The organism is Streptomyces sp. NPDC007896 (assembly GCF_042959425.1).
Taxonomy (GTDB): domain Bacteria; phylum Actinomycetota; class Actinomycetes; order Streptomycetales; family Streptomycetaceae; genus Streptomyces.
The window spans coordinates 56240-112515 of record NZ_JBIBKX010000026.1 but is presented as its reverse complement, the minus strand read 5'-3'; the positions used below and the strand labels follow the sequence as shown (position 1 = coordinate 112515).

General features: G+C 70.2%; 55 protein-coding genes (2 of these 55 running past the window's edge). 18 read left to right on the top strand and 37 right to left on the bottom strand.

The window, feature by feature from the left end; translation table 11 throughout:
* The 4 genes from ACFZDJ_RS49520 to ACFZDJ_RS49505 form a co-directional block, all read right to left on the bottom strand.
* Nucleotides 1–448, bottom strand: partial view of a BMP family protein gene (locus ACFZDJ_RS49520; protein ID WP_384909540.1) — the beginning only. Its footprint begins 602 nt before the window's first position; 448 of the gene's 1050 nt are visible here — the first part of the coding sequence; it begins with the start codon at nt 446–448; the stop codon falls past the left edge of the window.
* Nucleotides 449–872: 424 nt separating this feature from the next.
* The gene (locus ACFZDJ_RS49515) at nt 873–1940 is read right to left on the bottom strand and encodes a BMP family protein (protein ID WP_168510604.1); all 1068 of its coding nucleotides are present in this window, start codon (nt 1938–1940) and stop codon (nt 873–875) included.
* 404 nt (nt 1941–2344) lie between these two features.
* Nucleotides 2345–3643, bottom strand: a complete 1299-nt coding sequence (locus tag ACFZDJ_RS49510) for an amidohydrolase (RefSeq protein ID WP_168510602.1) — start codon at nt 3641–3643, stop codon at nt 2345–2347.
* 666 nt (nt 3644–4309) lie between these two features.
* Complete coding sequence (locus ACFZDJ_RS49505; RefSeq protein ID WP_391069457.1) at nt 4310–4750, bottom strand: ATP-binding protein; 441 nt, start codon at nt 4748–4750, stop codon at nt 4310–4312.
* 291 nt (nt 4751–5041) lie between these two features.
* On the opposite strand from ACFZDJ_RS49505, the gene ACFZDJ_RS49500 reads away from it, so the two are divergent.
* Nucleotides 5042–5866 (top strand): DUF5753 domain-containing protein, encoded by an 825-nt coding sequence (locus tag ACFZDJ_RS49500; protein WP_382120076.1) that lies wholly within the window; start codon nt 5042–5044, stop codon nt 5864–5866.
* A 3-nt stretch (nt 5867–5869) separates the two neighbouring features.
* Nucleotides 5870–6067, top strand: coding sequence for a DUF397 domain-containing protein (locus ACFZDJ_RS49495; RefSeq protein ID WP_382177363.1), 198 nt, complete (start codon nt 5870–5872; stop codon nt 6065–6067).
* Here the strand turns inward: ACFZDJ_RS49495 and ACFZDJ_RS49490 are convergent.
* The 19 genes from ACFZDJ_RS49490 to ACFZDJ_RS49400 form a co-directional block, all read right to left on the bottom strand.
* Nucleotides 6061–6747, bottom strand: coding sequence for a contact-dependent growth inhibition system immunity protein (locus ACFZDJ_RS49490; RefSeq protein WP_391069454.1), 687 nt, complete (start codon nt 6745–6747; stop codon nt 6061–6063). The genes ACFZDJ_RS49495 and ACFZDJ_RS49490 overlap by 7 nt on opposite strands.
* Before the next feature lie 32 nt (nt 6748–6779).
* Nucleotides 6780–7091: an RNase A-like domain-containing protein gene (locus tag ACFZDJ_RS49485; protein WP_391069452.1), complete on the bottom strand. Its 312-nt coding sequence runs from the start codon at nt 7089–7091 to the stop codon at nt 6780–6782.
* Nucleotides 7088–7762 carry a hypothetical protein gene (locus ACFZDJ_RS49480; RefSeq protein WP_391069450.1) on the bottom strand — a complete coding sequence of 225 codons (675 nt, stop codon included), beginning with the start codon at nt 7760–7762 and terminating at the stop codon, nt 7088–7090. Before ACFZDJ_RS49480 ends, ACFZDJ_RS49485 begins: the two co-directional genes overlap by 4 nt.
* A gap of 57 nt (nt 7763–7819) precedes the next feature.
* Nucleotides 7820–9400 (bottom strand): RNase A-like domain-containing protein, encoded by a 1581-nt coding sequence (locus tag ACFZDJ_RS49475; protein WP_391069448.1) that lies wholly within the window; start codon nt 9398–9400, stop codon nt 7820–7822.
* Between the two features lie 266 nt (nt 9401–9666).
* Nucleotides 9667–9981, bottom strand: a complete 315-nt coding sequence (locus tag ACFZDJ_RS49470) for a WXG100 family type VII secretion target (RefSeq protein ID WP_391069446.1) — start codon at nt 9979–9981, stop codon at nt 9667–9669.
* Nucleotides 9982–10049: 68 nt separating this feature from the next.
* Nucleotides 10050–10484 (bottom strand): WXG100 family type VII secretion target, encoded by a 435-nt coding sequence (locus ACFZDJ_RS49465; RefSeq protein WP_391069444.1) that lies wholly within the window; start codon nt 10482–10484, stop codon nt 10050–10052.
* A gap of 65 nt (nt 10485–10549) precedes the next feature.
* Nucleotides 10550–11149, bottom strand: a complete 600-nt coding sequence (locus tag ACFZDJ_RS49460; protein WP_391069442.1) for a hypothetical protein — start codon at nt 11147–11149, stop codon at nt 10550–10552.
* Between the two features lie 40 nt (nt 11150–11189).
* Nucleotides 11190–12017, bottom strand: coding sequence for a poly-gamma-glutamate hydrolase family protein (locus tag ACFZDJ_RS49455; RefSeq protein WP_391069440.1), 828 nt, complete (start codon nt 12015–12017; stop codon nt 11190–11192).
* Between the two features lie 17 nt (nt 12018–12034).
* Nucleotides 12035–12838, bottom strand: coding sequence for a phosphate ABC transporter ATP-binding protein PstB (gene pstB, locus ACFZDJ_RS49450; protein WP_390934810.1), 804 nt, complete (start codon nt 12836–12838; stop codon nt 12035–12037).
* Nucleotides 12839–12990: 152 nt separating this feature from the next.
* Nucleotides 12991–13899 carry a sortase gene (locus ACFZDJ_RS49445; RefSeq protein ID WP_391069439.1) on the bottom strand — a complete coding sequence of 303 codons (909 nt, stop codon included), beginning with the start codon at nt 13897–13899 and terminating at the stop codon, nt 12991–12993.
* A gap of 80 nt (nt 13900–13979) precedes the next feature.
* Nucleotides 13980–15977, bottom strand: a complete 1998-nt coding sequence (locus tag ACFZDJ_RS49440; RefSeq protein WP_391069437.1) for an Ig-like domain repeat protein — start codon at nt 15975–15977, stop codon at nt 13980–13982.
* 441 nt (nt 15978–16418) lie between these two features.
* Nucleotides 16419–19082, bottom strand: a complete 2664-nt coding sequence (locus ACFZDJ_RS49435) for a hypothetical protein (RefSeq protein WP_391069435.1) — start codon at nt 19080–19082, stop codon at nt 16419–16421.
* Nucleotides 19079–20875: a substrate-binding domain-containing protein gene (locus tag ACFZDJ_RS49430; protein ID WP_391069433.1), complete on the bottom strand. Its 1797-nt coding sequence runs from the start codon at nt 20873–20875 to the stop codon at nt 19079–19081. The genes ACFZDJ_RS49435 and ACFZDJ_RS49430 overlap by 4 nt, the downstream gene beginning before the upstream one ends.
* Nucleotides 20875–22152, bottom strand: coding sequence for a phosphate ABC transporter permease PstA (gene pstA / locus ACFZDJ_RS49425; RefSeq protein WP_391069432.1), 1278 nt, complete (start codon nt 22150–22152; stop codon nt 20875–20877). Before pstA ends, ACFZDJ_RS49430 begins: the two co-directional genes overlap by 1 nt.
* Nucleotide 22153: 1 nt before the next feature.
* Nucleotides 22154–23212, bottom strand: a complete 1059-nt coding sequence (gene pstC / locus ACFZDJ_RS49420) for a phosphate ABC transporter permease subunit PstC (RefSeq protein WP_391069430.1) — start codon at nt 23210–23212, stop codon at nt 22154–22156.
* A gap of 275 nt (nt 23213–23487) precedes the next feature.
* Nucleotides 23488–24567 (bottom strand): hypothetical protein, encoded by a 1080-nt coding sequence (locus tag ACFZDJ_RS49415; protein WP_385387631.1) that lies wholly within the window; start codon nt 24565–24567, stop codon nt 23488–23490.
* 80 nt (nt 24568–24647) lie between these two features.
* Nucleotides 24648–25586 carry an N-acetylneuraminate synthase family protein gene (locus ACFZDJ_RS49410; RefSeq protein WP_168510576.1) on the bottom strand — a complete coding sequence of 313 codons (939 nt, stop codon included), beginning with the start codon at nt 25584–25586 and terminating at the stop codon, nt 24648–24650.
* A 14-nt stretch (nt 25587–25600) separates the two neighbouring features.
* Nucleotides 25601–26833, bottom strand: a complete 1233-nt coding sequence (locus ACFZDJ_RS49405; protein ID WP_101400268.1) for an N-acylneuraminate cytidylyltransferase — start codon at nt 26831–26833, stop codon at nt 25601–25603.
* Between the two features lie 73 nt (nt 26834–26906).
* Complete coding sequence (locus ACFZDJ_RS49400) at nt 26907–28214, bottom strand: DUF6716 putative glycosyltransferase (RefSeq protein ID WP_391069427.1); 1308 nt, start codon at nt 28212–28214, stop codon at nt 26907–26909.
* Between the two features lie 198 nt (nt 28215–28412).
* Between ACFZDJ_RS49400 and ACFZDJ_RS49395 the strand changes: the two genes are divergently transcribed.
* The 3 genes from ACFZDJ_RS49395 to ACFZDJ_RS49385 all read left to right on the top strand — a co-directional run bounded on the left by ACFZDJ_RS49395 (nt 28413) and on the right by ACFZDJ_RS49385 (nt 32065).
* A complete protein-coding gene (locus tag ACFZDJ_RS49395) occupies nt 28413–29393 on the top strand; it encodes a glycosyltransferase family 2 protein (protein WP_168510572.1) in 981 nt (326 codons plus the stop codon).
* Nucleotides 29390–30724, top strand: coding sequence for a polysialyltransferase family glycosyltransferase (locus ACFZDJ_RS49390; RefSeq protein ID WP_391069425.1), 1335 nt, complete (start codon nt 29390–29392; stop codon nt 30722–30724). The genes ACFZDJ_RS49395 and ACFZDJ_RS49390 overlap by 4 nt, the downstream gene beginning before the upstream one ends.
* 141 nt (nt 30725–30865) lie before the next feature.
* Complete coding sequence (locus tag ACFZDJ_RS49385; protein ID WP_390934724.1) at nt 30866–32065, top strand: acyltransferase family protein; 1200 nt, start codon at nt 30866–30868, stop codon at nt 32063–32065.
* Here ACFZDJ_RS49385 and ACFZDJ_RS49380 read toward each other — a convergent pair.
* Nucleotides 32050–32700 carry a TetR/AcrR family transcriptional regulator C-terminal domain-containing protein gene (locus ACFZDJ_RS49380; RefSeq protein WP_391069423.1) on the bottom strand — a complete coding sequence of 217 codons (651 nt, stop codon included), beginning with the start codon at nt 32698–32700 and terminating at the stop codon, nt 32050–32052. The genes ACFZDJ_RS49385 and ACFZDJ_RS49380 overlap by 16 nt on opposite strands.
* 148 nt (nt 32701–32848) lie before the next feature.
* Here ACFZDJ_RS49380 and ACFZDJ_RS49375 point away from each other — a divergent pair, with 148 nt between their 5' ends.
* Complete coding sequence (locus ACFZDJ_RS49375) at nt 32849–34309, top strand: FAD-dependent monooxygenase (protein WP_391069490.1); 1461 nt, start codon at nt 32849–32851, stop codon at nt 34307–34309.
* Here the strand turns inward: ACFZDJ_RS49375 and leuE are convergent.
* From leuE to ACFZDJ_RS49360, 3 genes are all read right to left on the bottom strand, one after another.
* The gene (gene leuE / locus ACFZDJ_RS49370; protein WP_391069421.1) at nt 34306–34959 is read right to left on the bottom strand and encodes a leucine efflux protein LeuE; all 654 of its coding nucleotides are present in this window, start codon (nt 34957–34959) and stop codon (nt 34306–34308) included. The genes ACFZDJ_RS49375 and leuE overlap by 4 nt on opposite strands.
* 50 nt (nt 34960–35009) lie before the next feature.
* A complete protein-coding gene (locus tag ACFZDJ_RS49365) occupies nt 35010–35591 on the bottom strand; it encodes a Uma2 family endonuclease (protein WP_391069419.1) in 582 nt (193 codons plus the stop codon).
* Between the two features lie 90 nt (nt 35592–35681).
* On the bottom strand, nt 35682–37262 hold the full coding sequence (locus ACFZDJ_RS49360) for a methylmalonyl-CoA mutase family protein (protein WP_390934728.1): 1581 nt from the start codon (nt 37260–37262) through the stop codon (nt 35682–35684).
* A 228-nt stretch (nt 37263–37490) separates the two neighbouring features.
* On the opposite strand from ACFZDJ_RS49360, the gene ACFZDJ_RS49355 reads away from it, so the two are divergent.
* Entirely contained in the window at nt 37491–38336 is an 846-nt protein-coding gene (locus tag ACFZDJ_RS49355; protein WP_391069417.1) for a L,D-transpeptidase family protein, read from the top strand.
* A 365-nt stretch (nt 38337–38701) separates the two neighbouring features.
* Here the strand turns inward: ACFZDJ_RS49355 and ACFZDJ_RS49350 are convergent, their stop codons facing one another.
* The 9 genes from ACFZDJ_RS49350 to ACFZDJ_RS49310 form a co-directional block, all read right to left on the bottom strand.
* Complete coding sequence (locus tag ACFZDJ_RS49350) at nt 38702–39748, bottom strand: hypothetical protein (protein WP_391069416.1); 1047 nt, start codon at nt 39746–39748, stop codon at nt 38702–38704.
* Complete coding sequence (locus ACFZDJ_RS49345) at nt 39748–40422, bottom strand: sigma-70 family RNA polymerase sigma factor (RefSeq protein WP_391069414.1); 675 nt, start codon at nt 40420–40422, stop codon at nt 39748–39750. The genes ACFZDJ_RS49350 and ACFZDJ_RS49345 overlap by 1 nt, the downstream gene beginning before the upstream one ends.
* 514 nt (nt 40423–40936) lie before the next feature.
* Nucleotides 40937–41527, bottom strand: coding sequence for an RNA polymerase sigma factor (locus ACFZDJ_RS49340; protein ID WP_384909482.1), 591 nt, complete (start codon nt 41525–41527; stop codon nt 40937–40939).
* Nucleotides 41528–41677: 150 nt separating this feature from the next.
* Nucleotides 41678–43150: an MFS transporter gene (locus ACFZDJ_RS49335; RefSeq protein ID WP_384909480.1), complete on the bottom strand. Its 1473-nt coding sequence runs from the start codon at nt 43148–43150 to the stop codon at nt 41678–41680.
* Between the two features lie 71 nt (nt 43151–43221).
* Complete coding sequence (locus tag ACFZDJ_RS49330; protein WP_391069412.1) at nt 43222–43659, bottom strand: hypothetical protein; 438 nt, start codon at nt 43657–43659, stop codon at nt 43222–43224.
* Nucleotides 43660–43779: 120 nt separating this feature from the next.
* Complete coding sequence (locus ACFZDJ_RS49325) at nt 43780–44355, bottom strand: hypothetical protein (RefSeq protein WP_391069410.1); 576 nt, start codon at nt 44353–44355, stop codon at nt 43780–43782.
* 75 nt (nt 44356–44430) lie between these two features.
* Complete coding sequence (locus ACFZDJ_RS49320) at nt 44431–44934, bottom strand: hypothetical protein (protein ID WP_390934734.1); 504 nt, start codon at nt 44932–44934, stop codon at nt 44431–44433.
* Nucleotides 44935–45057: 123 nt separating this feature from the next.
* Entirely contained in the window at nt 45058–45783 is a 726-nt protein-coding gene (locus ACFZDJ_RS49315) for a DUF4328 domain-containing protein (RefSeq protein ID WP_390934735.1), read from the bottom strand.
* 122 nt (nt 45784–45905) lie between these two features.
* Nucleotides 45906–47555, bottom strand: a complete 1650-nt coding sequence (locus ACFZDJ_RS49310; protein ID WP_391069408.1) for a family 20 glycosylhydrolase — start codon at nt 47553–47555, stop codon at nt 45906–45908.
* A gap of 357 nt (nt 47556–47912) precedes the next feature.
* Between ACFZDJ_RS49310 and ACFZDJ_RS49305 the strand changes: the two genes are divergently transcribed.
* From ACFZDJ_RS49305 to ACFZDJ_RS49270, 8 genes are all read left to right on the top strand, one after another.
* On the top strand, nt 47913–48425 hold the full coding sequence (locus ACFZDJ_RS49305) for a 2-oxo-4-hydroxy-4-carboxy-5-ureidoimidazoline decarboxylase (protein WP_384909469.1): 513 nt from the start codon (nt 47913–47915) through the stop codon (nt 48423–48425).
* Between the two features lie 146 nt (nt 48426–48571).
* Nucleotides 48572–48952: a succinate dehydrogenase, cytochrome b556 subunit gene (gene sdhC, locus ACFZDJ_RS49300; protein WP_079064942.1), complete on the top strand. Its 381-nt coding sequence runs from the start codon at nt 48572–48574 to the stop codon at nt 48950–48952.
* Nucleotides 48953–48957: 5 nt separating this feature from the next.
* Nucleotides 48958–49449, top strand: a complete 492-nt coding sequence (locus ACFZDJ_RS49295; RefSeq protein WP_054233701.1) for a succinate dehydrogenase hydrophobic membrane anchor subunit — start codon at nt 48958–48960, stop codon at nt 49447–49449.
* 24 nt (nt 49450–49473) lie between these two features.
* Nucleotides 49474–51228: a succinate dehydrogenase flavoprotein subunit gene (gene sdhA, locus ACFZDJ_RS49290; RefSeq protein WP_099943003.1), complete on the top strand. Its 1755-nt coding sequence runs from the start codon at nt 49474–49476 to the stop codon at nt 51226–51228.
* Nucleotides 51228–52007 carry a succinate dehydrogenase iron-sulfur subunit gene (locus ACFZDJ_RS49285; RefSeq protein ID WP_075028383.1) on the top strand — a complete coding sequence of 260 codons (780 nt, stop codon included), beginning with the start codon at nt 51228–51230 and terminating at the stop codon, nt 52005–52007. Before sdhA ends, ACFZDJ_RS49285 begins: the two co-directional genes overlap by 1 nt.
* 147 nt (nt 52008–52154) lie before the next feature.
* A complete protein-coding gene (locus tag ACFZDJ_RS49280) occupies nt 52155–52775 on the top strand; it encodes a hypothetical protein (RefSeq protein WP_390934737.1) in 621 nt (206 codons plus the stop codon).
* Nucleotides 52772–53083: a hypothetical protein gene (locus tag ACFZDJ_RS49275; protein ID WP_385379869.1), complete on the top strand. Its 312-nt coding sequence runs from the start codon at nt 52772–52774 to the stop codon at nt 53081–53083. Before ACFZDJ_RS49280 ends, ACFZDJ_RS49275 begins: the two co-directional genes overlap by 4 nt.
* A gap of 80 nt (nt 53084–53163) precedes the next feature.
* On the top strand, nt 53164–53853 hold the full coding sequence (locus ACFZDJ_RS49270) for a hypothetical protein (protein WP_384909462.1): 690 nt from the start codon (nt 53164–53166) through the stop codon (nt 53851–53853).
* On the opposite strand, the gene ACFZDJ_RS49265 is transcribed toward ACFZDJ_RS49270, so the two are convergent.
* Nucleotides 53815–54717 (bottom strand): hypothetical protein, encoded by a 903-nt coding sequence (locus ACFZDJ_RS49265; protein WP_391069406.1) that lies wholly within the window; start codon nt 54715–54717, stop codon nt 53815–53817. The two genes, ACFZDJ_RS49270 and ACFZDJ_RS49265, sit on opposite strands and share 39 nt — an antisense overlap.
* Before the next feature lie 223 nt (nt 54718–54940).
* Here ACFZDJ_RS49265 and ACFZDJ_RS49260 point away from each other — a divergent pair, with 223 nt between their 5' ends.
* The 3 genes from ACFZDJ_RS49260 to ACFZDJ_RS49250 all read left to right on the top strand — a co-directional run.
* On the top strand, nt 54941–55354 hold the full coding sequence (locus tag ACFZDJ_RS49260) for a VOC family protein (protein WP_168510538.1): 414 nt from the start codon (nt 54941–54943) through the stop codon (nt 55352–55354).
* A 106-nt stretch (nt 55355–55460) separates the two neighbouring features.
* On the top strand, nt 55461–55871 hold the full coding sequence (locus ACFZDJ_RS49255; protein WP_385379856.1) for a hypothetical protein: 411 nt from the start codon (nt 55461–55463) through the stop codon (nt 55869–55871).
* 5 nt (nt 55872–55876) lie between these two features.
* A protein-coding gene (locus ACFZDJ_RS49250) for a DCC1-like thiol-disulfide oxidoreductase family protein (RefSeq protein ID WP_391069489.1) crosses the window boundary here: on the top strand, nt 55877–56276 show its 5' portion. It continues 107 nt past the right edge of the window; 400 of the gene's 507 nt are visible here — the first part of the coding sequence; its start codon is at nt 55877–55879; the stop codon falls past the right edge of the window.

Sequence of the window (56276 nt, the reverse complement as noted above, 5' to 3'; positions counted from 1 at the left end):
CCTGCTCCTCGTGGAAGACCATGTCGGCCACGTTCGCGGCCTTGTCCTGCTCGTCGTCGATGATGCCGAAGGTGGTCTTCGGGTACTTCGCCGCGACCTCCTTGACGGCCGGCGCGTACACGAAGCCGACGCCGATCACCGGGTTGTAGCCGGACTTGGCGAGCTGCTCCAGGCGCTGCACCTTGTCGGCGTCGGACTCGCCGTCCTGCGGCTCGATGTCCCGGCCGCCGATCTTGAGGTCTTTCTCGGCCTTCTGGAAACCGGCGAACGCGGCGTCGTTGAAGGACTGGTCACCCTTGCCGCCGATGTCGTACGCAAGGCCTATGCCCTTGGTCTTGGCCGAGCCGCCGCTCGAGGCTTCGGTGGACGAGCCGCCACAGGCGGAGAGGGCAACGGCGAGGGATGCGGTCGCAACGCCCGCAACCGCGATTCGGGACACCCGGCGCATGAACGTGACTCCTTTGTGCAGGCGCCCAAACCAGGCGCTGATTCCGCCGCAGCGTAACGCGCGTAGACATAGCAGAGAACCCACGTCGCCAGAGTGTTATCCGACCGTTTTGAACCCTCGGAGAACAAACTCCGAACACCAAGGGCGCACCTGGGGCTTCCACTCGGCAAAGCCACCCGGCCCCCGGGCCCGTCGTCGACGTATGCGATGCCATGCACCAGACCATGGTACTTTGCGGAATTCTGCCCAAGTTTGATCTTTTCGAGAGGTTCCCACCGGGTATCGGCAGTGCTCTGTCGGGCACCGCGGTCCGGCTTCGAGGCGTTCACCGACGACCCCGCATGACCGCATGCATGAGGGAGCCCCCGGCCCGTACAACGGGCCGGGGGCTCCCTCACCGGTGATCAGTCGCGGCAGGCACGACTCACTGGGTCGTCTTGACCGTGACCTTGCCGTCGATGATGTCCTGCTTGGCCTTGTCGACCGCAGCGGCGACGTCCTTCATGGCCTTGTACTTCGGGTTGGAGTCGGCGAAGCCGACGCCGCCCGACTTCAGGTCACCGCGCACGACACCGCTCAGCGGCTTGCCGTCGACGACGGACTTGGCCAGGTCGTACACCGCGCCGCCGACGTTCTTCAGGGCCGAGCCGAGGATCCAGTCCTTGTACTTGGCCAGGGAGCTCTGCGCGTACTGGTCGGAGTCGACGCCGATGGCCCACACCTTCTTGGAGGCGGCCTCGGAGATCACGCCCTGACCGGACAGGCCGGCCGCGTGGTACAGCACGTCGGCGCCCTTCTCGATCTGGCCGGCCGCCGCGTCCTTGCCCTTGTCGGGGCTGGCGAAGCCACCCTCCTGGGGCGTCTGCGTCAGGTACTGCGACTCGATCTTGATGCTCGGGTTGACCGACTTCGCGCCCTGGTCGAAGCCCGCCTCGAACTTGTGGATGAGCGGGATGTCCACGCCGCCGATGAAGCCGATGTGGTTCTTCTTGGTGGCCTTCGCCGCCGCGACACCCGCGAGGTAGGAGGACTGCTCCTCGTGGAAGACCAGGTCGGCTATGTTCGCCGCCTTGTCCTGCTCGTCGTCGATGATGCCGAAGGTCACCTTCGGGTACTTCGCCGCGACCTCCTTGACGGCCGGCGCGTACACGAAGCCCACGCCGATCACCGGGTTGTAGCCGGACTTGGCGAGCTGCTCCAGGCGCTGCACCTTGTCGGCGTCGGACTCGCCGTCCTGCGGCTCGATGTCCCGGCCGCCGATCTTGAACTCGGTCTCGGCCTTCTGGAAACCGGCGAACGCGGCGTCGTTGAAGGACTGGTCGCCCTTGCCGCCGATGTCGTACGCGAGACCGATGCCCTTCCCGGTGTAGCCCGACGAGCTCTTCTTGGAGTCGCTGCTCGTGTCGGTGCTCGACTTGCCACAACCGACCGCCGCGAGGGCGATGACCGAGACGGCCACCGCTGCTTGGGAGAACCTGGTCCTCCGAGACATCAGACGCACAGCAAGCACCCTTCATCCCCACGGCCGTCGCCGGTCCGCTTCCCCAACACGCCGCCGACGCAGCGATTTCGGCGCACAGTAACGCGCGTAGAAGGGGAGGGGAACGGTGTTTCTCCTGGCCGTTATCGAACCGTGCCGCCACCGGGTTACGTTTGCGCGCCACCCGTTACGACGGGGTGACGCAAGCGGGCAAAGGGGTGCCGATCGGGGCATCGGACGGACCGGCGGCCCGGGTACCCCGACGTCATTTGTGCGCCGTCTCCGAGTGAGCGTCTCGCGTTCGTGGGACCGCGTCCAGGGCCTGTCCGGCGGATCATGCCGGCCAGGCCCTACAGGATCTGGAGGACCCGGGGGGGGACCTGGAGGACCTACAGGACCTACAGGACCTGGAAGACCTAGCGGATCGCGTCCAGCAGGGCCGCCGCGGTGAAGAGCTCGACTCCGGCCGTGATGGCCGACTCGTCCACGTCGAAGTCGCCGCGGTGCAGGTCACGGGTGGTGCGCTCGCCCGGCGTACGGACGCCGAGGCGGGCCATGGCGCCAGGCACGTGCTCCAGGTACCAGGAGAAGTCCTCGCCGCCGAGGCTCTGCTCGGTGTCCTCGACGGAGTGCGGGCCGCGCCGCGAGGTCATGGCGTCGTGGAGGAGCTCCGTGACCGCCGGGTCGTTGACGACCGGCGGGACGCCCCGGATGTAGTTGATCTCGGACTTGGCCCGGTACAGGTTGGCGATCTCGTCGATGGCCGCGTGCAGCAGGTCGGGCGCCTGCCGCCAGGCTTCGAGGTCGAGGCAGCGTACGGTCCCGGAGAGCTCGGCGTGCTGCGGGATGACGTTGCAGGCGTGCCCGGACTCGATCCGTCCCCAGGTCACCGCGAGCCCGCTGCGGGCGTCCACGCGCCGGGCGACGAGGGACGGCACGTCGGTGACGACGCGCGCGGCGGCGGTGACGAGGTCGGTGGTGAGGTGGGGGCGCGCGGTGTGGCCTCCGGCGCCGTCGAGTGAGACTTCCAGCCGGTCGCAGGCGGAGGTGATGGGACCGTGGCGCAGTCCGATCCGCCCGGCGTCGACCTTCGGGTCGCAGTGCACTCCGATGATCCGCCCCACGCCGTCCAGCACTCCCGACTCGATGGCGTCGGGCGCGCCCCCGGGCAGGACCTCTTCGGCGGGCTGGAAGATCAGCCGTACGGGATGCGGCAGGAGCCCCTGGCGATGCAGCTCGGCGAGGACGAGCCCGGCGCCGAGGACGACGGTCGTGTGCACGTCGTGGCCGCAGGCGTGCGCGCGGTCGGGCACGGTCGAGCGGTACGCGCAGTCGCTCTTCGTGTCCGGGATGGGCAGCGCGTCGATGTCGGCACGCAGGGCGAGCATGCCGCGTCCGCCGTCGACCGCGCCGTCCCGTGCGCGGGCTCGTACGCGGGCTCGTTCCCCGTCCCCCGCACCCTCCCCTGCACCTTCATCGCCGTCGATCCCGATGTCACAGATGAGCCCGGTCCCGATGTCGAGCACGCGGGGCTTGAGGCCCGCCTGCTCCAGGCGTGCCTTGAGTGCCGCGGTGGTGCGGAACTCCTGGTTGCCGAGCTCAGGGTGCATGTGCATGTCGCGCCGGAACGCGATCAGCTCGGCACGCAGGGCGTCGGACAGGGCGCCGGGGAGCGCTGCTCCCCCGGGGACATCGGCCTCGTACTCTCGGGACATCAATTGGTTCACCCTTTGAAGGGTAGGGCGACGGGGTGGCCAACTGACCCACGATCAACAAAACTTCAGCCCGTCAGGGGAAGAAACTTGGCCACGTGCCGCATAGGTTTCAGGTGGGATGGGTATGCTCGCCTGTCTTTCCGGACGATGGGATCTTGAGCCAGACGGTATGCGCGCCCTGCCCGGGCCGCATCCCGGCCGAAGGCCGACTGCCGCGTCCGGGAGGATGACCGACTGCGGTGACGGTCCGTGACCACGGGGCGACGCGGGCCCTTGATGCGGGCCGCCGACCCTCTCTCGATCCAGTCCGCCGGGGCTGCCCGCGGACTCCCATAGGGGAACGCTCGGGGTGTCCGAGCCCATTCCCGTGCTCTACGGTCCCACAGACCTGACCAAGATCATGCGCACGGATGCCCGGACACCACTTCCTGTCGACCCGGGCGCGAGGGGCCGCCGGGGTCAGCGCCGGAGGGGCGTGGGGATGACCTGGGGCGCCTGATCGGTCGACGGCGTCAGACAGCCATGCTGCCGATCATGAGGATCTTGATCGCGACGGTATCTTCGCCGTTTCCTACCTGGCCCTGAGTGCGTGGCCTGTGTGCGTGTCCCTGTCGACGCCGTCACACAGCCGCCGCGGGGTGGTCTTGCCGACGACGGCTCAGCAGGTCAGACATCAAGATCCCCGCGCGTTTCCAGCTCCGCCCAGACGGTCTTGCCCACGGTGAGTTTCTCCACGGACCAGCGGTTCGCGAGCGTGCGGACGATGAGGAGGCCTCGGCCGGACTGGTCATCCGCGACGGGCGCGTGGTGATACGGAAGCCGCTCGCCCCTCGGGTCGGTCACGGCGACGCGCAGTGCGTTGCCGGTCAGCGACGTCTCGACGCGGAACAGGCGGTCCCGTAAGCACCCGTGGAGCAGGGCGTTCGTGCACAACTCGCTCGCCAGCAGCGCCGCGTCGCCGGCGACGTCGGGGTGACCCCAGTCGACGGCGAGTTGGGCGACGCGTCTGCGGGCGCGGGGGATGTTGCTCAGGTAGGGGGTGTAGTCCACGGAGTCGTAGCGGTCGTTGCCCTTGGGGAAGCGAGGGGGAGGGCAGGAGTTGGTCACGGGGTGCGTCTCCTTGCGCGAGGGCGGGCGCCAGGTGGGGTGGCCATGCCGCGCGGGCCGGCTTGGGCAGCACGGTGCACTTCCGCCAACTGATGCCTTTGGGTAGTCGTTTGAAAACTGACAGTAGTGGAGTGGCGACATAGCGGGCAAGGAGTCTCAGGGAAATATGTCCCCTAGCTTTGCGACCCTGCTCGGCGACCTGCACACTGGCCGCGACCCGGGAGGTAATCCGACGTGACCGCAGTCCCGTTCACGCGCGGCAACCGCGTATCCACCGTCCTCGCCCGCAAGTTGGGCGGTGAGCTGCTGACGCTGCGCGACACGGCCGGCCTGACGCAGCCACAAGCCGCGGAGGCGCTGTCGGCAACTGCGGCCAAGGTCGCCAAGATGGAGCGCGGCTGGGTACCCTTCCGCGATCCCGACATCCAGATCCTGTGCGACCTGTACGGCGTGACCGACCCGAAAGTCGTGGAACGGCTGCTGAACCTCGCCAAGACCGACCGGGGGCGCCGTAAGGCCAAGGGGTGGTGGAACCAGTACCCCGAGCTTCGCTCTCTGGTTGAGTACGTGGCCCTCGAGGACATCTCGACCGGAATCCGTACCTGGCAAGGAGCCTTCGTTCCCGGCCTCTTGCAGACTCCGGACTACGCCCGGGCTCTCGCGATCGGCAACGCCGACTGGGACGACCCCGACGACATCGAGCGTTTCGTCGAGGCGAAGATCGCGCGGCAGGCACGCTTGACGGACACGAACCCTCTCAGCCTGTGGGCTGTCGTGGGCGAGGGCGCACTGCGTCAACTTGTCGGCGGCCGCGAGGTCATGCGTGTACAACTGGCGCACCTGGCGGAAGCGTCCCGTCTGCCCAATGTCAGGCTTCAGGTGCTTCCCTTCCTCGCCGGTTCCCATCCCGGGATGACCAGCGCCTTCAGCATCGTCTCGTTCGCCGAACCCGGCGCGATGGACGTGGTCTACATGGACACCACCTCATCTACCCTGTGGCTGGAGAGCGAGGCCGACGCCGCGCGCCACAACGCCACATTCGAGCGGATCGCCCGGAGCGGACTCGCTCTTCGCGATTCCACCGCCCTGATCGAACGTATCCGCAAGGAGTTGTGAGCCGTGCCGCAGTTCGAGTTCGCCAAGTCCAGCCACAGCAGCGGCAACGGCGAGTGCGTCGAAGTCGCCCGCAACATACCCGGCACCGTCGCGGTCCGTGACTCAAAGGACGTGGACGGGTCCGTAGTCGTGGTCGCTTCGTCCACCTGGGCGGCGTTCGCGGTGTACGTGGGGCAGAGAACGGCCCGAGCACTTCACTGACCGGCGTCCGGCCCGTAGTCCGCGTGCGGCTGCTCAAGTCGTTGGGAGACGAGGGTGAGCCAGCCGCTGGGGCTGTAGGGAGCCGGCGGGTCGACCTCCATGCCCAGTTCGGCGACGGCCAGGGCGTAGTCGGGCTCGTCCAGGTCCAGGGCGAGGAGTTCGCGCAGTTCGCCGACCAGGCGGGCGACCAGCTGGGGGTGGGTGCCGGCCGCGTAGTCGTCGACGGCGGCGTCGTGGTCGTCCAACTCGTCCGGCATGTCCTGGGAGAACCAGCCGCCGAGGAGCTGGGCGAGTTCGGGGAAGCGGGCGTGCCATTCCCAGTGGGTGGTGGGGGTGGCCGGGGGCGGGGCCTCGCCGGTCTCGACGCTGTGCTTGATGTGGTCGGCGAGGCAGGACAGCCACTGTTGGATGTCCGCCTCGGGTAGCCCGACGTCCGGGATCGCGTAGAACTCGCCGAGGCGCAGGCGGAGTCGGCCGGGCGGGTTGCGGGCGTACTCCCGCAGCTGGGTCTCCGCCGTGGCCAGTGCCCAGGGACGGGTGTGCCAGGTGTGGCGGAGGTAGGCGGTCAGGGCCTGGCTGGGCTTGTCCGGGGTGTCGTCGGCGGGCTGCCCGGCGTAGGCGCGGATCACCTGGTCCAGTTCGCCGTAGCGGCGGTCGTGTTCGAGGGGGCTCAGGGGCACGGTGATCAGCCTCTACTGGTCTCTACGGGGCTCTACAGATAGACGGGGAAGGTGGCCTGGACTACGAAGCCATGGGGGCGGGTCGTGTCGCGCTTGAGCACCACGCGGGCCGCGCGTACGTCCACGGGCTCACGGCCCGCCAGCATCATCGCCTGGATCAGCACCCGGCCGACCGGCTCGCTGCGCGAGGGCCACGACGCCTCGATCGTCAGGCGGGGGCGGGTGGACTGAGCGAGCCAGCGGTGGATCAGCTGCTCATTGGCGGTGACGACCTGCTGGGTGGCCCATTGGGCGGTTTCCCGGTCGGGGTAGGTGGCGGCCCTGTTGGCGGTCGGCCTTGTCATCGTCCTGAGACTCCATGCAGCTCGGCGAGGTGTTCATTGCCCTTTCGGACGATCTCTCGCAGAACGTTGCGAGACACCCACGGCATACTCTGCGAAAGCGTCGAGCGCAGAACGTCCGGATCGGGAAAGAGGAGCAGGGCTTCTTGTGACTGCGCTATGAGAGCCGTTGCCCTGCTCGCACATTCTCCGGGATGCAGGCTGTCGAACCCGGCCCACAAACACTCGTCGAGTGTTTCGAACTCGTCCGTCTCCACCCAGTATTTGAAGTCGATCACTTCCGGAAACACGAGGCGGGCCTCCCACGGAGCCATGGAAAGCTCCCCGTAACCGGGGACAACCCCGCCGTCGAGTTTGCGGATGGCGGAGGCGGCGTCCGACAGATACTCCTCCGCCGGACGACCGCCGGCCGCGAGGCTCAGCTTCTCCTCGAAACCTGCCGGAATTCGGGTTCGCAAGGAGCTCGCCAACACCTCTGCGACAAGATCCACCGTGGCCGCGGCAGTGGCCAGCGGCAGCACCCAGGAAGCACCCCGCGCACGCTGCATGCTCCGGCAGAGGCGGGCAAGATCATGCTCGAAGTCTTCGTTCTCCGAGGTGTTCGCGCGAAGGGACAGGTCGAGCAACCGCGAAACAAATCCGTTGTTGAACACTGCCCCGATGTATGTGGTCAACGCTGGCGACACCTTCCTCGCTTCTTCTTGAACGCTCACGAAACCTGCAGTCTCGGCTCACGGCGTCGTGGGCATGGAGGTGAGGACTACGAACTTCGGCTCTACGGCTTGTTTGTAGCGCAGCACCACTTCGACGCTGTGCACGTCGGCGCCCTGAGCGCTCAGGCCCTTCTGATCGTACTCGCTCCGCAGGACCGTCCGGCCGGTCACATCACTGAAGGAAAGAGACAGGTTGAGCGTCGATCTTTCGTTCGGGTTATTTTCCAGTCTGTTCAACCAGTTCTCAATCTTCTGCGCATTCCCAACGTCGTCCATTGCTTCCTGGGTGAACCGCTGGGCAGAGGCCATATTCGTGAAGCTGGACGCGGCTACTGGCCTCACCGTCCCGTCACGCAGTATCTGCTGATCCCTGAGGCGTTGCGCAAGCTGCTCGTCCGTCTTACCAACGTGTTTGTCGATGACGTGGCTGTCGTGAATTCCCTCCTGGCTCGCCAAGTCCAAGGCGTAGAAGTGGTTCTGCTCGTCCCCGTCCCTGATGTATTTGTGCTCCGTCTTGAATTCGTTCAGCGATCGCGCACCGAATGCCTCAGCCCGCGCCTCCTCGGCGGCGTACGTGGGCACACTACGTTTTGCCTCTTCCAATGCGTCCTTGAGATTGATTAAGTCGTCCCCGTAGCGGTGTATCTCACTGTTGTAGGAGTCGACGGCATGGTTGAGGCGGCCCGTGTCGATGTTGGAGATGAACTCCGCTGCCAACTCGGGGAGTTCGCCGAGCTTTTCCAGGGCATCCATGACTCCTTTCACCGCGAAGGTCTTCGCCGCGGCATCCTTGTATACGTCAGTGATCGTGGACCTGATCTTCGTCACTTCGGCGCTGACTCCGTCGCACGCGATCGCGATGGCGCGTGCGGTGTCCTGGAGGACATTCAGCGCGGGCTGTTGACCGTCCTTGTGGGCCCACTTGTAGCCGTGGTGCTCCTTGCCCCAGTCCGACGTTCCCCAGATCGCCGAGCAGAACTGCTTCATCGCGCCCTGCCACTCGTCGTTCCCTGCAGCAGGATTGGTGATGTAGGCGATCGCGTCGTCGAAGGAGTCCGCGGAATTCTTGGTATCTGTACGGGCCTGGCGCCAGGCCTGCGCGATCTTCGGAAGTTCGACGTCGTCGCCGCCGGGCGTGATGTCGGCGACCTTCCCGTGCTGCAGCGCGTACTTGAGGACCGGGCGCAGGATGTGGTCTCCGACCCAGCTCACCGCGCCGGAGACATCGTCGATGATCGCGTTGCCCCAGCCGTCCTCGGCGGGAGCGTTGCCCCAGCCGAGTTCGGCGACGGGGCCGCCCGCGCCGGCCTTCTTGAGGACGGCCGGTGGGCTCTTCTTCACCACGGCCGGGGTCAGGACATTGGTGGCGTGTTCTGCCTCCGCGTAGTTGTTGGCTGTCACCGTGAGGCCCACGGAGGCGCCGCCGACGCCCTCCGTAGCCCTGTCCCACACATCGAGGAAGAGGGCGGCGGTCTCGGCGTACACCTTGGCGAAGGCCTCCGGGCCCGATCCGCAGCCCGCCGCGTGCGCGTACCCGTCCAGAGTGTCGACGAGACTCCTGGCCCGGTCCGCGAAGTCGTACTGGGCGTTGCGCAGCATGTACGACGCGTAGTACACGTGCTTCGGCTGGACGTCGAAGCCGACGGCGTTGCCTGGCGCGGCGGGCTTCATCGTCGCCAGTTCGTCGGAGCGTTGGCCCCGTGCCGAGCCTGTGTCCTGCTGCGAGATGTCCTTGCCCTGGGGGTTCTTGAGGGAACCGGGAGAAGGGGCGGGGGTCGCGCCCGAGCCGGACGACGGGGCGGGCAGCGAGCCGTTGCCCGTGGTGGCCGGGGGCGTGCTTGAGGACGAAGGTGAGGGCGTTGCCATCAGGCGCCTCCCCAGCCCCGCAGCACCGCCCGGTGCGCCGCCGCATAGTTGGCGTGGCCGGTGGTCACGTACTCGTGCAGCCACTTCTGGGCCGCCTGCAGGTCCTGCGCCGAGCGGTCCCACTCGTCGAGTTTGTCGACGAAGACCTCGCGGGCCTCGCCCTTCCATGACAGGACAACGGGTTCCGCGCGGTCGTAGAGGTCGTCGAGCTTGCCGTTGAGCTGCTTGAGGATGTCTTCCAGTTCTGCGGCGAGGTCGTGGAGCGTGGCGAAGGAGACGGCTATGTGGTCGTCGTCGGTGGCCCCGGTCGACATGATCCCCCTTGGTGTGGGCAACGGTGGGTGCGAAACGAGTACTTGGCGGTTCTCTCAGTACGCCGGATTCAGAAGGAGTCGAGACTGCTGCGCGCCGGTGAAGGCTCACCGTTCGCCTCGGCAGCCGGATTCGGCGTGGAGAGCCTGTCGACCTCGCTGTCGATGTCCACCTGGATCCGCCGCATCTGCTCGAGCACGTCCAGGTCGCGCCGGCTGAAACCGTCGCGGCTCAGCCGTACGGCCTGCTCCAGCAGCCTCATCACTTCGCGGATGCGTACGGCGTCCTCGGTTGCCGCCCGGTGGAACTCGCGGTACGCCGTCGCCGCCGGGCCCCGCCAGCCCGCCTCGACGCGGTCGACGATCGCGTCCATCCGCCTGACCTGCTTGTCGAGGTGATCCTGCATGTCGTCGAGGTCATCGGCGAGCTTGGTGAGGTCCTGCCCTGACACCCTCAGGTCGGGGCCACCGCCTCCGTGCCCCCCGCCTGCTCCGTGCACTCCCATGCCGTACCCCTGCCCCCGTCACATCGGCATCGCACGTCACGTACGCCCAAGAATCTTACGAGGTTTCAGGTGGCGTCGAAGGACCAGAAGAGGGCAAGTTCGGTCCCGGAGACCGCGATCAGGCCGAGGTCCCAGTCGTACTGGGAGAGAGGGGTGCAGCCGGTGGTCGCCTCGTAGAAGTCCGGGGCGTCGGTGCGGCTGTCGGTACTCGCTCTCGGGTACCCGGCGTTCGTATGGAAGGACGTCTCCTCCGGGAAGCGGGAGAGGATCACCCGGGCCTTCCGCTCCAGTTCCGGACGACGGGTCTCGAAGTCATTGCGGGCGCGTTCACTCGGGACGTCCAGCCACGTGGTGGACAGCATGACCAGCAGCCTTTCCACCGATGTCCGGGGCACCGTCCGCAGTCCGCGCCGCCAGGCGGCCGCGCTTTGTGGAGCGGAGGGCGGCAGGGCGAAGGGGAAGAACGGTTCCTCCAGCCGTTCCTGCTCGCCTTCGTCGACGTCGAGCCACCTCCAGGACCGGGGATCCGTCACCTCCCGCCGCATGACTGCCGCGACGTCCCGCACCCAGTCCTGGTGGGCGCGGGGCCCCACCAAGACGTACGAGTACCGCCGCTCGTACATGCCGAGCGCCTCGGCCCAGGCCTGAGCATCCGGCGTCGACATCGCGGCTCCCTTTCGACGGTCGTGTTCGGTGAGGGGACGGTCACAGCACCGTCTGCCCCGCCTCCACCCGGTCGATCGCCCTGCGGGTCGCGGCGGTGAAGGTCCAGAAGGGCGGGAGGAGGTTGGTGGCGCGGTCGGCCACCGTGTTCTTCCCGGGGGCGAACATCGAGGCACGCAGGGCCGTGGTGATCTCCAGCTGGGCGCCCATGCCGAGCAGGGTGCGGTTGCAGATGTTGTCCGGGGAGACACCGGCGATCTCCTCCTCGCCGGACGCCGTCAACGCTCGGATGCCGACTGCGGTGAACTCCTCCAGCAAGTACTGCCGGAAGGTCGAGTTGAGGCCGCCGATCAGGACCGCCTTGGCGCCGGACTCCAGGCCCGCCTGCTCGGGGCTGCACCCGTGCAGGGAAAGGGCGTTCAGGCTGCCCGCGCACAGCGAGCGGGCGATCGTGTCGTCGCAGTGGGTGGAGGTGACGTGCAGCGCCCCGTTTCCGCTGCTCATCAGGCCCTCGAACATCCAGAAGTCGTGCACCGGGCCGACCGCCGGGGTGGGTGCGAGGTCGGCGGGGTCGTAACCGGCTATGGCCAGGCAGAGTTCCGAAGTGCCCCCTTCGATGCCGCCGCCGTGCGGGGCGATGACCGCGGAGCGGAGGAAGGGGGCGCGGCCGGTCGTGCTCTGGTCGTCGATCAGGTGGCGTCTGGAGCGGCGGCCCCAGTGGACGCCCTCGGTCCATGTGGGGTCCGCGTAGAGGGCCGTGTTCGAGGCGGGTTCGGCGGCTGCCGCAGGCGTGGCGGTCGTGGTCACCGCGACGCCACTCAGGACGGGGGTGGTCGCGAGCGCGGTCAGGAGGGTACGACGTCTGATCATCACGGAAGCCGAGGATGTCAGCCGAAGCGGCCCGCCACATAGTCCGCCGTGCGCTGGTCCTCGGGGGTGCCGAAGATGTGTTCGGTGAGGCCGTGTTCGACGATGCCGCCGGGGGTGCCCTGCTCGGCGAGGAAGAACGCGCACCGCTGGGAGACGCGGGCCGCCTGCTGCATGTTGTGGGTGACGATCACGACGGTCACCTGGCCCGCGAGTTCGTGGATGGTCTCCTCGACCCGGCGGGTCGAGGTGGGGTCGAGCGCCGAGCACGGCTCGTCCATCAGCAGCACCTGGGGACGTACGGCCAGGGCGCGGGCGATGCACAGGCGTTGCTGCTGGCCGCCGGAGAGCGCGCCGCCGGGCTGTCGGAGGCGGTCCCGTACCTCCTTCCACAGGCCTGCCCTGGTCAGGCTCTCCTCGACCAGCTCGTCCTTCTCGCGACGGCCGACGCGCGTGCCCGTCAGGCGCAGACCCGCCACCACGTTGTCGTAGATCGACATGGCGGGGAACGGGTTGGGCTTCTGGAAGACCATGCCGATCCTGCGGCGGGCGTCGGTCAGACGGCGCTCGGGGGCGTAGATGTCCTCGCCGTCGAAGAGGACCTCGCCGCCCATCGCGGCCGTGGGGATCAGCTCGTGCATCCGGTTGAGCGTGCGCAGGAAGGTCGACTTGCCGCAGCCGGAGGGGCCGATCAGGGCGGTGACCTGCCCGGCGGGCATCGTGAGGGAGACCTGTTGCAGCACCTGGTGGCTGCCGAACCAGGCCGAGACGGCACGGGCTTCGAGGGTCGCGGGAGCGGCGGCCCCCTTCGCGGCTCCCCTCACGGTCCTGACGGGCCCGACGGGCGCGACGGGCGCGACGGGAGCGACGGGCGGCAACACGGCGGTGTCGGTCGCCGTCGGATCGAGGGAAGCGGTCGCATCGGTCACGTCGGGCACCTCGTGGTGATCGTGGGTCTCGGGAAGGTTCACAGGGTTCACATCAGGTTGGGCAGCAGTTCGGTGGTGCGGACGGCGACCTGGAGGCCGAGCACCGCGACGACCGGGGCGAACACGATCCACGTCTGGTGCCGGCCCCAGCGGTGCCAGGTCCACACCGCGGCGACGGCGGCGGCCACCAGCGCCTGGAGCCACATGACCAGCGGCCACGGCACGCCGGAGGGGTGCGCGAGGGGCTGTTCGGACTCCGGGAGCGTGCCGGAGCGGATGACGGCCGCCGGGGTCTGGGCGGGGGTGGAGATCAGGTCGGCGTCGACGCGCAGCACTCCGCCGGGCATGAAGTGCGGGCCGGTGGCCGTGACGAGGACCAGGCGGCCCTTGCCGGAGGCCACGGCGGCGGGCGCCGGGTCGCCGGCCCGTCGTACGCCGAGGACCTGGTACTTCGCCTTGCCCTGGCCGGTGGTCACGGTGAACGTGTCGCCCGTGGCGAGCTGGTCGAGACGGCCGAAGGGCCCCCCGTAGGCGGCCGCGCGGCCCATCAACACGCTGGTGCCGGACTGTCCGGGCAGCGGGGTGTCCCGGCGGTGGCCGGGGCCGTCGGTGAGGACGGCGGAGTCGGTGCCCTCCAGGACGACCTGGTGGACGTGGACGGCGGGGATGTCGATGAGGGCGACCGCGGTGCCGGGCGCGAGCAGTCTGCCCTGCTGGTCGGTCTGGGCCACCGGGGCGGTACCGAGGGCGAGTTGGGTGCGCAGCGCGTCGTACGAGGCGTGCTGCGCGGCCCGTTCCTGGATGCCGCTGACGAGCAGCAGCTGCGCGGTGAGGCCGAGCAGCAGGGCGGCCAGGGTGAGCAGACCGCCCCGGGCGAGGTGCCGGACGGCGGTGACTCCCCGAACGCCCAGCCGCGGCACGGGCGTGGTGAGCGTGGTCTGTACGGCGACCGTCACGGCGACGCGTCTCCTTCCATGGCTTCACTGGTGGGGCCGTCGGGGAGACCGCGGTCGCGGCCTCCCCGACGGGTCCTGCGTCAGGTGGACTTGATGGTGAAGCTCGCGCCGTTCTTCGAGTTCACCGTCGTGGAGCCCGCGTAGAACACGTGCAGGGTGTGCTTGCCACGGCTCAGCTTGGGCAGGGTGATGGTCACCTTGCCGCCGCTCAGCGTGCCGGTGGCGATCACCCGGGAGCCCTCGTAGACACGGACCGTGCCGGTCGGCGTGGTGCCGGTCGCGGTGACCTTCACGGCGACCTTGGCGCGGCCGGTGTGGCTGATCGAGGCGGGCGCGGTGCTGCTGACCGACGCGGTCGCCTTGGTGATCGTCAGCTTGGCGGTCGTCGAGGACGCGTTGAGCTTGGTGCTGCCGCCGTAGGACACCGACAGGGTGTGCGTGGCGACCTTGAGGTGGTTGGACAGGCCGATGGTGACCTTGCCGGAGCTGTCCAGGGTGCCGGTGCCGAGCGTGGTGGTGCCGTCCTTGACGGTCACCTTGCCGCTCGGGACGACGCCGTGCGAGCCGGTGACGGCGACGGCGACCTTCGGGGTCCTGCCGTACGCGGTCGTGGCGGCGGTGGCCTTCACGGCGCTGGTGTACTTGACGGCGCCGGTCCAGGAGGCCGCGTTGCCATTGCCGTTGAGGTTGGCGGCGGAGACCGAGGCGGTGTAGGTGCCGAGGGCCAGGCCGGTGAAGCTGTACGACGTGGTGGTGGCCGGGACGTCCTTGACGGCCACGACGGCGCCGTCCGAACCGGTCAGCGTGACGCGGTAGTCGGTGACGGGCAGCGCGGGCGCGGGGGTGGGGGCGGTCCAGGTCAGCTTGAGGCTCGCGTCGCCGGGGGTGGCCTTCAGGGCGGGTGCGGACGGCGTCGCGGTGTCGATGCCGGACACCTCCAGGCCGCCGAGCTTGGCGTGCTTGGCCGGGTTGACCGAGCCGTTGTACGACTCGTTCAGGAAGCCGAAGTCGGCGATGACCTTCTCGGCGGTGTCGGTGGCGAGGGCCGCCTCGTGGGTGCCGCTGGTGACGAAGACGTCGTACAGCGCCTTGTCGAAGAAGACGCTGGTGGGGTCGATCGCGCGGCTCGGGACGACGTTGTAGACGTCGCGGCCGAAGGTGGCGTTCTCGAAGTAGCCGCCGACCGGGGTGAGCTTGCCGTTCACCGTGGTCACCGGGCTGGTGGCGCCGCTGTCGCCGGGCAGCTGGACACTGGCCAGGTGGGCTCCGGCGGCGACCGCGGTCTTGCTGTAGTCGGGGGCGATGCCGTTGTTCTGGGCGATCCAGCTGCCCACGGAGAACGGGACGAGCGCGCCGTCCTCGGTGAGCGCGGCGTTGGCCTGGTTCTCCTGGACGGTCGGGATCTCCGAGGAGACCGTGGTCTCGGTCAGGCCGATCGCCGCGAGGAAGAACTTGCGGGTGCCGGAGCCGGCCTGCGGGAGGACCGCGTGCAGGGTCTGGCCGTTCAGTACCTTCAGGCGGGTGTCGCCGGAGGTGTAGATGTCGTGCAGCTGGTCGACCGTCAGGGTGTCGAGGGCGGAGCCGCGGACGGCGACGCCCACCGCGTCCCGGGCGAACGGGATGTAGGTGAGGGTGTTGCCGGAGGTGCTCGGGCCGCCTGAGGAGCGGGCGAAGTCGACCTGTCCCTTGACGGCGACACCAGTCGCGTTCGGGAACTTGTCACCCGTCAGCGACATGCTGAGGGCGGCGCGGCCCGGGCCGGACCCGTTGGGGCGCAGGAAGGTCGGGCCGCCGGAGCGCGTCTGGATGGTGGAGGTGGCGGCGCCGGGCACGAACGCGTCGTACGAGGCGATGCCCGCGTCGCCCGCCTTCACGGCGGTGTCGGCGTAGCTCTTGCCGTTGACGATGTCACCGGCGAGGGCGTTGAGGACGTCCTGGGTGGTGTCGGAACCCACGCCGACAAGCTGGCGGAAGGTCCCGGCGGGGGTGGGGTCGGCGGACGCCGGGCTCGCGAGAGCCAGCGTGCCGGACACCACGGCGGCGGCGACCATGGCCGCGGTGAGGCGCGTTGTGCGCATCGAGGTTCTCCTGTGGTTGAGCGTCGGTTGTACGGCGGTTCTGCGTGGGTGGATCTGGCAGGGTGGGGGGTCAGGCCGCCCGCCCCGACTGCCTTTCGGGGCGGACGGCCGTCTGTGGGGAGCCCCGGCCCGGGCGAACCTGGCTCCGTCGTCATGGAGTCCTGGCCCGGCGGGCAGGACTCCCTCCTCGGGGAGCCTCGGCCCGTCAGGCCCGGCCCCGTGGTTCGGGAGCCGCGGCCGGTGGGCCGGACTCCGTGGTTCGGGAGCCCGCGCCCGGTGGACCTGGACTCCCCTGCTCGAAGGCCCAGGCCCGGCGGGCCCGGCCCCGTCGTACGGGAGCGTGGGCCCGGAAGGGCCGGACTCCGTCATCCAGGAGCCTCAGCCCGGCGGACCGGACTCCCCCGTCCCGAGAGCCACAGCCCGGCGGGCCGGGCACGGGGCTCAGTCCCGTCCCGGGGGCAGCAGCCTGCGCAGCCGTTCCGGGAGGGTCGGGGCGGGGATGGTCAGGGCGCGGCCGCCGGGCAGCGGCACGCGCAGCGGGAAGCGGAGCCGGCCGCCGCCCGCGAAGGGCGCGCCGAGCCCGGCCACGGCGCCGAGCGCGGCACCGACCGGCACGGCGTAGCGCAGCGCGTTCGCGGGGTCGGCCGGTGTGGTGCCCTGGGCGGTGGTCGCGAGGGCCTTGCCGCCGTCGTACGAGGGCGCGCCGCTGGGCGTGGGGCTCGCGCTCCCGCCGCCGGACGCCGCACCGTCGGAGCCGGCCGTGCCGCCGGTGTCGTCGGCACCGCCCCCGGCCGACGTACCACCGGAGTCACCCGTGCCCCCCGTACCGCCGCCGCTCGATCCACCGGAGGTTCCACCGGAGGAGCCGCCGCCGGTGGCGGACGGCCCCGTGTAGTGGACGAGGGCGTCGGCGGCGTGGGTCGTCTTCGCGCGCTGTGCCTTCGACAGCGGGGCGTAGCCGGCCGGGAGCAGGCCGGGGTCCGCGCCGGGGACCTGCCCGGTGCCGGAGGCGTACGTGAGCAGCGCCGCGTAGGCCTTGCGGGCGGCCGCGTCGAGCTTGGCCGGGCGCACCGCCGCGTACACGAGTTGCGCGAGTGGGTAGGCACCCTTCGCGGTGGCCTTGGCGGGGCTGATCTCGGCCGCGTGGGCACCGGACACGGAGGACGCGGCGGCGGTGAGGGACGCGGTCGTGGGCGCGACGAACGTGCCGGCCGTGTTGCGCAGCCGCGCGGTCTGCAGGCCGTAGCGGGCGGCGGAGGCCGCGTCCGTGACGGTGATCACGAACCGGGAACCCACCGTCTGCGGACCGGGGCTCTTGTACGCGGGCGGGCTGGCCAGCGGGTCCCAGGTCGCCTTCCACAGGCTGTCGGCGCGCCGGGTGTGCAGGGCGCCGGAGTGCATGTCCGTCACATACGGATGGAAGTCGATCATGCACTGCTTGTTGTCCTCGGTGGCGCCGGAGTTCGGCGGGACCGTGCACCAGGGGTCGCTCTTGGGGTACGTGTCCGTGTTCGCCGGGTCGAAGGCGACACTGGTCGGGTTCAGGTCCGCGTTGGTGCTGAAGTACGGGTTGACGCGCATCCCCCAGTCGTCGGACACGCCCGCGAGGAAGCCGCGGGCCTCCTTGTCGGAGACGATCCACTGCCAGACGGCGCGGGCCGAGTCGGTGCGGCCGAGCGAGGTCAGCAGGTCGGTGTCGGTGGCCGGGGTCTCGGGGATGGACAGCTCCGCGAACTCGGGGTTGAGCGCGAGGAACTCGGGGTCGCTCGCCAGGCCCGCCGGGTTGTTCTTCGCCCAGCCGTAGCCCTTGGCGACGGTGGTGCCGAGGACCGCTCCCCAGGGGGAGTTGCGGTAGGACTCGGTGAGCAGCTTGGCGACCAGCCGGGGCGTGAGGTCGATGGAGTCGACCTTGGTTCCGGCGAGGCGGCGAGTCGCTTCGGAGGCTCCGGCCCTGGGTCTGCGTTCGATGGTGAAGCCGATGACGGTGCCCGAGAGCGCGGTGGGCGCGTAGACGGTGCTGTCCGTCGGGGCGGTCGTGCCGGGGTCCGTGCCGAGGGCGCGGGTGGTGAAGGCGAGCCCGGAGGTGCCGTCGCCGGCGAGGCGGGCGCGGGTGTCGGGCTCGCCGAGTTCGGTGTAGCCGAACACCTTGCCGGTCGGGCACAGGGCCGTCTGCCAGCTGGTCATGGCGTCGGCGGCGAGTTCGCTGCCGGTGGTGGCGCGTTCGTCGGAGCCGAGGGCGCAGTTGGTGCCGACCGAGTTGAAGCCGAGCTTGACGGCGACGCGGTTCTTCCAGTTGGTGGAGGAGACCGGGGAGCCGGCGTTGACCTGGCTGGTGTCGGCGTAGGGCTTGCCGTCGAGGTCGAGGTGGCCCTGCGGGACGATCACCAGCCAGCAGGAGCGCGGGGTCGTACGGCCGCCCGCCGTGACCGGGACGCCGCAGCCCAGGTGCGGGGCCTCGTTGGCGGTCTGCACCTCGAAGAACTCCTGGCCCTTGCCGTCGGCGCCGGTGCGGGCGAAGTCGACCTCGTTGGTGGTGTTGCGGCTGTACAGGGCGTTGTTCTGGGTGCCGGAGGTGATCAGCGTGCCGTCGACGGACTTGAAGGGCACCTCGCCCTGTCCGGAGACGCCGCCGGCGCCGTAGCGGTCGTCCTGGCCGTAGTTGCTGGGGTCGGCGCTGTAGAAGATCTTGCGGGTGTCGTCGTACTCGTTGCCCGGCCAGTTGCCCCGGTCGGTGGTCGGGGAGGCCCCGTACTGGCACTGGGTGCGCGACGGGCCGGGGTTGGCCGGGACGGTGCCGTCGTCGTCGCCCCAGCACTGCATGATCTGGACGAAGTCGGTGTTGAACAGCGTGCCCGCCAGGGTGGTCGGGGCGCCGCCGGTCCAGGAGACGGTGATCGCCTGGCTGGTGAGGTGCTTGGTCTGGCTGACCGTGAACCTCATGTCCTTGAACTCGCCGCGGCCGGAGACGGTGACGGCGGAGTCGGTGGCCTGCGCGCCGCTCGCCGCGGTCGCGGGCGCGGCGGTCTGGGCGACCGCGAGGCCGGCCAGCGCGCCCACGGCGGCGCCGGCGACGAGGCGCGCCAGCAGGTTGCGTATGCGCTTCATCGCGCGCCCCCGTCCGTGAGGTTCTCCGAGTCGCCCTTCCGGCCGACCCCACCAGCCCCACCGGCCCCACCAGCCCCATCGATCCCACCGTTCCCGCCCCGCCCGGCCATCGCCCGTGAGACGAGGGACGGCAGGAGCAGCAGCCCGAGCACCAGGGCCACGGCGAGCAGCATCAGCGTCTGGGTGGTGGTCCAGCCGCTGTGTCCGGCCACGGCGACCGGCTGGGCGAGGGCGATGGTGCCGTCCGCGGCGGTGCCGCCGCCGGTGCCCGATGCGCCGCCGGTGCCGGGCGCCAGGGTCTGTCCGGTGTCGGGGTCGACGACGGGCTGGGCGCTGCCGCCCGCCGTGCCGCCCGAGCCGCCCGTGGCGCCGCCGGTGCCCGAACTCCCCCCACTCGTACCGCCGTTCGCGGAACCGCCCGACGTGCCGCCGCCGCTCGTACCGCCCGTCGTCCCCGAACCCCCGCTGCCGCCGCCCGACTTGGCGCCGCCGCTGCCGGTGTTGCAGGCCGGGGCACCCTTCTTGTCGCAGGCGGCCGGGTAGGGGGCCGTCTCGGCGAGCTTGTTGTGGCCGTCGGAGGAGAAGGTCGGGTTGTTGCAGCCCTTGATGTTGATGTTCTTGGCCTGCACGCCCGGGATCCGGCGGATCTGGTCGAAGCCCGCCTGCACCAGGTTGATGGGCAGGGGCGAGTAGCCGAGCTTGGGCATCTGCTGCTGGCCCTGGCACATGAAGTAGTACGAGAACGCGCCGAGCGTCTTGCCCTTGGCCTCGGTGAAGATGCCCTGCACCCGCAGCGGCAGGATCATGTACGAGTAGCTGGAGAGCGGGTAGTTGCGCTTGTCGGTGTCGTTGTAGACGCCGTCGAGCTGCTGGGTGAGGTAGTCGGCGGAGCTCTTGTTCGTGTTGATCCTCGCCTTGAGGAGCGAGACGGCGACGTTCTTCGGGGTCGGCTCGGTGTAGTAGCCGGCGTGGTTGAGGACCTTGGCGACCGGATAGCCCTCGTTGATGGCGTACGAGTAGTTGACGTAGCCGATGGCGCCCTCGCCGTAGTTCTGGGCGACGTAGCCCGCCACGCCCGGGTCGCCGGACTGGGCGATCATGCCGGGCACGGTCGGGTAGTACGAGGTCTGCCCGCAGGCCCCGGAGCGGCCGACCTTGCCGCAGTACGCCTGCCACAGCGACGCGTGCTGGTTGGCCATCCACATCGTGAACTGGGCGGTGGAGCCGGAGCCGTCGGAGCGGACGACGGGCACGACGGAGCGGTGCGGAAGCTGGAGCCCCGGGTTGTCGGCCTTGATCACCGGGTCGTCCCAGGTCTTGACGACGCCGGTGAAGATCTTGGTGACGACGTCTCCGGAGAGGCGGAGGTTGGTGACCCGCTTGCCGTTGACGGTCAGGTGGTACATGAAGGCGGTGCCGCCGGCCACGATCGGCATGTAGGCGTAGCTGCCGGCCGACGGGCGTTCGGCGGCCGAGCCGTCGGTGGGGTGGGTCTGGAAGGGGATGTCCGAGACCGCGAAGTCGACGGTGCTGCTGAGGAACTGGCGGCGGCCGTCGGAGGAGCCGTTGCCGGCGTAACTGATCCGCATCCCGTACTGGTTGACGGCCTTGCGCCACTGGTCGATGGCGTTCTCGGCCCAGGTGGAGCCGGCCCCGGCGACCGGGGTGTAGCTCTCGGCCGTGGCGGTTGCCGCCGCGGGCCCGGCCAGCAGCCCGGCGATCATGCCGAACAGGGCGCCGAGGGTCGCAAGGGCGCGCAGGCGCCCGAGGACGGTATGGAGGTGGCTGCGCATCAGTCGTTCTCTCCGGGGGCGGTGGGGGCGGCTGTGGCGGACGCTTCGGTACGGGGGGCGGCCTCGAACAGGGACAGGCCGGGGGCATGCAGTTCGTCGAAGCGCGCCACGTCCTGCCGCGAGGCGCGGGCGGTGCGGCGGGCCTGACGCCTGGTCTGGTGGCCGGGGCCGCGGCCACCGATCACGCGGGCGATCACGAACAGCACCAGGACCAGGGCCATGAGGACGGCCGCCGCGCCGAAGCCGCGGGCGATCATGGTCGGCTGGGGCGACTTGACGAAGTTGAAGACGGCCAGCGGCAGGGACACCATCGGCCCGCTGGTGGGATCGGTGTTGAGCGCCGCGGTGAATCCGGCGGTCAGCAGGACGGGAGAGGTCTCGCCGATGCCGCGCGCGGTGCCGAGGATGACGGCGGTGGCGAGTCCGGAGCGGGCGGTGGGCAGGACGACGTGCCAGACGGTGCGCCAGCGGGGTGCGCCGAGCGCCTCGGCCGCTTCGGTCAGGGTCCCCGGCACCAGTCGCAGCACGACGTCCGACGCGCGGATCACGATCGGCAGCATCATCACGCTGATCGCGAAGCCCGCCGCGAGGCCCGACTTCTGCATGCCGAGGCCGAGGATCCAGACGGCGTACACCATCAGGCCCGCCACGATCGAGGGCAACGCGGTCATCGCCTCGACGATGGTGCGCACGAAGCGGGAGAAGCGCCCCGGGATCTGGTTCAGGTAGACCGCGCAGGCCAGGCCCAGCGGGATGGTGATCGCGAGCGCGATGGCGGTCATGGTGAGGGTGCCGAGCATCGCGTGGGCGATGCCGCCGTTCGTCAGCGGGTCGAGCGGGCCCGCCGCCTGCATGTCCTGGGTGAAGAAGTTGCCGTGCGGCAGCGCCTCCCGGCCGCGCCAGGCGGTGAAGCCGACGACGAGGACGAGCGCCGAGAACAGCAGCGTGGCCGCGGTCCACAGCACGACGGTCATGACGCGGTCCCGTACGGCCTGCCCGTCCTCCTCGAATCCCGTCAACACCGCGTAGATCGCGAGGAAGAACAGGTAGGCGGTGAGGGTGAAGCCCAAGGCGCCCGAGAACGGGGCGAGTTCGCCGTACAGCAGGATCGTCACGCACAGCCCGGAGGCGGCGGCGCCGGTGAGGGACAGCACGCCCGAGCGGCTGACGCCGCCGATGCGGCGCGGCCGGTCGGGGGGCAGGGTGGGCTCCGGGGCGGGGGGCCCGGCGGCCAGGACGGGGTTCTCCGCGAGGAGGTTCTCTTCTACGACGGTCATCTCATGCCTCGCTCTGTGCGCCGGACCGGGAGCGGGCCACGACCGAGGAGGCGGTGAAGTTGACCGCCAGGGTGAGCAGGAACAGCGCCAGGCCCGCCGCCATCAGCGCCGACATGCCGAAGGTGGAGGCGTCGCCGTAGTGCAGGGCGATCAGCGAGGAGACCGAGTTCGAGCCGGTCTGCAGGATGTGCGGCTGGATGGTGAAGACCGGCGAGATGATCAGGTAGACCGCGATCGTCTCGCCGAGCGCCCGGCCGAGGCCCAGCATGGTGCCGCCGATGATGCCGGCCTTGCCGTAGGGCAGCACGACCGAGCGGATCATTCCCCAGCGGGTGGCGCCGAGCGCGTAGGCGCCCTCGCGTTCGCCCGCCGGGGCCTGCGAGAAGACCTCGCGCATCACCGAGCACTGGATCGGCGCGACCATGAGGGCGACGACGATCCCGGCGACGAAGGTGGAGGCCGTGTAGACGCTGTCGGAGGCGAGCGGTTCACCCGGCTGGGCGCCGTCCACCGTGAACAGCGGAATCCAGCCGAGCCAGCTGGACAGCCAGCGCGACAGTCCGATCACATGCTGCTGGAGGAAGAACAGTCCCCACAGTCCGATCACATGCTGCTGGAGGAAGAACAGTCCCCACAGTCCGTACACCACCGACGGTACGGCCGCCATCAGGTCGACCATCGTCACCAGGGTGCGGCGCAGCTTGCGCGGCGCCACGTCGGAGATGAACAACGCGGTCCCCACGGCCAGCGGCACGGAGAGCGTCACCGCGACGGCGGCGATCAGCAGGGTGCCGGTGAGGACGGCCGCGATGCCGAACCGGTGGACGTCCGGCTGCCATTCGGCGGTGGTGAGGAAGGAGAAGCCGGTGGCCTTGAGTGCCTGACCGGCTCTCAGGAGCAGGAAGAGGCCGACTCCCGCCATGATGGCGAGGACGACGACACCTGCGGCCGTCAGCTGGTACCTGAAGACACGGTCACCGAGCCCACGGGCGGCGTACGCCCGCCGGGGCACGGGCCGCTCGGGCTCCGGTCTGTCGGAGTCCTCTTGCGCGGACGCCACGTGGGTCCCCCATTCCGGAAACGGAATCAGAGCGCGGCGGCCGAACGGCACCACGCGGGGAGATTCAATGGCCGAATCGTGTCGCTCCAACGCGTGATCTGTGGACAACCGACGAACAGAATGTGGCCGTTCCGTGCGCCACCTGTGCAGGGTGCGCACAGATGTTGCGGCGCCCCGGGCCAGGAACGCGCTGCGCCCCGGGCCGGGAACGCGGAAAGCCCGAAGGGCCCGCCGGGCGGTGCATGCCCGGCGGGCCCTTCGGGCCAGGAAAAGTCCTATACCGCCGCCACCGACGACAACCGGTGTACGTCCCGGGCCGTCCCCGTCACCCCGGACAGGAAGCCCTGGGCCCGTGGCGAGGCGTTCTCCGTCAGCCAGGCCGGGTCGATGTCGCAGACGGCGACGCGGACCTCGGTGCCGGCCAGGGCCAGCGGCAGCGTGTGGACGACCGTGGAGGGGAAGCTGAGGATCGTGCGGCCGATGGGGCCGCGGCGGGCGATCAGCTCCAGGGGGAGGTCGGGGCGGACGATCTCCAGGCCCGTCTCCGCGGCCAGCCGGTGGAGCTTTTCGGCGCTCTCGCGGCGGTGGGCGAAGTAGCGGGTGGCGCCGTGGGACTTGGCGAGGGTGCGGACCGCCTCCAGGTAACGGTCCCCGTCGACCACACCCGTCTCGACGAGGGACGTGCCGACCAGGTCCGCGCCCTTGGTGAGGCGGGGCGGCCCGAAGCGGGCCCGGGTCCAGGAGAAGTCGTTGGCGGTGACGCGCACACCGATCGGGGTCTCGTCGATCGGCATCGAGGAGAACACCTCGACCGTACGGTGCTCACCGGGCGTCAGCCGGCGCCGGGCCAAGGAGGACACCGGGGCGAAGAGCAGGTCGCGCGGGCCCGGGCGGCCGCCCTTGCGGTGCCAGCGGACCAGGCGTTCGCCACGGGCGAGCTGGGCGACGAACTCCATCGTCGCCGTGCCGTCGTCGACCACGACCAGGTCGGGGGCGCGGGTGATGGTCAGAAGAAGCTGCACATAGCGGGAGAACGGGTCTCCCATGACGATGCGACGGGCCCTGCGCAGCAGCGGGGCGAGGCCGCCGATGGTGTGGAAGGGCGCCGTGGTGCCACCGCGTGCCTCCTCCCAGCGGACCTGGTGGCCCTCGTCGCGGGCCAGTTCGGCCATGCGGCGCAGTTGGCCACGGGTCATCGGGTCGTTGGGGGACAGGACGACGAGGGTGAGCCCCGCGCCGGGCGCCGTGCCGTGGTGGACAGAGGTGTGTGCCCATTCCAGCACGTTCAGGAGCTGTACCGGACTCTCGACGAAGGCGAGAGTGTGGGGGCCGGTGGATCCGGCGCGGGGGCTCATCGACGTACGACCGTCCTGTCGTAAGGAGTTGTCGTAGGGAGGTGGGAGGTAACGCGTGGGGGGTTCTGGAGGTCAGGACCTCAGACCGTGACCGGCTCGCCCGCGGCCGCGGCGATCTCGGACTCGGCGACGACGCCCGTGACGCGGCGCAGCTTCTTCATGGGGCCGAGCTCGGACTCGTAGACCTTCTTGACGCCGTCGCCGAGAGAGGCCTCGATGGTGCGGATGTCGCGGACGAGGCGGGTGAGGCCCCCCGGCTCGACGGAGGCGGCCTGGTCGGAGCCCCACATCGCGCGGTCGAGGGTGATGTGACGCTCGACGAAGGTGGCACCGAGGGCGACCGCGGCCAGCGTGGTCTGCAGGCCCGTCTCGTGGCCGGAGTAGCCGATCGGGACGTTCGGGTACTCGGCCTGGAGGGTGTTGATGACGCGGAGGTTGAGCTCCTCGGCCTTCGCCGGGTACGTCGAGGTGGCGTGGCAGAGCAGGATGTTGTCGCTGCCCAGGACCTCGACCGCGTGGCGGATCTGCTTCGGGGTCGACATGCCCGTGGAGAGGATGACCGTGCGGCCGGTGGCGCGCAGCGAGCGCAGCAGCTCGTCGTCGGTGAGGGACGCGGAGGCGACCTTGTGGGCGGGGACGTCGAACTTCTCCAGGAAGGCGACGGCCTCGGTGTCCCACGGGGAGGCGAACCAGTCGATGTTCTTGCTCTTGGCGTACTCGTCGATCTGGCGGTACTCGTCCTCGCCGAACTCCACGCGGTGGCGGTAGTCGATGTAGGTCATGCGGCCCCAGGGCGTGTCGCGCTCGATGTCCCACTGGTCGCGCGGGGTGCAGATCTCCGGGGTGCGCTTCTGGAACTTGACGGCGTCGCAGCCGGCCTCGGCGGCGGCGTCGATCAGCTTGAAGGCGTTCTCCAGCTCGCCGTTGTGGTTGATGCCGATCTCGCCGACGACGTAGACGGGGTGGCCGGGGCCGGCGGTCTTCGAACCGAACGTGCGCAGACGGGAGTTGGTGCTCATGGTGGAGAAGTTCCTTACTTGTCGAGGGAGTCGAGAGAAGGGCCGAGGATCCAGCTGGCGATCTCTCGGATCGCGCCGTCGCCGCCGGGGACGGTGGTGACCGCGCGTGCGGCGCCGCGCACGACGTCGTGGGCGCTCGCGACCGCCACGGGCCAGCCCACGAGGGCGAAGCACGGGAGGTCGTTGACGTCGTTGCCGACGTAGAGCACGCGCTCAGGCGCGATGCCCTGCTCCTCGCACCACTGCTTCAGTGCGAGGTCCTTGCGGTCGATGCCGTGCAGGACCGGAATCTTGAGCTTCCGGGCCCGGGCGGCGACCACCGGGTTCTGTTCCGTGGACAGGATCAGCATCGTCAGCCCGCTCTTGCGCAGGGCGGCGATACCGAGCCCGTCTCCGCGGTGCACGGAGACGAACTCCCGTCCGTCGGAGTCGATCAGCACCCTGTCGTCGGTCTGGGTGCCGTCGAAGTCGAGGACGACCGCGTCGATGTCTTCGGCGGTCGGCAGCGAACCGGGGCGGTTCGCGTCGAAGAGGGGGGCCAGCGCGCGGGCGCGGGCGAGGTCGTGCGGGTCGTCGATCTCCAGCACGCGGGCCGGGTCGGTGCGGACGAGCTCCGTGCGGCCGAAGAAGCGGTGCTGGTGCTTGCGCAGGCCCGCGGCGTCCATGGCGTAGGCCGCGCCGGTCTCCAGGAGGTCCTGGGGCCGGTCCTGGCGGCGGGGCCGGAAGGACTTGTCGTGGTTGACGCCGTTGCCGCCCTCGGCGGACTCGTCGGCGGCGTCGCGCCAGATGAAGCCGTGGAAGTTGGCCACCGTCAGCGCGGTGTCGGCGCCGTTCTCGGCGACCGCTCCGGCGACCCCGTCGATGTCCTCCCGCGTGATGAACGGGCTGGTGCACTGGACGAGCAGGACCACGTCGACCGCGGAGCCGTGCAGCGCCTCGTGGGCGTCCAGGGCGTGCAGGACGGCCGCCTCGGAGGTGGCCGTGTCGCCGGCGATGGCGGCGGGGCGCAGCACGACCTCGGCGCCCGCCTCGCGGGCGGCGGCGGCGATCGCCTGGTCGTCGGTGGAGACCACGACGTCCGTGACGAGCCGCGTCGCCCGACACTCGCGCACCGCGCGGGCCACCAGCGGCACTCCGCCGACCGGCAGGAGGTTCTTGGCGGGGACGCCCTTGGAGCCGCCGCGCGCGGGGATCACCGCGAGCACCCGGCGCACCGGCGCCGCTTGACCCGCTTCCGAGTTGGTCATGCGCTGTTCTCCTTGACGAGGGACACGGGAAGGGCTTGAGGGATCGGCGGAAGGCTTGAGGGATCTGCGGTGGTCACAGCTCCCCCATCCGCCGGATCACGGGGGCCACGCGCTGCACTCCGTGGCGGTAGGCGCCGCGGGCCGCCCGGCGGACGATCTGCCGTACGGGGCTGGGCTCCTTGTCGGCCGCCGGGGCGCCGGGCAGCGGGCTGCCGTCCGGGGCGAGGTGGTGGCGGGCGAGGATCCCGGGGAGATAGCCGGGGGCGGTGACGGGCGTGTAGTAGGGGGCGAGGGGCAGCAGTCCGGGGGCCGCCAGCAGGCCGGTGATCCGGGCGCGCGCCTCGTCGAAGGCCGTCTCGTACTGGCCGTCGGCGGCGACGCCCTGCCGGGCCACCCACGCCGGGTCGGGCGCGGGCTCGTACCCGGCGTCGAGCTGGTCCCAGGAGGCGAGGCAGCCGGAGCCCACGAAGTGGTGGTTGCCGAGCGCCTCGCGCACCCCGAGGTCGCTGAGGACGACGGTGGGGATACGGCGGTGCAGGGACTCCAGGGCCGCCGTGGAGCTGATGGTGACCAGCAGGTCGGTGCGGTCGAGCACCTCGCCCATGTGTCCGTACACCAGCAGGAAGTTGGCGGGCAGGTCGGTCTTCTGCGCCAGCTTCTGGTAGGGCAGCTCCTCGATGTGCGTGGTGTGTTCGCCCGGCTTGGAGCGCAGCTTCAGCAGCACCTCGCGGTCCGGGTGGAGGCGGGCGTGCTGGATCAGCCGGTTCAGCAGGTACGTACGGTCCTTGCGGTTCTCCGGGACGGAGGGCTGGGCGGCGAAGACGACCGTGTACGGGTCGTGCTTCTCGTAGGCGGCGCCGCCCAGGAAGGGCAGTGCCACCTCCGTCACCGAGGAGGCGTCGGCGCCCACTCCCTCGTACACGGCCCGGAACCGTTCCGCGTCCTGTCGGGAGTTGGCGAGGACGAGGTCCGCGCCGTGCCGCAGCAGCAGGCCGTCGGCGAGCTTCTCGTAGACGACGCCGACATAGCCGGTGACGACCACGGGCCGCTTGGCCCGCCCCTCCCAGACGTAGGCCAGGCCGTGCAGGATCGCCTGGACACCGCCGCCCACGAGGGCGACGACGAGGACGTCGTACGGCTCCCCTTCCATGGCGCGCAGGAATTCGACGGCGGTGACCTCGCGGAGGGAATCCGCGCGGACGCCGACTTCTTCGAGCTGGCGGGCGGTGGGGGTGGCTCGGCCACGCAGGAGATAGCCGTCGAGCAGAATGTCCGATTCATTCGGTGAAATGCGATTCGCGGTGAGCGAACCCCATTTCCACCGGGTATCGGAATCCGCGAGAACGGCGACCCGCAGGGACTTCCTGGTACTTGCTGGCACGTCCAAGACGCTAGGAAGCCATTCCGAGTTGCGGCCCAACCTGAATACAACAAACGGTTAACAGCACATCGACGAATGGCGAATCAGGCCGCGATCCAGCCGGAAATCAGCTGGGTTCACGGCTTCGCCACGCGTCGTTCACCTGACATCTCACCAACGGTCAAGACGAATGACGGGCCGCCGCCTAACGTCACATGGGTGGTCAAGCTCTCCGTCATCGTGCCGTTCTACAACGTGCAGCAATACGCACCCGACACCTTGAAGAGCCTGCGTGCGAACGCACGTGAGGACTTCGAATTCGTTCTCGTGGACGACTGTTCACGAGACGAGACACCGGACATTCTCGCGCGCGCGGAGCGCGAGCTCCCCGGCGCGGTGTATGTCAGACACGAGAAGAACGGAGGACTGGCGACCGCGCGCAACACGGGCATCGACGCGGCGCACGGCGAATACCTCACGTTCCTCGACGGGGACGACTGGCTCGCCCCCGGCTATTACGAACAACTCGTCGCCTCCATCGAGCAGTTGGGCTGCGACTTCGTCCGTACGGACCATGTCCAGTGCACCGCGCGGGCCCGCACCATCCACAGGGTCCCGCACGGCCGGCGCGGAGTGGTACTGAACCCCCGCGACGCGATACTGCCCGCCGACCGCTCCACCTCCGTCGACTACGCCTACGCCTGGGCGGGCATCTACCACCGCCGGCTGGTCGACCGGGGGCTGCTGCACTTCACCGACGGCCTGCGGACGGCCGAGGACCGGCCCTGGATCTGGAAGCTGCACCGGGAGGCGGAATCCTTCGCCACGGTGGGGCTTCTCGGTGTGTTCTACCGGCGTGGCGTGGCCTCCTCTCTCACGCAGATCGGGGACGTACGCCAACTCGACTTCATTCGTGCGTTCGACCAGGTGGTGGCGGAAACCGCCGCGGACCGCGACGCCGAAATACTCCTGCCCAAGGCCGTGCGCACCTATTGCGCGATTATTTCCCATCATCTGGGATCCATCGAAAGGTTCGAGCCGGCAGTGGCACGGAAACTGAAGTCGATGAGCGCCGTCGCTCTGCGGAACATGCCGCAGGACGTGCTCGACGACGCCCTCGACTCGATGGACGTCCAGCGCGCCACGCGGCTGCGCCGGCTGCGCCGCCGTCCGGCTCCCACCACGGGGGTGGCCGCGTGACCACCCAGATCTTCATGGCGTCCACGCTCTACGGCACGGCCACGCTGGCCGCGGCCCTGGACACCGACTGTTTCCGCCCCGCCGACCGGCGCATCCTGCTCGTCTCCAACAACGCGGCGACGCCCGAGACGACGCCCGGCGTCGACGAGATGCCCGGGTTCGAGCAGCTGCGCGGCCGCTTCGACGACGTGATCTCGTGGAACGAGACCATCTCCCCCTTCCACCCGGGCGGCTGGGCCCCGCGGCCCGACGACGTCCCCCTGTGGGAGCGGCATCTGCGGCTCGCCTGGAACCTCGGCGATGACGACATCGAGCTGGCCGTCGAGTCGATCCAGGTCAACCCGGCGCTCGGCATCTCGCAGATCTTCATGGGCGCGCCCGTCACCGTGTACGCGGACGGCCTGATGAGCTACGGCCCCACCCGCAACAAGATCGACCCGCTGGTCGGCACGCGCGTGACCCGCCTGCTCCACCTGGACCTCGTCCCCGGTCTCAAGCCGCTGCTGCTCACCGAGTTCGGCGTCGAGCCGGAGATCGTGCCGACGGACGCGTTCTCGAAGGTGCTCGCCGAGCTGGTCGACACCGGCGACGAGCTGCCCTTCGTCGACGAACCGGCTCTCCTGCTCGGCCAGTACCTCTCCGCGCTGGACATCCTCACCGCCGAGGAGGAGGAGAACCTCCACGTACGGATGCTGAAGGGTGCCCTCGCGCTCGGCCACACGCGGGTGGTGTTCAAGCCGCATCCCTCGGCCCCGGCCCGCTGGTCGCGCCTGCTGGAGAAGGAGGCCGAGAAGCTCGGCGCCGACCTCACCGTGCTCGACACCCCGATCCTCGCCGAGGTGCTCTACCAGCGGATGCGCCCCGCCCTGGTGGTCGGCTGCTTCTCCACCGCGCTGCTCACCGCGTCGGCGCTGTACGACCTGCCGGTCGCCCGCGTCGGCACCGGCCCCCTCCTCGACCGTCTCACGCCGTACGAGAACAGCAACCGTGTCCCCGTCACGATCGTGGACGCACTGCTGCCCGAACTGACGGACGAGTCGGCGGTCAACGAGCAGCGCCGGAGCATGGACGTGACGGCCCTGACGGACCTCGTCCGGGCCGTCGGCTTCGCGATGCAGCCGAAGATCTACCCGGATCTGCGCCCGGCCGCCGAGGCCTACCTGACCAGGCATCTGAACCACCACACCCGGCGCTACTTCAAGCGCAAGCGCCTCACCTCGCTGGCGCTGCCCGGCGCGGTTCCGGCGCAGCTGGCGTTCATCCCGCGCAACGCCACCGTGCGCCGGGTGGCGCGCCGCGCCCGCTCGCTGAAGCGGGCGGTGGGTCGCTGATCCGGCTCCTGGGCCGGGCCGTCGCGGGCCGGCCCGGGAACCCGAAACGACGTACAGGTGAACGCGCACGGACCGTCGGGCGAATCGTCGGTCGGGCGGCCAGGTAAACCCTATTAATCGGATTAGTGTGCTGTGGGTCCCATGAGTCCCGCTGAGGGGAAACCTGTGATCGACTCGCGCGAGGCCGTCCAAGTGGCCTCCACGGGCACCGTGGCCCGCACCGTCCTGCCGCCCACGGACGTACCGCCCCCCGCGATACCGGCCAAGCGCCGGGAGACGCGGCTGCGCGCACTGGACGGACTGCGGCTGGTCGCGGCGCTGATGGTGGCCGCGTACCACTACGGCGGGCGCGACGGCGAGGTCGCGAAAGCGTGGGGCAGCTCGCCGCGCCACCAGTTCCCGGTGCTGCACGGGTACTTCGCGTACGGCTGCCTGGGCGTCCAGGTGTTCTTCGTGATCAGTGGCTTCGTCATCTGCATGAGCGGCTGGGGCCGCCCGCTGCGTTCGTTCTTCGCCTCCCGCGCCTCCCGGCTGCTGCCCGCGTACTGGGCCGCCATCATCCTGGTGACGGTGGTGTTCGCACTGCCGATGGTCGCGTTCAAGACGGTCTCGCCGAGCGACACCCTGGTCAACATGACGATGCTGCAGTATCCGCTCGGCGTCGACCGGGTACTGGGCGTGTGCTGGACGCTGTGGGCGGAGGTCCGCTTCTACGCCCTCTTCGCGCTGTGCATCGTCCTGCCCGGCGCGAACCGCCGCCGCGTGATCATGTTCTGCGCCGGCTGGACGCTGGCCTACGCCATCGCGCAGGGCGCCAAGATGCCGCTGCTGGACATCGTCCTGATGCCCCAGTACGCGCCGTACTTCATCGGCGGCGTCGGCCTCTACCTGGTGCACCGCGACCGCAAGGACGTGTACGCCTGGGGCATCGTGGCCGTGAGCTGGCTGATCGGCCAGCACTACGCGGTACAGGGGCTGTGGCACGCCCCGCAGGCGAACGGCTTCTCCTACCGCACCACCTACGGCATCGTCCTCGTCGTCACCTTCGGCTACGTCGCCGTCGCCGCGATCGCCCTGGGCTGGCTGCGCTGGGCCAACTGGCGCTGGCTGACGGTCGCGGGCGCGCTGACGTACCCCTTCTACCTCGTCCACGAGCACCTGGGCTGGGTCGTCATCAAGGCACTCCACCAGGGGCTGCACATCCCGTCGTACGCCACGTTCCTGCTGACGGCGGCGAGCATGCTGCTGCTGGCCTGGCTGCTGAACCGGTACGTGGAGAACTGGCTGACGCCGAGACTGCGCACGGCGCTGGCGAAGCCCCGGCCTCAACCGATCCCGTAACGCGTCCCGATCCCCGCGATCACCAGGGCCAGCCCTTCTTCGAAGTGCCGGCCGTAGTCCTCGAAGATCTCCGCGCCCGCCGCGGCCGACAGAGGGAAGTCGGCCATCCGGCGGGCGCGGTCGTCCACGTCATATCCCTCGCGGCGCTCCCCGGCGAGCGGCTGGACGCCCTGTTCCTCGGTGACGAACCCGAGGGTGTAGAGGTAGGCCGTCGTGGCCGCCCGGACCGCCTGGGCAAGGGTGAAGCCCGCGTCCGTGAGCAGACGCAGGGTCCGTTCCATCTCGACCGCGTGCAGAGTGCCGGTGAAGCGTGAGCCGCTGAAGACCCTGGCGCCGTCGCGGTAGCTCAGCAGCGCGGCGCGCAGTGCGCGGTTGGCCGCCAGGAGCCGCTCCTGCCAGGTGGCGTCGGGGTCCGCCGGCGCGGCCTCGGTCATCCGGCGGTACATCTCCGTCGCCATCTCGTCGAGCAGCGCCTGTTTGTCCTTGAAGTGCCAGTACAGGGCGGGTGCCTTGACGTCCAGTTCCTTGGCGATGGCGCGCAGGGTCAGGCCCTCCAGTCCCCCCTCGTTCAGGAGTTTCAGGGCGGTGTCCGCGACGCGCTTGCGATCGAGCGGCGCTCGTCGTTCCGTACTCACACTTGACAACTTAACACCGTTAAGGCCACGCTCGGAAACGCCAGAACTTAACAGCGTTAAGGAGAGTGTGGTCATGGCGGCACAGACAACGGCGGCGGGCGCGGGCCGGGACGTGAACTCGGACGTGAACTCGGACGTGGACGGTGACGTGGACGTGGACGTTCTGATCGTGGGGGCGGGCCCCGCCGGTCTCGCCCTCGGCGTCGACCTCGCCCGGCGCGGGGTCGACGCGCTCGTCGTGGAGCGGACCGACGGTCTGTTCCCCGGGTCACGCGGCAAGGGAATCCAGCCGCGCACGATGGAGGTCTTCGAGGACCTCGGCGTACTCGACGCGATCCGCGCGGCCGGTGGCCCCTACCCGGTCGGGATGATCTGGCAGGACGGGAAGCCGCAGGGCGAGCACCGGATGTTCGACCCGGCCGAGTCGAGCGACGGTTCGCCGTACGCCGAGCCGTGGATGGTGCCGCAGTGGCGCACGCAGGAGATCCTCTTCGCGCGCCTCGTCGAACTGGGCGGAAGCGTCGCCTTCGGGCGCGAACTGCTGACGATCACCCAGGACCCGGACGGGGTGACGGCCCACTTCGCCGCCGGCGCCCCCGTCCGCGCGCGGTACCTCGTCGGCGCCGACGGCGGCCGCTCGACCGTGCGACGCGCGCTCGGGATCGCCATGACCGGCGAGACGGTCGACCCGCATCCGGCGCTGGTGGCCGACATCCGCGTCACGGGCCTGGACCGCGACCACTGGCATGTGTTCCCGCCCCGGGACGACGACGGCTTCCTGGCGATCTGCCCGCTCGCCGGCACCGAGGACTTCCAGCTCGCCGCCCGGTTCCCGGAGGGGACCGAACCCGATCTGTCCCTGGAGGGCGTACGGAAGGTCGTCGCCGCCCGCTCGCACCTCGCCCCCGAGGCCGTGACCGAGGTGCGCTGGGCCTCGGACTTCCGCCCGCGGGCGGCGCTGGCGGACCGCTTGCGCGCGGGGCGGGTCTTCCTCGCCGGGGACGCGGCACACATCCACTCCCCGGCCGGCGGCCAGGGCCTCAACACCAGCGTCCAGGACGCCTACAACCTGGGCTGGAAACTGGGCGCGGTGCTGGGCGACGGCGCCCCCGAGGCACTCCTCGACTCCTACGAGGACGAACGGCGGCCCGTCGCCGCGCGCATGCTCGGCCTGTCCACGGCCGTCCATCGCGGCGAGGCCCGGCGCAGCGCGGAGACGACGGGCCAACTCGGCCTGGGCTACCGGGACTCGTCACTCTCGACGGACCTGCGCGAGGGCCTCCCGGAGAACGCCCTGCGAGCTGGCGACCGCGCCCCGGACGGGCCCCTCCCCGACGGCACCCGGCTCTTCGACGCCTTCCGCGGCCCCCACTGGACCCTGCTCGCGGCCGGCCCGGAAACCCGGGCGCCGGCACTCCCCGTCCGCACGGTCGGCGTCCCCGCGCACGAGTCGTACGGCACCGGCCTCTTCCTGATCCGCCCCGACGGTTACGTGGGGTGGGCGGGCGACACGGCTTCGGGGCTGCGGGAGTACGCGACGCGCCTGGGGGTCTTGAGCCAGGGCCTCTCCCAGGACCTGGCCGAGGAGTTGGCCGGGGACCTGTCCTAGGCGCTGGCCAGGGTGAGCTTCACGGCGAAGCCCAGGAACAGGGCGCCCGCCGCGGTCGTGGCCCCCGCCGAGAGCCGCTTGCGCCGCCGGAAGGCCGCCGCCAGCTTCGTCCCGCCGAAGATCAGCGCGGTGAGGTACAGGAAGCTGGCGAGCTGGGCGAAGGCGCCGAGGACGACGAAGGAGAGGGCCGGGTAGGCGTAGCCCGGGTCCACGAACTGCACGAAGAAGGCGACGAAGAACAGGATCGCCTTCGGGTTGAACAGGCTGATCACCAGCGCCCGCCGGTAGGGCCGCTCCTCGGCGGCCGGCGCGGCGGTGGCCTCGCTCTCCTCGGCGCGCTCGTGCCGGGTGCGCCACATGCCCCACGCGGCGCGCAGCATCCCGACCGCCAGCCATGTCAGATATCCGGCCCCGGCGTACTTCACGATCCCGAACAGCACGGCGTTGGCCTGCAGCAGCGAGGCGACTCCGGCCGCGGACAGGGTCATCAGCACGGTGTCCCCGCACCAGACACCCGCGGCGGCCGTGTACCCCGTGCGTACGCCCTTGCGGGCGGCGACGGACAGCACGTACAGCGAGTTCGGACCGGGAAGCAGAACGATCAGCACGAGTCCCGCGAGATAGGTCGGGAGGTCGATAACACCAAGCATGAGGTGGAGTGTCGCACGAGAGTACGACACCGCACCTTCGGGTGTCGGGGTCAGTCGTCGCCGTCGAGGAGGCGGTCGGCCGACAGTTCAGCAGAGATACCCACCGACTCGGGGAGAGGAACGCTCATGCCGCGCTTGTAGGCCGTGACCGTGCGGTACTTGTCGCCCTCGGGGTCGGTGTGCACGACGACCTGGTCATGCCGGTGATCCACGACGACGTACACCGGGATGCGCGTCTCGGCGTAGACCTCGGTCTTGGCGAGCACATCGGTTCCCCAGTTGGTAGAGGTGACCTCCAGGACCAACCGGAACACGTGGGGTGCGTAGCAGTTCTTCTCGACCAGCGCCTCTTCGAAATCCGCCTCGACGACCGACAGGTCCGGGATGGCGTAATCCGCCGGACCGGTCGGGAGCCACAGTCCGATACCGGGACGAACCTTGAGCCCGGCCTCCTTCGCCCCCGCCCGCCGGATCTCGTAACCAGCTTCGAAGACCGTCCCCTGGTGCGGCCCGTCCGGCGGTGGCGTCACAAGAATGCTCCCCTTGAGGATCTCCACGCGGTGTCCGGGCAGCCAGCTGGCGAGACGGTCAGCAGCCTCGGCAGTAGTCATCTCACGCTCTATCACAGCCACGGCAACCTCCTTTCGGGAGCACTCTCCATGAGCGTAACCGCCCACATCCGCATTCCGCCCACGGTCACCTGAACGGGGTAATCGCCGACTTCAGAACACATCACTCGGCACATACGTCCCCCAAACCCCCCGCAACGCGTTGCACACCTCGCCCACCGTCGCGCGGGCGCGCAGGGCGTCCTTCATGGGGTAGAGGACGTTGTCCGTGCCCTCGGCCGCCTTCCTGAGGTCGGCGAGGGCCGCGTCCACCGCCGACTGGTCGCGCTCGGCGCGGAGCTTGGTGAGGCGTTCGGCCTGCTGCGCCTCGATGGCCGGGTCGACGCGGAGAGGCTCGTACGGCTCCTCCTCGTCGAGCTGGAAGCGGTTGACGCCGACCACGACCCGCTCACCGGAGTCGGTCTCCTGCGCGATCCGGTAGGCGCTGCGCTCGATCTCGCCCTTCTGGAAGCCGTGCTCGATCGCGGACACCGCGCCGCCCAGCTCCTCGACCCTCGCCATCAGTTCGACCGTGGCCGCCTCGACGTCGTCGGTCATCCTCTCGATGACGTAACTGCCGGCGAAGGGGTCGACCGTCGCCGTCACGTCCGTCTCGTACGCCAGGACCTGCTGCGTACGCAGCGCCAGACGGGCCGACTTGTCCGTCGGGAGCGCGATCGCCTCGTCGAAGGAGTTGGTGTGGAGCGACTGTGTGCCGCCGAGGACCGCGCCCAGGCCCTGGACCGCGACGCGCACCAGGTTCACCTCCGGCTGCTGGGCGGTCAGCTGGACCCCGGCGGTCTGGGTGTGGAAGCGCAGCATCAGCGACTTCGGGTTCTTCGCGCCGAACTCCTCGCGCATCACCCGCGCCCAGATGCGCCTGGCCGCGCGGAACTTCGCGACCTCCTCCAGGATCGTCGTACGGGCCACGAAGAAGAAGGACAGGCGGGGGGCGAAGTCGTCGACGTCCATGCCGGCGGCCACGGCCGTGCGGACGTACTCGATGCCGTCGGCGAGGGTGAACGCGATCTCCTGCGCGGGCGAGGCACCGGCCTCGGCCATGTGGTAGCCGGAGATCGAGATCGTGTTCCACTTCGGGATCTCGGCCTTGCAGTACTTGAAGATGTCCGCGATCAGCCGCAGGGAGGGCTTGGGCGGGAAGATGTACGTGCCGCGCGCGATGTACTCCTTGAGCACGTCGTTCTGGATCGTGCCCGTCAGCTGGTCGGCCGGGACGCCCTGCTCCTCCCCCACCAGCTGGTACATGAGCAGGAGCAGCGCCGCGGGGGCGTTGATCGTCATCGACGTGGAGACCTTGTCCAGCGGGATGCCGCCGAACAGGATCCGCATGTCCTCGACCGAGTCGATGGCCACACCGACCTTGCCGACCTCGCCGTGCGCGATCGGCGCGTCCGAGTCGTGGCCCATCTGGGTGGGCAGGTCGAAGGCGACCGACAGGCCCATCGTGCCGTTCGCGATCAGCTGCTTGTAGCGCGCGTTCGACTCCACGGCCGTGCCGAAGCCCGCGTACTGGCGCATCGTCCACGGGCGGCCCGTGTACATCGACGGGTAGACACCGCGGGTGAAGGGGTACGCGCCCGGCTCGCCCAGCTTCTCGGCCGGATCCCAGCCCTCCAGAACCTCGGGTCCGTAGAGCGGTTCGATGGGCAGTCCGGACTCCGACTCGCGCGCCATTGCTGTGCCTCCCGCTGAAGTTACTTACTGGTAGGTCCGACCCTCGCCACGGACTGTAGCGGCGGCCGTGCGCGGGATGGAGAGGACCGCGCTGGGACCTTGCTCACAGGATTCATCGCTCTCAGGATTCCTTGCTCACAGGCTTCATTCCCCAGGATCGCGCGTCGTTCGCAACCGGGCGCGCCTGGGGAGCATCTCAGGGGACACGACGACGCACCGGGGGTTGGAATGCGCACGACTGGTATGGGGAGATCGCTGGCCGCCCTCGTGGCACTCGTCGCGGTGAGCGGCTGTACGGCCCAGGCCGTGGACGCGCGGGGGAAGACGCCGGGGAACACGCAGGGGAGCACGCAGGGCAAGACGCCGCCGTCCGCCTCGAAGACGGACCGTTCGGCCACGCCCGGGGACGACAAGCCGGGTGGCACGACGCCGTCCGCCGCCCCCAAGGTCCTCTGGTCCCGCGGCGACAAGGGGAACGACGTCCGTGAGGTCCAGGCCCGGCTGCACCAGGTCGCCTGGCTCATCCCGGCGCCGACGGGGACGTACGACACCCCGACGGTCACCGCGGTGAAGGGGTTCCAGGGCAAGCGCGGGCTGCCGCGGACCGGCGAGCTGGACGCCGTCACCTGGGAGCGGCTGCGGGGGATGACGCACAAGCCGGCCGCGTGGGAGCTGTACCCGTACGGCGGGCAGCCCGCCGCGCGGCCCGACCCGCGCTGTATGACGGGCCGGGTGCTGTGCGTCAGCAAAACGACCCGCACTCTGCGCTGGATGATCGACGGGAAGACGGTCTCGGAGATGGACGTGCGGTTCGGCTCGCAGTACACGCCGACCCGCGAAGGGGTCTTCAGCGTCTACTTCAAATCGCGCTACCACGTGTCGACGATCTACCACACGTCCATGCCGTACGCGATGTTCTTCAGCGGCGGCCAGGCGGTCCACTACTCCCCCGACTTCGCGGCCCGCGGCTACTACGGCGCCTCGCACGGCTGCGTCAACGTACGGGACGAGGGGAAGATCGCGGCGCTGTTCACACAGGTCCGGGACGGGGACAAGGTCGTCGTCTACTGGTGACGGCCAGGCCCGGAGGGCGGAAGGAGTGATGGGGCGCGGGCGGGACCGGGGGAACGTGTCCCGCCCGCGCCGATGTGCACCAGGCCTGGGTACGGGGGGAACCCCGGCGCGGTGCGACGGCCGATGACCAGTCGGCTCACCCAGTACTGCGTCGGCGCGGCCGAAAACGTCACACCCGGGCGGAAGAAAATTCCGAAGGAATGCGAAACCGCAGGTCAGAGGGCAGACGGAAGAGTTCTCGGAGTCCGGGTGGCTGAGAACACGCCCGGTCCGGATGGCCGAAAGCCTGCTCAGGAGATCGGCAGCAGCGGCTGCTCAGGAGGTCGGCAGCAGCGACTGCTCAAGGGGAGGGCAGCAGCGACTGCTCAAGGGGAGGGCAGCAGCGGCGCGACGACCGAGCGCGGCGACGGGGCGAGGATCCCGCTGCGGCCGTGGTGGCCCCCCGTGCCGCCGGAGCCTGTGTGGCCGTCGCCGTCACCGCCGTTGTCCCCGCCACCGGAGCCGTCGCCGGAACCGCCCCCGGCCCCCTGGTCGGAGCCGGAGTCCGAGCCCGTGGCGCCCTGCTGGTCCTGGTCGCCCCGGTCCCCGCCCGCTGCGGCGCCCGTCTGGCCCAGGACGTCCTTGCAGTACTTCTTCACGCGCCTGCCGCCGCCCGCGGCGTCCACCAGGACACGTCTGCGGCCGGACTCCAGGCTCTTGCCGTCCAGCACGTCGCGGCAGTACGAGCGTGTCCTGGCCCACCACTCGCGGGCGCGGGCCGACCGTCCGGCGTCGGAGGAGTCGGGCTGTCCGCTCGGCGCGCCGGGCCCCTGAGCCTCGTCGTCGCCTGAGTCGGCACCGGCCGGCGCGCTCGTGGTGGCACCCGGGACCGGCACCTCGAAACCATCGGTCTTCGACGCTCCGGGCGACGGCGACAGGGACGGCTGCCGCGGTGTCTGCGCCGCGGAAATCGTCGCGGCCGGGTTCGGCGAGTCGTCACGGAACGGAGTCGGCAGCACTCCGGTTCCGGCCGCGACGGCGACTCCGCCGATCATCCCCGCGGCCAGCGCGGCGACGATCCCGAGGCGCACCGGACGGCCCCAACGGGGCCCCCGCAGGGCCGGAACCGGACGGCCCAGCCGGACGAGACCCGCGTCGGCGAAGTGGGCCGCGGCCCCCGGGCGCCCCCGGCGGCCGAGCTGGACCACCTCGCCGTTCCGGCCCGCGCGCGCCTGCTGGAACGCGGCCAACGCGACAGCCTCGCCGGGGAGTTCGGCGCTGGTCGGCGCGGGTTCGCCAGCCAGCGCACCGAGCACGTCGGCAAGCCGCTTGGCCCGGCCCTGGGTGTCGGCGTCGACGGCTTCCAGCGGCTCACCACGCAGCAGACGCTCCGCGGCGTCACGGTCCAGCCACTTGTCCTGCTCGTCGGCCATCACATGTCCTTCTGCGTCCGCGAACGCGTATGCGTCACACCCGCGGACGTCACCGCGCGTGTGCGCGACTCTCTTTGTGACTCTCTTTGTGGGGGGACGACACCGAGGCCGCCGGCGGATTCCGGATCCGCGCCGAGCAGTTCCGCGAGCCTCTTGAGACCGCGGTGCGCCGCGGTGCGGACGGCTCCGGGCCGCTTGCCGAGGGTCTCGGCCGCGGTCTTGGCGTCGAGGCCGACAACCACGCGCAGTACCACGGCCTCCGCCTGGTCCTGCGGGAGTTGAGCGATCAGCGAGAGGGTGCTGTCGGTGGCCAGCGCCTCGATCGCCTCGCCCGCGGTGTCGGAATCGCCGGCCTTCGCGGTCAGTTCCGTCTCGTCACCGCCGATCGCGGGGCGGCGCCCGCGCATGCGTATGTGGTCAAGGGCGCGGTTGCGGGCGATCCGGGCGGCCCAGCCTCGGAAGCGGTCCGCGTCGCCGCTGAACCTCTCCAGGTCACGGGCGATCTGCAGCCAGGCCTCGGACGTGACGTCCTCCGCGTCCGGGTCGCCGACCAGCGTCCGTACGTATCCGAGCAGCCGTGGGTGCACCGAGCGGTACACAGTCCGGAACGCGGTCTCGTCCCCGTCCTGTGCCGCAAGCACCGCGGCGGTCAGCTCCGCGTCGTCCCCCAGCACCGCGCGCCCTTCTGCGCCTAAGCCGGCGCCGCTTTCGCGGACCGGGTTGCTCGCCGTTGTGGTTCCTCAATTGGTGGTTGCGGTCCTAGGCCCCTCACGGGTGCGGTTGTCCGTCCTCCGCACCCCGGCGCGAATGGCACGTTACGGCCTGAAACCGCTCCCCGTCCATGTTCGTACAGCATGCAACTAAATGGTGACGCAGTGAGGTGTGACAGAAAACGCAGTCGCGGCGCTGTAGAGAGTACGGGCCGCCGCGCGGCCCGTGCCGCGCGACGGTCGGGGCCTCTCCTGTGGGGGGTGGCGGCCCCGGCCGTTGCCATCGGCGTCTGACTCTCCTTGAACTCGCGCCCTGGTCGGCGCCGCTCACGCGGTCGCCAGTCGTCGCGCCGCCGGGTCCGCGCCCCGTGCGCCCCGCCCTCGTGAGCGGCCCGGTACGCGGCGACGGCCCGCCCCTCGGGCCCACCGCTCCCTGACGCTCGTCCCGGATTCCCCAGCGTCCGGGGGTCGTTGGGCGTCACACCCCGGGCTCCCCGTCGGCGCCGAGCTGCTGCGCCAGGCGCTTCAGGCCACGGTGGGCGGCGGTGCGGACCGCGCCCTGCCGCTTGCCGAGGACGCGGGCGGCGGCGGGGCCGTCGAGACCGACGACCACACGCAGCAGTACGGCCTCGGCCTGGTCGCGGGGCAGCCCTGCGACCAGTTCCAGGGCGCGCTCCGTGGAGAGGCTCTCCAGCGCCTGGTCGTGGGTGCTGTGGGTGCCGGGCAGTTCCAGAATGTCGTTCTCGAGCCCGGTCGCCCTGGGCCGTACCTTCTGCCTCCGCAGATGGTCGAGCGCGCGGTGCCGTGCGATGGTCGCGGTCCAGCCGCGGAATCCCGCACCGTCCCCCTTGAACCGACCGAGGTCCCGCGCGATTTCCAGCCAGGCGTCGGACGCCACGTCCTCCGCGTCGTCCCCGACGATCCCGCGCACGTACCCGAGCAGTCCGGGCTGCACGATCCGGTACGCCAGCGCGAAGGCCGCCTCGTCCCCCTGCTGCGCCCGCGCCACGGCCGCACCGAGCTCACCGTCGTACGCCTGTACGCGGCGGGGTTCCCCTCCGTGGCCCAACGCTGTCCTCGTTCGCCCCGAGTCGGTCAGAATGCGCACCGTGCGACACGGTCGGCCGTGTCGACGCCCACGTGGTCATCTGCGTCGGGCCCCACAGAAGTGTCACAGCCCGTCAGGCGCCCCGGGAGTCCCTCGGAACACGTTCTGGGCTCAGGCGTCTGTCTCCACCGGTTCGGGCAGCGGAGCCGGACGCCCCTGCGGGGCCGGCATCCGGTCCGCGTTCACCACGATCCCGGCGATCAGCGCGGCCAGCAACAGCGCTCCCATCGCCCACCAGGTGGCCACGTTGAAGCCGTGCACGGCGGCCCGGGAGGCGAGGGCGCGACGGTCGACGCCGGGGGCCGCGTGCGCGGTCGCGTACCGGGTCGTCACGCTCGCGGCGATCGTGTTGAGCAGCGCCGTACCGATCGAACCGCCGACCTGCTGGGCGGTGTTGAAGGTGGCGGAGGCCGCGCCCGCGTCCCGGGGCGCGACGCTGACCGTGGCCAGCGAGATGGAGGTCATCATCGCCGTGCCCATGCCGAGGCCGAGCATCAGCATGCCGGGCAGGATGTGCGAGGCGTACGCGGGTGCCACCCCGACCTGCGCGATGATCGCCAGCGCGCCCGCGGCCAGCAGCAGCCCGGGGACGATGAGGGCGCGCGGCGGGACCCGGTTCAGGAGGCGGGCCGCGACCTGCGTGGAGCCGGTGATCATGCCGACGGTGATGGGGAGATAGGCGAGTCCGGTCTTCATCGGCGAGTACCCGAGCACGCGCTGCATGTAGTAGGTGAGGAAGAGGAAGACCCCGAACATCCCGATGGTGACGAAGAGGATGGTGAGGAATGCCCCGACCCGCTGCCGGTCCCTGACCACCGACATCGGCAGCAGCGGCACCCGGGCGCGGGTCTGCCAGAGCCCGAACACGCCGAGCAGCACGACCCCGGCGGCCAGCAGTCCGAGGACCAGTCCGTCGCCCCAGCTCCTCGACTCCGCCTCCGAGAAGCCGTAGACCAGCGAGAGCATTCCGGCGGAGCCGAGCACCGCGCCCGGAACGTCGAGGCGCGCGTCCTCGTAGCGACCGCCGCTACTGAGCACCGCCAGGGCACCGGCGAACGCGACCAGGGCGATGGGGACGTTGACGTACAGGCACCAGCGCCAGTCCAGGTACTGGGTGAGGAAGCCGCCCGCGAGCAGCCCGAACGCCGCGCCCGCGCCGACGATCGCGCCGAACACGCCGAAGGCCTTGCCGCGTTCCCCGGGGTCGGTGAACGTCGTCGTGAGCAGCGACAGGGCGGCGGGGGCGAGCAGCGCCGCGAACACGCCCTGGAGGGCGCGCGCCCCGAACAGCATCCCGGAGTTCGCGGCCGCGCCGCCCAGCGCGGACGCCGCGGCGAAGCCCAACAGGCCGATCATGAAGGTGAGCCGGCGACCGGCGAGGTCGGCGATCCGGCCGCCGAGCAGCAGCAGTCCGCCGAAGGCGAGGGTGTACGCGGTGATGACCCACTGCCGGTTGCCGTCCGACATGTGGAGGTCGGTCTGGGCGGAGGGCAGGGCGATGTTCACGATGGTCATGTCGAGGACGACCATCAACTGGGCGAGCGCGATGACGACGAGCGCCCACCAACGGCGGTTGTCGGCCACGAGGCCTCCCGGGTCCGGCGGTTGCCCTCATGTTCACTCCGAAGACCGCCGTTTGGGAACGGTCGCGTACCTTAAGAACCGGCAATCTCGCCGCCGTTCGGCACGCTCCCCCGCCGTCCGACGGCCTCGCGGCACAGCAGCCGCAGCGAGCCGTCGCCCGCGTAGCAGCGGCGGGCCTCGTCGACGGGGTCCCACAGGCGCCCGTCGGGGGTGCGCAGCCAGTGCTCGCCGCCCGTCTCCCACCACTCGGCGCCGGTGCACCGGACGACGACCTCACCGGCGTACGCGCCGAAACCGCGCAGCACGGTGTGGACGGCGGCGTACGGCGCCCCCTCCCGGCGTATCTCCTCGATCAGCCGGTCGACGCGCCACAGACTCTGCGCCGAGTAGTCGAGGCGCAGCCGGGCGCCCTCGCGCATCGTCGCGACGGTGTCCGCGGCCCAGCGCACGGGCTTGGTCGCGGCGGTGGGCCTGGTCGCCCGGGTCGGGTTCGCACTCGTTGCGTTCACACTCGCAAGAGCGCCTTCCGGGCGGGATTCGTCACGCGTTCCCGGCGCCTTCGCGACACCGGCCCAGGACCCCCATCTCCGGCCCCAGGACGGTCACAGGAACCCCTCAGGGAAACAGGTTTACGACCGTCCGCGCGCCCGGCGTGACACCACCGCGCGCAGGACGCGCCGTCCCTCCGTCGACACCTCCAGGGCGGGGCGCAGTCCGCCCGCGCCGCGGCCCGCGAGCAGTTCCAGGACGGCGACCTGGCGGCGCAGTTCGGCCGCCACGAGGGGGCCGGAGCCGTCGGCGGCGACATCGAGGAGCCGGTGGATCTGCAGGGCCGCCGCCGAACAGGCGTCGGCCCAGGCGCGCAGGGCGGACGCGCAGGGGTCGTCGGGGGCGGCGGCGAGCATACGGCGGGCGAGTGCGGCGGCGCGGTCCTCGTCACTCACGGCGGCCTCGGCCCCGAGGCCGGAGTCAGGGACCGAGTCGGTGTCGGCGTCGGCGTCGGCGGAGTCCAGTTCCGCCCGTGCCTTGGCGAGCCGTTCGCCCCAGGCGTCGCCGTCCGCGCCGCCGTCCACGAGGCTCGACCAGAGCGGCCGCAGGACCTCGTCGTCGCCGCCCAGCAGGGGCACGCACCGATCCAAACAAGCCAGCCCGCTCGCTGCCAGACCACGCTCGTCGGCCTGAGCGATCAGGTCCACCAGGCTCATCACGCCTCCCTCGACAGGGCGCTCCCGCTTACGGAGCCCGCACTTTCCCTTACTGCGTGCTCCGGAGCGGGAGTGTCACAGGGGCACCACTGCGAGCCGGTCGAGGAACCGGAAGAGCAGGTTTTCGGCCAAGGGGTCGGCGTCCGCGGTCAGCACGGCGAGCAGGGGTTCGGCGACCACCGTGTGCCCGGCCTCCGCGGCCCAGGCGACGGCCCGTGCGGCGGCGTCGGAGGGCTCCAGGAAGTAGTCGTCGACGGTGAGTCCCTCCTCGCTCTGCCCCAGGTGCGCGGCCATCGCCGTGCGCGCCAGACAGGTCGTCCACGCGCCGCTCCCGGGACCGGCCGCCTCGACGACCACACAGTCGCTGTTCATGACGTACCCGAAGAGCGCGGGCGCGCCGGTCTCCCGGGCGAGCGTGTTCATGCTCCCGACGTCGCCGTCACCGCTCGGGTACTCCCAGACCTGCCAGCCGTCGGGCGCCGTGGTCCGCAGCACCATCCCGTGCGCCGCGCCCAGCGCGTCCAGCTCCGCGAGCGGCCGCTCGCTTCTGCCCACGACGTAGTAGCCCCAGTAGCCCATGCCGGTTTCCCCCCGGTGGTGTTTCGGTTCGGCCGCGCCGAATACACCACAGGGGTCGGGGAGTTGGCCAGGGAATCAGCCGAACCGGCGCGCCGCCTGCCCCCAACGGCCCAACGCCGACCGTCAGCGGTGGTCTCGAGCGGGCGCCGGGACCGGCTCTCCGGGCGGGACCGGGCCGCGCAGGGCCTTCTCGTTCTGCATCCGGGTCAGGCGCAGGACGACGAGGATGGCGAGTACGGCGGCCACGACGTCGGTGACGTCCGAGAAGATCTTCTGGCCCGCGGCCTGCTGGAGTTCCAGCGCGGTGTGGGCCGTGCGGTGCGCGGTGGACGCGGTCCGGTCGGAGACCAGCGCGACGATCCACATCGCCCACCAGACGTTGACGAGCCCGTGTGAGGTGCGGGTGCCGGCGGGACGGCTCGCGTCCCAGGTGTTCAGCATGATCCGGCGCGGGAACCAGAGGTTCACCACCGGCACGAACCAGCCCCAGCCCGTCCAGGCGCGCCCCATCTCGTGCCCGAACGGGTCGAACACCTCGGCGTTGATCCGCACCCGGTAGAACCAGACGAGGTAGACGGCGGTGGTGGCGGCCAGGGCGACCAGCTGCGCGACCCCGGCCGCGGCGACGAGCGAGTCCGCGTGGTCCGCGTCCCGCTGCACGGTGTCCCCGATCCCGCCGTCCGCGATGGTGCCGGTGACGTCGTACATCTTGACGCCCGCCCAGATCGCGAAGAGATCGACGGCGACGACCACGCCGAGCAGCACCGCGACCGCTCTGCCGAGACCCACCGGCGAGCGCAGCCAGGCATCCCCGTGCGGCGGCGCCATGGCGCCCCCGGGCATGGGCATGGGCGTACTGGACATGAAATCCCCCGAATCACCGGCACCTGAGACCGTGCCGGTAGAAGAAACCGGGCGCGCCCCCTCCCCAGGGGCACACCCGGCACACGAATCACAGGGAAGATACCGCCTCAGCCCAGCCGGTTCGCCAGGTTCTTGAAGTCCGTCCAGGACAGCGCGGGCCGACCGGGATCCCACAGCTTCTGGATCGTGGCGCGCAGCGGCATCCTGATCCCCGCCGCCACCTGGTCCTGGGTCTGCGAGTTCGCGCGGTCCGACCAGACGGCGAAGCTCCCGCCGAGGATCTGGCCGTCGTACTTCGCGGGGACCGGCGTGGTGCCGCGGACGACGAGCGGGGTCCACTGCTCGTAGATGCGCTGCCCGGTCGGGTAGACGAAGGTCTGCGGCTCACCGAGGACGTAGTAGAGGTACTCGTCGTTGTAGTTGATGAGCTTGCGGCCCGCGCTCAGGTACTGGACGGGCGGGCGCGCGCCGAGCTCCTTGCCGGTCCAGTACGCGACCTCCAGGTTCTTGTCCGCCTGGACCGTGCCGCCGCTGAAGAACCCGTCGTTCCAGGCCCGCAGGGTCCGGCCGTGTCCGCTCATCACCCGGGCGCGGTCGTTGAGCCAGCCGGTGGTGAGGTCCGCGACGGTGGCGTCGGGGCCGTAGGCCTGCTTGGCGGCGGCGGCCAGTTGCGGGAAGGAGGTCGACGGGCTGGCCACGGTCAGTGCCTGGTACTCGTCGCCGCCGAGGTGCCAGTACGGGCCGGGGAAGAGACCGGCGTACTCGTTCAGCAGGTCGTCGACGATGCTCGCCGCGGCGGGCTTGGAGATGTCGACGGTGCCACGCGGGGTGGCACCCGAGACGCTGCGCAGCTGGAGGTCGGGGTGGGCGGCGATCACGGCGCCGAGGTGGCCCGGCGAGTCGATCTCGGGGACGACATGGATGTACCGGCTCTCCGCGAGGGCGACGATGTCGCGGACGTCCGTCTTGCTGAGGTGGTCCTTCGACACGATCTCCGGGTGGGTGTCCGACTGGATGCGGAAGCCCTGGTCGTCGGAGAAGTGCAGCCCCAGCTCGTTGTACTTCAGATCGCCCAGTTCCCGGATCCGGTCCTCTATCCAGGCCGCGGAGTAGGGCTTGCGCGCGATGTCGAGCATGAACCCGCGGCGCGGCTTGGCGGGCTGGTCGCGCACGACGCCCTCGGACGCCGTACCGCCGCCGTGCACCTCCTGCTTGAGGGTGCGGGTGCCGTAGAAGACGCCCGCCTCGCCGGGCGCGGAGATGGTGACCCGGCGGTTCTTGACGGTCAGGGTGTACGACTCCGGGTCGGCGCCGCTGGTGTTCAAGCCGAGCTCGACGTCTCCGTCCTTGGCCGCCGCCTGTCCGGCGTACGACAGTTTCAGCTCGCCCGCGAGCAGCTTCCCCTCGTCGGCGAGGCCGGCGTCGTCGACGACCACGCGGGCGCCCGAGGCGGGACGCCAGCCGGGGCCGCGCGCCGGAGTGTGCTCGCGTACGGCGGGGATGGTGCGCGGGGTCTGGGAGAGCGGGTACGTCCGGGTCGGCGTGGGAGACGGTGGGTGCGCGGCCCCGGTCCGGTTCGCGGACGCCGCTGTCCGGTCCGGAGCGACACTCGCCCCGGTCGGCGCGCCGGCGTCGCCGGACGGCCACAGCGAGACGGTCGCCACCACGGCACCGGTCACCGCCGCCACGCCGACCGCTATCAGTACCGGCCGCTTCCCGTCCTGCACCGGCGCCCGTCGTCGCCTGCCCGTGCTCACCGCACCACGCCCTTCGCTTCGGTAACCGAGGCCCACGCCCTGTCGTACGCATCGAGCGCCTCGTACACCTCACGTCGTACACCCCCGGATGTTCCACAGTCCCCCTCTCCACGTCACCCGTCCACCGCAGGTTCCGAAACTCTCCCGTCCGGGTGAAATTCGAGCCTCCGTCGGACACCTGTCGTCAATCGTCGATAACGTGATGGCAGAATTCTCACTTCTTCCCCTGCCGCACCACACGTGACGTTCACAGGACGTCACGGCACCCCGTCGACATCCCACCGCCGAGGACCCACGCTGCCTTCGCACCGTCTTCCACGCCTCCCCGGCCAGGTCGCCCTACCCGAGCAGAAGAGCATGCCGTCGTCACCGGCGCGCCTGGAGCCGTTCAACTCCGCGCCCGCCGACTCCGTCGTGCGCGCGCTCCTGACCTGCTGCCGCAGCCTGCGCTGGGCCCACCGGCTGGCCGATCACCGGCCCTACCCGGACCTGGACGCCTTCCTCGCCGCGGCCGACGAGGCGGCCTACGACCTCACCCCGGCCGACCTCACCGAGGCCCTCGCGGGCGAGTCCCTCACACTGCTCCCGGACGGCGCGTACTCCGCCGCCCACACGGCCCTGAGCGCGGCCCACGCGGCCTACGAAAGCCGGTTCGGGCACGTGTTCGTCATCTGTCTGGACGACTTCTCCCCGGAGGAATCACTGGATCAGGTACTCGTCGGAATCCGGTCACGACTGACAAACGATCCCGAAGAGGAGCGGCTCGTCGCGGCGGAGGAGCTGCGCCGTCTGACCAGGGGCCGTCTGACGCGCCTCCTCGGGGACGCGGGGCCCTGGCCCGTCCGGAATAGCCCGAACGTGCCTGATTGATTGCCAGTTTGATCACATAGATAGGGCCGCTGTAAGCGTTCCGACAAGTCGTCGCTACGATGGCCAGGGCCGGTGGACCGTACCCGGCCGGGCCGACCGACACAGAAGCCGGCAGGCCCCAATCCCCGCTCCCGGAGGGTTCTTCCGTGCCGGCTGGAACGCTGTACCGCGGCCGGGAAGGAATGTGGTCCTGGGTGGCTCATCGAGTCACCGGCGTCCTCATCTTCTTCTTCCTGTTCGTACACGTGCTGGACACCGCTCTCGTCCGTGTCTCCCCCGAGGACTACGACAGGGTCGTGTCCACGTACAAGAATCCGATCGTCGCGCTGCTGGAGTACGGCCTCGTCGCCGCCATCCTCTTCCACGCGCTCAACGGCCTGCGCATCATCGCCGTCGACTTCTGGTCGAAGGGCCCGCGCTACCAGAAGCAGATGCTCTGGTCCGTCGTCGGTATCTGGGTCGTGCTGATGATCGGGGCCCTGTACCCGGTCCTCGGTCACGCATTCCGCGAAGTCTTCGGGAGCTGACGCCGATGTCCACCACTGAGACCGCCGCTTCCGGTATCGGCCCCGTCGAGGGCGCGGGTGAGTTCTCCGCGTACAGCGTCGACAACCCGGCGCCGTTCATCGAGGCCCCGCGCAAGCGCACCAAGAAGACCCCGAAGTCCACCCGTGGCAACTTCGAGATGTACGGCTGGCTGTTCATGCGCCTGTCCGGCATCGTGCTGGTCGTCCTGGTCATCGGCCACCTGCTCATCCAGCTCGTCCTCGACGGCGGTGTCTCCAAGATCGGCTTCGCGTTCGTCGCGGGCCGCTGGGCCTCCCCGTGGTGGCAGGCCTGGGACCTCGCGATGCTGTGGCTCGCGATGCTGCACGGCGCCAACGGCCTGCGCACGGTCATCAACGACTACGCGGAGCGCGCGAACACCCGGCTGTGGCTCAAGGGCCTGCTCTACACCGCCACGGTGTTCACCATCCTGCTGGGCACGCTGGTGATCTTCACCTTCGACCCGAACATCCGCTAGGCACGGGGCTGAGGTAACCGACTCATGCAGATCCACAAGTACGACACCGTCATCGTGGGCGCCGGCGGCGCCGGCATGCGCGCCGCCATCGAGGCGACGAAGCGCAGCCGCACCGCCGTGCTCACGAAGCTCTACCCCACCCGCTCCCACACGGGCGCCGCGCAGGGCGGCATGGCCGCCGCGCTCGCCAACGTGGAGGAGGACAACTGGGAGTGGCACACCTTCGACACGGTCAAGGGCGGTGACTACCTGGTCGACCAGGACGCCGCCGAGATCCTGGCGAAGGAGGCCATCGACTCGGTCCTCGACCTGGAGAAGATGGGCCTTCCCTTCAACCGGACGCCCGAGGGCAGGATCGACCAGCGCCGCTTCGGCGGTCACTCCCGCAACCACGGCGAGGCCCCGGTCCGCCGGTCCTGCTACGCCGCGGACCGCACCGGCCACATGATCCTCCAGACGCTGTACCAGAACTGCGTCAAGGAGGGCGTGGAGTTCTTCAACGAGTTCTACGTCCTCGACCAGCTGATCACCGAGGTCGACGGCGTCAAGCACTCGGCCGGTGTGATCGCCTACGAGCTGGCGACCGGCGAGATCCACGTCTTCCAGGCGAAGGCCGTCATCTACGCGTCCGGCGGCACCGGCAAGTTCTTCAAGGTGACCTCCAACGCGCACACCCTGACGGGTGACGGCCAGGCGGCCGTCTACCGTCGCGGGCTGCCGCTGGAGGACATGGAGTTCTTCCAGTTCCACCCGACCGGCATCTGGCGCATGGGCATCCTGCTGACGGAGGGCGCCCGCGGTGAGGGCGGCATCCTCCGCAACAAGGACGGCGAGCGCTTCATGGAGAAGTACGCGCCGGTCATGAAGGACCTCGCGTCCCGTGACGTCGTCTCGCGCTCCATCTACACGGAGATCCGTGAGGGCCGCGGCTGCGGTCCCGAGGGCGACCACGTCTACCTCGACCTCACGCACCTCCCGCCGGAGCAGCTGGACGCCAAGCTCCCGGACATCACCGAGTTCGCGCGCACCTACCTCGGCATCGAGCCCTACACGGACCCGATCCCGATCCAGCCCACGGCGCACTACGCCATGGGCGGCATCCCGACGAACGTCCAGGGTGAGGTGCTCCGCGACAACACGACCGTCGTGCCGGGCCTGTACGCCGCCGGTGAGGTCGCCTGTGTGTCCGTGCACGGCGCCAACCGCCTCGGCACCAACTCGCTCCTGGACATCAACGTGTTCGGGCGTCGCGCGGGCATCGCCGCCGCCGAGTACTCGGCGAAGGCCGACTACGTCGAGCTGCCCGAGGACCCGGCCTCGCAGGTCGTCTCGCAGGTCGAGCACCTGCGCAACTCCACGGGCACGGAGCGGGTCGCCGCGCTGCGCCTGGAGCTGCAGGAGTGCATGGACGCCAACGTGATGGTGTTCCGCACCGAGCAGACGATCAAGACGGCGGTCGAGAAGATCGCCGAGCTGCGCGAGCGCTACCGGAACGTCTCGATCCAGGACAAGGGCAAGCGGTTCAACACGGACCTCCTCGAGGCCATCGAGCTGGGCAACCTGCTCGACCTGGCCGAGGTCATGGCCGTCTCCGCGCTCGCCCGCAAGGAGTCCCGCGGCGGTCACTACCGCGAGGACTACCCGAACCGCGACGACGTCAACTTCATGCGCCACACCATGGCGTACCGCGAGGTCGGCGACGACGGCACCGAGTCCATCCGTCTCGACTACAAGCCGGTCGTCCAGACCCGCTACCAGCCGATGGAGCGTAAGTACTGATGGCTACCCCGACCCTCGACAAGGCGGACAGCGCCGGCCAGCCCGAGGCGGGCTTCGCCGACTCGCCGTACATCACCGCCACCTTCCGCATCCGCCGCTTCAACCCCGAGGTCGCGGCCGAGGCGGTCTGGGAAGACTTCCAGCTGGAGATCGACCCGAAGGAGCGCGTCCTCGACGCCCTCCACAAGATCAAGTGGGACCAGGACGGAACCCTCACCTTCCGTCGCTCCTGCGCGCACGGCATCTGCGGCTCGGACGCCATGCGGATCAACGGCAAGAACCGCCTCGCCTGCAAGACGCTGATCAAGGACATCAACCCCGACAAGCCGATCACGGTCGAGCCCATCAAGGGCCTGACGGTCCTCAAGGACCTCGTGGTCGACATGGAGCCGTTCTTCCAGGCGTACCGCGATGTGATGCCCTTCCTGATCACGAAGGACACCAACGAGCCGACGCGCGAGCGTCTGCAGTCCGCCGAGGACCGCGAGCGCTTCGACGACACCACCAAGTGCATCCTGTGCGCGGCGTGCACGTCGTCCTGCCCGGTCTTCTGGAACGACGGCCAGTACTTCGGTCCGGCCGCCATCGTCAACGCGCACCGCTTCATCTTCGACAGCCGTGACGAAGCGGGCGAGCAGCGCCTGGAGATCCTCAACGACAAGGACGGCGTGTGGCGTTGCCGCACCACGTTCAACTGCACGGACGCCTGCCCGCGCGGTATCGAGGTCACCAAGGCGATCCAGGAAGTGAAGCGCGCGCTGATCACGCGTCGCTTCTGACGCTTCTGCCGGCTTTCGCACCAAGAACCCCGCCTCCGTACAAGCTACGTACGGAGGCGGGTTTTTCTTTCCACATTTGACCGTATACCGTCAATCCGATCCCTCTGCCACACTTCGAACCCCGATGTCCACATCAACGGGGGCGGCATGGACAAAGCGAAGTTCGACCCTGCCCTGCACGTCGGATATCCAAAGCCACTCGGGCTCGTACACGCCGCAGATGTGGCTCTCACCATCGCCGCTCCGCTGCTCACCGCGGGCGCGCTGTCGCTGATCGGCGTCGTCTGCGCGGACGCGGACAAGTTCCGCTGGCCGGGCCCCACGCTGCTGCTCCTCGTCCTGACCGTGCTCAGCCTCATCACGAGCATCCAACTCGGCTATCAGGCACGGCAGTACCTCTACTCGTACCAGGACCTCAAGGACTGGCGCGCCGAGGAACCCGAACCGAAGTTCGTGGAGAACCAGCACACGGACTACCTCACGTGGCTGGACAAGACGTTCCTCGCGAGCATCGTGTACAACCTCGGAACGGTACTCCTCCTCCTGAGCGTAGCCGCCGCACTCACCCCTGAGGGGACGGGCCCGCTGGCGTTGTGGCGATGGATCACCGCCGGCCTGATCCTCGCCGCCACCGGGGGCGAAGCCCTCTGGTCGTACTCGGTCTACTTCCCCCTGCGCCTCGCTCGCCGACAGGCCTTGGAGAGCAGGAACAAGAACAAGAAGCAGTCGATGGAGAAGGCAGCAGTCGAGAGGAGTACGGCACCATGATGTACGACGTCCAACTGCCCGGCTTTGACCTCCTGTTGATCGAATGCGTACTTTGCGGCGCACGCCCCGACCCCGACCACACCTACTCGGTCGCGGATCCCCCGCACTGGACCCGGCTGTGGGAAACCCGCGACAAGGACGCCATCACCCGCTACCTGGTGAAGGACGGGGACCGCTTCCAGCACGGCACCCGGCGCGACGAGCCCTGCCCGGCGATTCCCTTGCCCGGACCAGCCCTGCACAAGCTCTCGGGCCAGGAGGCCATCGACCTGGCCGTGGATCTCAAGGATCTGCTCTGCCAGGACTGACCGCTCCCTGACCCCCTCGGTACGATGTGCGCCGCGGCGCCGTCCCCCGGCCCGTCGGAACCGGGAGACGGCGCACAGCGATGGCAGACGGTGGCGGAAGCGGTGGCCGTTCGTCTCGCGCCCGCACGTGGGTGGGGCTCCTCGCCGTCGCCCTGGGATGCTATGCCGTCGGTGACACCGCCGACCGGGTCCGCAGCGCGGCCCAGGTGACCGGTCGGTGGTGGCCCTGGGTACTGCTCGGGCTGGCGTTGGTCAATCTGCTCCGGTCGGCCGTAGCGGCGGAGGCGCTGATCGGACCGCTGATCCTCGGATCGGTCGCGCTGGGCGGTCTCGCCCTGTCACAACGGGGCGGCGAGCGGACCGTGGAGGACTGGATCGTCCCCGTCGGGCTGACCGTGGCCGGTGCGGTGTTGGTGCTGTCCGCCGGCCGGAACAGGCGGACGACGCGATGGTCCAGAGTGCTCTCGACCGGACGGGTCGTGGCACCGGCGGGCTCAGGGCCGTTGCTGACGGTGCGGGCCGTGCTCGGGGAGTTGCGAGCGGATCTGTCGCGGATCGACGCTACGGAGGACCAGGTGACGGTGCACGTCACGGCGGTCGGCGGGCATGTGCGGTTGATGGTGCCCAAGGAGTGTCCCGTATCGGTGCACCGAACCGGCGCCGCACTCACACGGGTGACGGACAGCGGACCCGAAACGCCGCGCGGCAAGGGCCGGTTCACGATCCACGTACTAGGTCTCTGCGCGGCCGTCAGCATCGCGCGCGTCTGAGACGCCCCTGCCGTGCTCGTACGGCAGGTCGGGTACGCGCAGTCCCACCAAGCGCTTCGAGACTCTCTCGAACACCTCCTGTTCCTGCTCCTGTTCCGCGGGCAGACGATGGTGCAGCGCCTCCAGCAGATCGAAGCGATGCAGGTCGAAGACCACATGCATCAACCCGGAGTACGCCTGGGCGGCGATGACCGCCCCTTTGTACGCGACCGCTGCGAGGACGAGGGCCACCAGCGGAAGCCAGCGCACACCGGACTCGTCGTACAGCCCGGCAGCCAGAACGGCGGCGAGAGCCAGGAAGGACCAGCACAGGTTGACCGCCGCGTCGAGCGCGTCCCGCGTGGAGCGCAGGGACTGCGACAGCCGGTCGGACACCTGCATGTAGATGCGCGGCCAGGCGGACAGGGTGGCCAGGCCGTAGCGCTCACCCGCGCTCAGCTCGCCGGCGCGCAGGGCATTGCCCAGCTCCGTGGGCAGCAGAACCTCGACAGGCGGCCGGGCAGCCAGGCGCCGCAGGGCATCGGCAGAGGCCGCACCGGGGCGGGTCGCCTTGTCGCGCAGCGCCAGGTGGCGACGTCGCTGTATCTCCACAAGCACGCCGGCCACTCGGGCGGTTGCCGGCCAGCGGTCCCAGTACCCCTCCAGCACGCGTACGGCCCGGACTTGAAAGGGCTGGAGGAGCAGGGCCAGGAGCCATGCGCACGCGGTCGGCGCCAGCAGCGCGACGACCGTGGCGCCAGGGCCGACGGGAAGCACCCGGGCCCAGTCGCTGCGCCCCGTGAAGCTTCCGGCGCGCACAAGGCTCCAGAAACCGCCGACGAGAAGCCCGCACGGCACGAAACCGACCATGAGCAGCCGCCGCACGAAGCCGCCTCCCCATACGCCCCGAACGCCCCTGAGTCCTCACCAGTATGGACACAACCGCCCGTCTGTACAGACGATCAGCCCGGCACGTACCGGAAAGCGGATCGACGCGAGCGTGCGGTCGCCCTCGAAGGAGACACCGCGCGCTCGGCCTTGCACCACCCGGGGGACCCGCACGGTCAGCCACCGGGCTCCCGGCGCGGCCCGTACCTAATCTGATGGCATGTCAGATGATGTGTCGTACGAGCTGCTCGGCTTCGACAACGTACTGCTGCCCGTCGGGAACCTCGGCGCCGCGGTGGAGTTCTACGGGCGGGCCGGCATTCCGGTGGCGTTCCGGCTGGACGAGGCCGGGATCGCGCTGCTGAAGGTGGGCAAGGAGACACCGGGGCTGCTGCTGCGACTGGAGGAGGAGCTCGGTCTCCGGCCGCCGGTGTGGGCCTCGGCGCGGGTGTGGCTGGAGGTCGGGGACGCGCGGGCCACGGCCGACGCGCTGGCCGCGGCGGGCATCCGGCCGCTCACCCCCGTCTTCCCGGTCGCCACCGGCTGGACCGTCGAGATCGCCGACCCCTGGGGCAACGTCATCGGCTTCACGGACTACGGCAAGCGGCCCGAGCTGGGCCGCCATCAGGCGTGACCACCCTCACCCCGCACCTCACCCCGCCCTGACTTGAACATGTTCAAAAGCAGGTCTACATTCCTTCTCGACAGCGTTTTGAACGCGTTCAAGAAGGGGTGGGGACATGGACCTCACGGTCGTCGCGTACGTCATCTATCTGCTGGTCAGCATCGCGCTGACGGTCTGGGTGGCACGCACGCTCAGCCACAACGGGCGGATCTTCCTCGCCGACGTGCTGCACGGGAACGAGAAGCTCGCCGACGCCGTCAACCACCTCCTGGTGGTGGGCTTCTACCTCGTCAACCTGGGCTTCGTCGCGCTCTATCTGAACAGCGACGACGGCGAGATCACCGACACGCGCGGAATCTTCGAGGCCCTGTCGACCAAGCTCGGCGTCGTCCTGCTCGTCCTCGGAGTCATGCACCTCGGCAACGTGTACGTGCTCAACAAGATCCGGCGGCGGGGCGTCATGGAGCGGGAGCAGCTGCCGCCCGTCGCGCCGACGGACTGGGTCGCGCCGACGGCCGGGGCGTGAGCACCATGACCGGCCTCAAGGCCACCCGTGACCGGGACGCCGCGCGCGTCCCGGTCCTCGGGCTCACCGTCCTCTACGACGCAGGGTGCTCCCTGTGCACCTTCCTGCGCGACTGGCTGGGCAAGCAGCCCCAGCTGGTGCCGCTGCGGCTCGTACCGGCCGGTTCAGAGCAGGCCCGGGCGCTCTATCCCTCCCTCGACCACCGCGCCACCCTCGACGAGATCACCGTCGTCGGGGACGGCGGTCAGGTCTACCGCGGGGCCGCCGCCTGGGTCGTCTGCCTGTGGGCGCTGCGCGAGCACCGGCCGCTCGCCCACCGGCTGAGCACCCCGGCCGGGGCCCGCCTCGCCAAGGGCGCGATGCTCGCCGCCGCGAAGTGGCGCTCCGCGCACGCCCCGCAAGGGT

What these genes read in the sequence shown, in the direction of transcription:
- ACFZDJ_RS49315 (WP_390934735.1), bottom strand. Translation starts at nt 45,783, where the DNA reads ATGCCCATGCCCGGGGGCGCCATGGCGCCGCCGCACGGGGATGCCTGG.
- ACFZDJ_RS49280 (WP_390934737.1), top strand. Translation starts at nt 52,155, where the DNA reads ATGGACAAAGCGAAGTTCGACCCTGCCCTGCACGTCGGATATCCAAAG.
- ACFZDJ_RS49305 (WP_384909469.1), top strand. Translation starts at nt 47,913, where the DNA reads ATGCCGTCGTCACCGGCGCGCCTGGAGCCGTTCAACTCCGCGCCCGCC.
- ACFZDJ_RS49430 (WP_391069433.1), bottom strand. Translation starts at nt 20,875, where the DNA reads ATGCGCAGCCACCTCCATACCGTCCTCGGGCGCCTGCGCGCCCTTGCG.
- ACFZDJ_RS49270 (WP_384909462.1), top strand. Translation starts at nt 53,164, where the DNA reads ATGGCAGACGGTGGCGGAAGCGGTGGCCGTTCGTCTCGCGCCCGCACG.
- ACFZDJ_RS49410 (WP_168510576.1), bottom strand. Translation starts at nt 25,586, where the DNA reads ATGAGCACCAACTCCCGTCTGCGCACGTTCGGTTCGAAGACCGCCGGC.
- ACFZDJ_RS49440 (WP_391069437.1), bottom strand. Translation starts at nt 15,977, where the DNA reads ATGCGCACAACGCGCCTCACCGCGGCCATGGTCGCCGCCGCCGTGGTG.
- ACFZDJ_RS49465 (WP_391069444.1), bottom strand. Translation starts at nt 10,484, where the DNA reads ATGGGAGTGCACGGAGCAGGCGGGGGGCACGGAGGCGGTGGCCCCGAC.
- ACFZDJ_RS49260 (WP_168510538.1), top strand. Translation starts at nt 54,941, where the DNA reads ATGTCAGATGATGTGTCGTACGAGCTGCTCGGCTTCGACAACGTACTG.
- ACFZDJ_RS49255 (WP_385379856.1), top strand. Translation starts at nt 55,461, where the DNA reads ATGGACCTCACGGTCGTCGCGTACGTCATCTATCTGCTGGTCAGCATC.
- ACFZDJ_RS49275 (WP_385379869.1), top strand. Translation starts at nt 52,772, where the DNA reads ATGATGTACGACGTCCAACTGCCCGGCTTTGACCTCCTGTTGATCGAA.
- ACFZDJ_RS49360 (WP_390934728.1), bottom strand. Translation starts at nt 37,262, where the DNA reads ATGGCGCGCGAGTCGGAGTCCGGACTGCCCATCGAACCGCTCTACGGA.
- ACFZDJ_RS49385 (WP_390934724.1), top strand. Translation starts at nt 30,866, where the DNA reads ATGAGTCCCGCTGAGGGGAAACCTGTGATCGACTCGCGCGAGGCCGTC.
- ACFZDJ_RS49435 (WP_391069435.1), bottom strand. Translation starts at nt 19,082, where the DNA reads ATGAAGCGCATACGCAACCTGCTGGCGCGCCTCGTCGCCGGCGCCGCC.
- ACFZDJ_RS49285 (WP_075028383.1), top strand. Translation starts at nt 51,228, where the DNA reads ATGGCTACCCCGACCCTCGACAAGGCGGACAGCGCCGGCCAGCCCGAG.
- ACFZDJ_RS49485 (WP_391069452.1), bottom strand. Translation starts at nt 7,091, where the DNA reads ATGACAAGGCCGACCGCCAACAGGGCCGCCACCTACCCCGACCGGGAA.
- ACFZDJ_RS49325 (WP_391069410.1), bottom strand. Translation starts at nt 44,355, where the DNA reads ATGAGCCTGGTGGACCTGATCGCTCAGGCCGACGAGCGTGGTCTGGCA.
- ACFZDJ_RS49455 (WP_391069440.1), bottom strand. Translation starts at nt 12,017, where the DNA reads ATGATCAGACGTCGTACCCTCCTGACCGCGCTCGCGACCACCCCCGTC.
- ACFZDJ_RS49460 (WP_391069442.1), bottom strand. Translation starts at nt 11,149, where the DNA reads ATGTCGACGCCGGATGCTCAGGCCTGGGCCGAGGCGCTCGGCATGTAC.
- sdhA (WP_099943003.1), top strand. Translation starts at nt 49,474, where the DNA reads ATGCAGATCCACAAGTACGACACCGTCATCGTGGGCGCCGGCGGCGCC.
- pstA (WP_391069432.1), bottom strand. Translation starts at nt 22,152, where the DNA reads ATGACCGTCGTAGAAGAGAACCTCCTCGCGGAGAACCCCGTCCTGGCC.
- ACFZDJ_RS49350 (WP_391069416.1), bottom strand. Translation starts at nt 39,748, where the DNA reads ATGGCCGACGAGCAGGACAAGTGGCTGGACCGTGACGCCGCGGAGCGT.
- ACFZDJ_RS49510 (WP_168510602.1), bottom strand. Translation starts at nt 3,643, where the DNA reads ATGTCCCGAGAGTACGAGGCCGATGTCCCCGGGGGAGCAGCGCTCCCC.
- ACFZDJ_RS49515 (WP_168510604.1), bottom strand. Translation starts at nt 1,940, where the DNA reads ATGTCTCGGAGGACCAGGTTCTCCCAAGCAGCGGTGGCCGTCTCGGTC.
- ACFZDJ_RS49415 (WP_385387631.1), bottom strand. Translation starts at nt 24,567, where the DNA reads ATGAGCCCCCGCGCCGGATCCACCGGCCCCCACACTCTCGCCTTCGTC.
- ACFZDJ_RS49355 (WP_391069417.1), top strand. Translation starts at nt 37,491, where the DNA reads ATGCGCACGACTGGTATGGGGAGATCGCTGGCCGCCCTCGTGGCACTC.
- ACFZDJ_RS49405 (WP_101400268.1), bottom strand. Translation starts at nt 26,833, where the DNA reads ATGACCAACTCGGAAGCGGGTCAAGCGGCGCCGGTGCGCCGGGTGCTC.
- leuE (WP_391069421.1), bottom strand. Translation starts at nt 34,959, where the DNA reads ATGCTTGGTGTTATCGACCTCCCGACCTATCTCGCGGGACTCGTGCTG.
- ACFZDJ_RS49470 (WP_391069446.1), bottom strand. Translation starts at nt 9,981, where the DNA reads ATGTCGACCGGGGCCACCGACGACGACCACATAGCCGTCTCCTTCGCC.
- ACFZDJ_RS49320 (WP_390934734.1), bottom strand. Translation starts at nt 44,934, where the DNA reads ATGGGCTACTGGGGCTACTACGTCGTGGGCAGAAGCGAGCGGCCGCTC.
- ACFZDJ_RS49475 (WP_391069448.1), bottom strand. Translation starts at nt 9,400, where the DNA reads ATGCTGCGCAACGCCCAGTACGACTTCGCGGACCGGGCCAGGAGTCTC.
- ACFZDJ_RS49295 (WP_054233701.1), top strand. Translation starts at nt 48,958, where the DNA reads ATGTCCACCACTGAGACCGCCGCTTCCGGTATCGGCCCCGTCGAGGGC.